Annotated in this window: 51 protein-coding genes, 2 pseudogenes and 2 riboswitches (1 of these 55 running past the window's edge); of the genes and pseudogenes, 17 read left to right on the top strand and 36 right to left on the bottom strand. The window is 39.2% G+C overall.

The genetic code is table 11. From position 1 onward, the window contains the following. A protein-coding gene (locus SPD53_RS08430; RefSeq protein ID WP_336252258.1) for a DUF4367 domain-containing protein crosses the window boundary here: on the bottom strand, positions 1-213 show its beginning. 543 nt of this gene lie to the left of the window's left edge; the window shows 213 of its 756 coding nt (coding positions 1-213); it begins with the start codon at positions 211-213; the stop codon falls past the left edge of the window. Next, the gene (locus SPD53_RS08425; RefSeq protein ID WP_336252257.1) at positions 197-712 is read right to left on the bottom strand and encodes an RNA polymerase sigma factor; all 516 of its coding nucleotides are present in this window, start codon (positions 710-712) and stop codon (positions 197-199) included. Before SPD53_RS08425 ends, SPD53_RS08430 begins: the two co-directional genes overlap by 17 nt. 301 nt (positions 713-1,013) lie before the next feature. Between SPD53_RS08425 and SPD53_RS08420 the strand changes: the two are divergent. Beyond that, positions 1,014-2,312, top strand: a pseudogene (locus tag SPD53_RS08420) (transposase). 204 nt (positions 2,313-2,516) lie between these two features. On the opposite strand, the gene SPD53_RS08415 reads toward SPD53_RS08420, so the two are convergent. After that, positions 2,517-3,470: a peptidoglycan-binding domain-containing protein gene (locus SPD53_RS08415; protein ID WP_336252256.1), complete on the bottom strand. Its 954-nt coding sequence runs from the start codon at positions 3,468-3,470 to the stop codon at positions 2,517-2,519. A gap of 1,108 nt (positions 3,471-4,578) precedes the next feature. Here SPD53_RS08415 and SPD53_RS08410 point away from each other — a divergent pair. Beyond that, positions 4,579-4,902: a hypothetical protein gene (locus SPD53_RS08410; RefSeq protein WP_156857181.1), complete on the top strand. Its 324-nt coding sequence runs from the start codon at positions 4,579-4,581 to the stop codon at positions 4,900-4,902. A gap of 152 nt (positions 4,903-5,054) precedes the next feature. Continuing rightward, positions 5,055-5,549 (top strand): DUF4306 domain-containing protein, encoded by a 495-nt coding sequence (locus tag SPD53_RS08405; RefSeq protein ID WP_336252255.1) that lies wholly within the window; start codon positions 5,055-5,057, stop codon positions 5,547-5,549. 218 nt (positions 5,550-5,767) lie between these two features. Here SPD53_RS08405 and SPD53_RS08400 read toward each other — a convergent pair whose 3' ends face one another. Further along, positions 5,768-7,036 carry a cation:dicarboxylate symporter family transporter gene (locus SPD53_RS08400; RefSeq protein ID WP_336252254.1) on the bottom strand — a complete coding sequence of 423 codons (1,269 nt, stop codon included), beginning with the start codon at positions 7,034-7,036 and terminating at the stop codon, positions 5,768-5,770. A 360-nt stretch (positions 7,037-7,396) separates the two neighbouring features. Here SPD53_RS08400 and SPD53_RS08395 point away from each other — a divergent pair, with 360 nt between their 5' ends. Both SPD53_RS08395 and SPD53_RS19810 read left to right on the top strand, forming a co-directional pair. Continuing rightward, complete coding sequence (locus SPD53_RS08395) at positions 7,397-7,540, top strand: response regulator (protein ID WP_336252253.1); 144 nt, start codon at positions 7,397-7,399, stop codon at positions 7,538-7,540. 313 nt (positions 7,541-7,853) lie between these two features. Next, the gene (locus SPD53_RS19810) at positions 7,854-8,294 is read left to right on the top strand and encodes a UPF0715 family protein (protein WP_442946187.1); all 441 of its coding nucleotides are present in this window, start codon (positions 7,854-7,856) and stop codon (positions 8,292-8,294) included. A 247-nt stretch (positions 8,295-8,541) separates the two neighbouring features. Here SPD53_RS19810 and SPD53_RS08390 read toward each other — a convergent pair whose 3' ends face one another. The 16 genes from SPD53_RS08390 to SPD53_RS08310 form a co-directional block, all read right to left on the bottom strand. Further along, positions 8,542-8,922, bottom strand: coding sequence for a hypothetical protein (locus SPD53_RS08390; protein WP_336252252.1), 381 nt, complete (start codon positions 8,920-8,922; stop codon positions 8,542-8,544). 16 nt (positions 8,923-8,938) lie between these two features. Further along, positions 8,939-9,310 carry a hypothetical protein gene (locus tag SPD53_RS08385; RefSeq protein WP_336252251.1) on the bottom strand — a complete coding sequence of 124 codons (372 nt, stop codon included), beginning with the start codon at positions 9,308-9,310 and terminating at the stop codon, positions 8,939-8,941. A gap of 70 nt (positions 9,311-9,380) precedes the next feature. Continuing rightward, positions 9,381-10,844: an Msr family ABC-F type ribosomal protection protein gene (locus SPD53_RS08380; protein WP_336252250.1), complete on the bottom strand. Its 1,464-nt coding sequence runs from the start codon at positions 10,842-10,844 to the stop codon at positions 9,381-9,383. A gap of 365 nt (positions 10,845-11,209) precedes the next feature. Continuing rightward, complete coding sequence (locus SPD53_RS08375) at positions 11,210-12,340, bottom strand: bifunctional cystathionine gamma-lyase/homocysteine desulfhydrase (RefSeq protein WP_156856529.1); 1,131 nt, start codon at positions 12,338-12,340, stop codon at positions 11,210-11,212. Positions 12,341-12,509: 169 nt separating this feature from the next. Next, complete coding sequence (locus SPD53_RS08370; RefSeq protein ID WP_336252249.1) at positions 12,510-13,466, bottom strand: PLP-dependent cysteine synthase family protein; 957 nt, start codon at positions 13,464-13,466, stop codon at positions 12,510-12,512. Positions 13,467-13,500: 34 nt separating this feature from the next. Further along, complete coding sequence (locus SPD53_RS08365; RefSeq protein ID WP_156856531.1) at positions 13,501-14,157, bottom strand: class I SAM-dependent DNA methyltransferase; 657 nt, start codon at positions 14,155-14,157, stop codon at positions 13,501-13,503. A 413-nt stretch (positions 14,158-14,570) separates the two neighbouring features. Continuing rightward, the gene (locus SPD53_RS08360; protein WP_188857918.1) at positions 14,571-15,668 is read right to left on the bottom strand and encodes a 5-methyltetrahydropteroyltriglutamate--homocysteine S-methyltransferase; all 1,098 of its coding nucleotides are present in this window, start codon (positions 15,666-15,668) and stop codon (positions 14,571-14,573) included. 177 nt (positions 15,669-15,845) lie between these two features. Beyond that, a riboswitch (SAM riboswitch) is annotated at positions 15,846-15,949 on the bottom strand. A gap of 62 nt (positions 15,950-16,011) precedes the next feature. Next, positions 16,012-17,475 carry an MDR family MFS transporter gene (locus SPD53_RS08355; RefSeq protein WP_442946185.1) on the bottom strand — a complete coding sequence of 488 codons (1,464 nt, stop codon included), beginning with the start codon at positions 17,473-17,475 and terminating at the stop codon, positions 16,012-16,014. Positions 17,476-17,928: 453 nt separating this feature from the next. Then, positions 17,929-18,201, bottom strand: a complete 273-nt coding sequence (locus SPD53_RS08350) for a hypothetical protein (protein WP_156856534.1) — start codon at positions 18,199-18,201, stop codon at positions 17,929-17,931. 269 nt (positions 18,202-18,470) lie between these two features. Further along, complete coding sequence (gene panC / locus SPD53_RS08345; RefSeq protein WP_156856535.1) at positions 18,471-19,319, bottom strand: pantoate--beta-alanine ligase; 849 nt, start codon at positions 19,317-19,319, stop codon at positions 18,471-18,473. Positions 19,320-19,346: 27 nt separating this feature from the next. After that, positions 19,347-20,174, bottom strand: coding sequence for a 3-methyl-2-oxobutanoate hydroxymethyltransferase (gene panB / locus SPD53_RS08340; protein WP_188857914.1), 828 nt, complete (start codon positions 20,172-20,174; stop codon positions 19,347-19,349). Beyond that, positions 20,171-21,013, bottom strand: a complete 843-nt coding sequence (locus SPD53_RS08335) for a Rossmann-like and DUF2520 domain-containing protein (RefSeq protein ID WP_336252248.1) — start codon at positions 21,011-21,013, stop codon at positions 20,171-20,173. The genes panB and SPD53_RS08335 overlap by 4 nt, the downstream gene beginning before the upstream one ends. 780 nt (positions 21,014-21,793) lie before the next feature. After that, the gene (locus tag SPD53_RS08330; RefSeq protein WP_156856538.1) at positions 21,794-22,336 is read right to left on the bottom strand and encodes an NADPH-dependent FMN reductase; all 543 of its coding nucleotides are present in this window, start codon (positions 22,334-22,336) and stop codon (positions 21,794-21,796) included. Between the two features lie 408 nt (positions 22,337-22,744). Beyond that, positions 22,745-23,488 (bottom strand): GTP pyrophosphokinase, encoded by a 744-nt coding sequence (locus SPD53_RS08325; RefSeq protein ID WP_156856539.1) that lies wholly within the window; start codon positions 23,486-23,488, stop codon positions 22,745-22,747. A gap of 225 nt (positions 23,489-23,713) precedes the next feature. Next, entirely contained in the window at positions 23,714-24,589 is an 876-nt protein-coding gene (locus SPD53_RS08315) for a YitT family protein (RefSeq protein ID WP_336252247.1), read from the bottom strand. Positions 24,590-24,715: 126 nt separating this feature from the next. After that, a complete protein-coding gene (locus SPD53_RS08310) occupies positions 24,716-26,989 on the bottom strand; it encodes an ATP-binding cassette domain-containing protein (RefSeq protein WP_336252246.1) in 2,274 nt (757 codons plus the stop codon). Between the two features lie 426 nt (positions 26,990-27,415). Between SPD53_RS08310 and SPD53_RS08305 the strand changes: the two genes are divergently transcribed. From SPD53_RS08305 to SPD53_RS08280, 6 genes are all read left to right on the top strand, one after another. Beyond that, on the top strand, positions 27,416-27,877 hold the full coding sequence (locus tag SPD53_RS08305; protein ID WP_156856542.1) for a GNAT family N-acetyltransferase: 462 nt from the start codon (positions 27,416-27,418) through the stop codon (positions 27,875-27,877). Positions 27,878-28,146: 269 nt separating this feature from the next. Further along, positions 28,147-28,331: riboswitch (cobalamin riboswitch) on the top strand. A gap of 145 nt (positions 28,332-28,476) precedes the next feature. Then, positions 28,477-30,945 (top strand): DUF4430 domain-containing protein, encoded by a 2,469-nt coding sequence (locus SPD53_RS08300; protein ID WP_336252245.1) that lies wholly within the window; start codon positions 28,477-28,479, stop codon positions 30,943-30,945. A 371-nt stretch (positions 30,946-31,316) separates the two neighbouring features. After that, positions 31,317-32,168, top strand: coding sequence for a DUF4430 domain-containing protein (locus tag SPD53_RS08295; protein ID WP_336252244.1), 852 nt, complete (start codon positions 31,317-31,319; stop codon positions 32,166-32,168). Positions 32,169-32,182: 14 nt separating this feature from the next. Next, complete coding sequence (locus SPD53_RS08290) at positions 32,183-33,061, top strand: energy-coupling factor transporter transmembrane component T (protein ID WP_336252243.1); 879 nt, start codon at positions 32,183-32,185, stop codon at positions 33,059-33,061. Further along, positions 33,043-34,695 (top strand): ABC transporter ATP-binding protein, encoded by a 1,653-nt coding sequence (locus SPD53_RS08285; RefSeq protein WP_336252242.1) that lies wholly within the window; start codon positions 33,043-33,045, stop codon positions 34,693-34,695. The genes SPD53_RS08290 and SPD53_RS08285 overlap by 19 nt, the downstream gene beginning before the upstream one ends. Continuing rightward, the gene (locus SPD53_RS08280; RefSeq protein ID WP_442946184.1) at positions 34,659-35,357 is read left to right on the top strand and encodes an ECF transporter S component; all 699 of its coding nucleotides are present in this window, start codon (positions 34,659-34,661) and stop codon (positions 35,355-35,357) included. Before SPD53_RS08285 ends, SPD53_RS08280 begins: the two co-directional genes overlap by 37 nt. Before the next feature lie 171 nt (positions 35,358-35,528). Here the strand turns inward: SPD53_RS08280 and SPD53_RS08275 are convergent, their stop codons facing one another. After that, the gene (locus tag SPD53_RS08275; protein WP_156856547.1) at positions 35,529-36,011 is read right to left on the bottom strand and encodes a transposase family protein; all 483 of its coding nucleotides are present in this window, start codon (positions 36,009-36,011) and stop codon (positions 35,529-35,531) included. Between the two features lie 636 nt (positions 36,012-36,647). On the opposite strand from SPD53_RS08275, the gene SPD53_RS08270 reads away from it, so the two are divergent. Next, positions 36,648-38,234, top strand: a complete 1,587-nt coding sequence (locus SPD53_RS08270; protein ID WP_336252241.1) for an esterase/lipase family protein — start codon at positions 36,648-36,650, stop codon at positions 38,232-38,234. A gap of 106 nt (positions 38,235-38,340) precedes the next feature. Here the strand turns inward: SPD53_RS08270 and SPD53_RS08265 are convergent, their stop codons facing one another. From SPD53_RS08265 to SPD53_RS08220, 10 genes are all read right to left on the bottom strand, one after another. Further along, positions 38,341-38,679, bottom strand: a complete 339-nt coding sequence (locus SPD53_RS08265; protein WP_336252272.1) for a bifunctional hydroxymethylpyrimidine kinase/phosphomethylpyrimidine kinase — start codon at positions 38,677-38,679, stop codon at positions 38,341-38,343. A gap of 275 nt (positions 38,680-38,954) precedes the next feature. Next, positions 38,955-39,476 (bottom strand): hypothetical protein, encoded by a 522-nt coding sequence (locus tag SPD53_RS08260; protein WP_336252240.1) that lies wholly within the window; start codon positions 39,474-39,476, stop codon positions 38,955-38,957. A 29-nt stretch (positions 39,477-39,505) separates the two neighbouring features. Then, positions 39,506-40,117 (bottom strand): DUF2812 domain-containing protein, encoded by a 612-nt coding sequence (locus SPD53_RS08255; protein WP_336252239.1) that lies wholly within the window; start codon positions 40,115-40,117, stop codon positions 39,506-39,508. Next, a complete protein-coding gene (locus SPD53_RS08250) occupies positions 40,110-40,457 on the bottom strand; it encodes a PadR family transcriptional regulator (protein WP_336252238.1) in 348 nt (115 codons plus the stop codon). The genes SPD53_RS08255 and SPD53_RS08250 overlap by 8 nt, the downstream gene beginning before the upstream one ends. Before the next feature lie 220 nt (positions 40,458-40,677). Further along, positions 40,678-41,466, bottom strand: a complete 789-nt coding sequence (locus tag SPD53_RS08245; RefSeq protein WP_336252237.1) for a YibE/F family protein — start codon at positions 41,464-41,466, stop codon at positions 40,678-40,680. After that, positions 41,463-42,587 carry a YibE/F family protein gene (locus tag SPD53_RS08240; protein WP_336252236.1) on the bottom strand — a complete coding sequence of 375 codons (1,125 nt, stop codon included), beginning with the start codon at positions 42,585-42,587 and terminating at the stop codon, positions 41,463-41,465. The genes SPD53_RS08245 and SPD53_RS08240 overlap by 4 nt, the downstream gene beginning before the upstream one ends. Before the next feature lie 155 nt (positions 42,588-42,742). After that, the gene (locus SPD53_RS08235) at positions 42,743-42,907 is read right to left on the bottom strand and encodes a hypothetical protein (RefSeq protein WP_336252235.1); all 165 of its coding nucleotides are present in this window, start codon (positions 42,905-42,907) and stop codon (positions 42,743-42,745) included. Between the two features lie 150 nt (positions 42,908-43,057). Continuing rightward, positions 43,058-43,459: a VOC family protein gene (locus tag SPD53_RS08230; protein ID WP_336252234.1), complete on the bottom strand. Its 402-nt coding sequence runs from the start codon at positions 43,457-43,459 to the stop codon at positions 43,058-43,060. A 41-nt stretch (positions 43,460-43,500) separates the two neighbouring features. Then, the gene (locus SPD53_RS08225; protein ID WP_336252233.1) at positions 43,501-44,034 is read right to left on the bottom strand and encodes a GNAT family N-acetyltransferase; all 534 of its coding nucleotides are present in this window, start codon (positions 44,032-44,034) and stop codon (positions 43,501-43,503) included. A gap of 25 nt (positions 44,035-44,059) precedes the next feature. Further along, complete coding sequence (locus SPD53_RS08220) at positions 44,060-45,016, bottom strand: tRNA dihydrouridine synthase (protein ID WP_336252232.1); 957 nt, start codon at positions 45,014-45,016, stop codon at positions 44,060-44,062. A 492-nt stretch (positions 45,017-45,508) separates the two neighbouring features. Between SPD53_RS08220 and SPD53_RS08215 the strand changes: the two genes are divergently transcribed. From SPD53_RS08215 to SPD53_RS08200, 4 genes are all read left to right on the top strand, one after another. Further along, positions 45,509-46,666, top strand: coding sequence for a sensor histidine kinase (locus SPD53_RS08215; protein WP_336252231.1), 1,158 nt, complete (start codon positions 45,509-45,511; stop codon positions 46,664-46,666). A gap of 84 nt (positions 46,667-46,750) precedes the next feature. Beyond that, a complete protein-coding gene (locus tag SPD53_RS08210) occupies positions 46,751-47,143 on the top strand; it encodes a sensor histidine kinase (protein WP_336252230.1) in 393 nt (130 codons plus the stop codon). A gap of 4 nt (positions 47,144-47,147) precedes the next feature. After that, a complete protein-coding gene (locus SPD53_RS08205; protein WP_336252229.1) occupies positions 47,148-47,861 on the top strand; it encodes a response regulator in 714 nt (237 codons plus the stop codon). A gap of 151 nt (positions 47,862-48,012) precedes the next feature. Continuing rightward, entirely contained in the window at positions 48,013-49,344 is a 1,332-nt protein-coding gene (locus SPD53_RS08200; RefSeq protein WP_336252228.1) for a CitMHS family transporter, read from the top strand. Between the two features lie 145 nt (positions 49,345-49,489). Here the strand turns inward: SPD53_RS08200 and SPD53_RS08195 are convergent, their stop codons facing one another. From SPD53_RS08195 to SPD53_RS08175, 5 genes and pseudogenes are all read right to left on the bottom strand, one after another. Continuing rightward, positions 49,490-50,269 carry a Cof-type HAD-IIB family hydrolase gene (locus tag SPD53_RS08195; protein ID WP_156856558.1) on the bottom strand — a complete coding sequence of 260 codons (780 nt, stop codon included), beginning with the start codon at positions 50,267-50,269 and terminating at the stop codon, positions 49,490-49,492. Between the two features lie 151 nt (positions 50,270-50,420). Continuing rightward, positions 50,421-51,844 (bottom strand): annotated as a pseudogene (gene gnd, locus SPD53_RS08190) (decarboxylating NADP(+)-dependent phosphogluconate dehydrogenase). A gap of 31 nt (positions 51,845-51,875) precedes the next feature. Further along, positions 51,876-53,225, bottom strand: coding sequence for a GntP family permease (locus SPD53_RS08185; RefSeq protein WP_336252271.1), 1,350 nt, complete (start codon positions 53,223-53,225; stop codon positions 51,876-51,878). Between the two features lie 29 nt (positions 53,226-53,254). Further along, positions 53,255-54,832, bottom strand: a complete 1,578-nt coding sequence (gene gntK / locus SPD53_RS08180; RefSeq protein ID WP_336252227.1) for a gluconokinase — start codon at positions 54,830-54,832, stop codon at positions 53,255-53,257. Beyond that, a complete protein-coding gene (locus SPD53_RS08175; RefSeq protein ID WP_336252226.1) occupies positions 54,825-55,550 on the bottom strand; it encodes a GntR family transcriptional regulator in 726 nt (241 codons plus the stop codon). Before SPD53_RS08175 ends, gntK begins: the two co-directional genes overlap by 8 nt. A gap of 849 nt (positions 55,551-56,399) precedes the next feature. Here SPD53_RS08175 and SPD53_RS08170 point away from each other — a divergent pair. Next, the gene (locus tag SPD53_RS08170) at positions 56,400-57,605 is read left to right on the top strand and encodes an MFS transporter (RefSeq protein WP_336252225.1); all 1,206 of its coding nucleotides are present in this window, start codon (positions 56,400-56,402) and stop codon (positions 57,603-57,605) included. Positions 57,606-57,671 lie beyond the last annotated feature (66 nt).

The following is a 57,671-nucleotide window of genomic DNA, read 5'->3' as shown; positions in this document are numbered from 1 at the left end:
TCCAAATAATAGAAGAACAATAAACACTCCAAAACTTGATACATATTTAAAACCTGTCTGTATTTTTGTCTTTCGTTCCAATTTATTTATACTAAATATTATTTTGCTTCGCACCTGATCTTTTCTTTTTCTATTCCAAATAATATCCTTATCATTATCCAATTGTTTTAGATAATTGTCATAAATAGACCTTTCACTATATTGTTTTCTCATTTAAAAACCCCTCCTTGGTAAGTTGTTTTTCTAAAGCAGGAATGGCCCTAAAAAGAGTAGATTTAACCTTGCTTTCTGACCAATTTAAAACTTCACATGTTTCTTTAATACTGAAGCCTTTTATCTTTCTTAATATAATCACTTCACGATATGACTGTTTGATATTCCCCAACGCTCTATATAGCTCTTTTGAACTTTCCTTAAGCTCTATAAGAGCTTCTGGTGAAGGATTTGAGTCTTTCTTAGTTATAAATATATCTTTTAAAGTTTTTATGGATTTTGGCTTTCTCATATAGTCAATTGTTACATTACGAGCAATACTAAACAGCCAAGTTTTCGGCTTTGCCCTACCTTCAAATGATTGATAATTTTTGTAAGCCTTTAAAAAGGTATCATGTGTTAGATCTTCCGCTTGTTGATAATCGTGAACCATCATCAAAATATAATGGAATATGGAATCACCATAACGTTCATACCATTCTGTAATTTTCGCTGTCATGTTGTCGCCTCCCAAATCAACTCACCCCCCCCCTTTATTTTTTCATTCATTACTTAGACGGTTAATAAGATTAAAAGTTACAGTTTTAATTGAATTCTAAAATAAATAAAAACAAGAATTCCTCACTAAAATAAATCTTCTTATACCATTCTTACATAAATGAATTTCATAATGCATAACCCTTGTCTCCCAACAAATTCAAGAGACTAAAAAAGAAGCACCTCCCCAAATCTTGTATAATGGTAATAACGACAAAATCATAAAAATACTGGAGGAGTGCTTCTTATGACCATTATATGACATGGAATCAACCGAAAAGTATGAAGAGATTATTTCTACATAGATTTGGATGCAATCTATCATGCAATAACTAAAAAGTCACGTCTTGGTGCACCTGAAGTACTGAATTATGCAACGATGTAAATTTCCTTAGTTGTAAGATACTCGGAACGGATTCCTACGGTAAAGAATCTGATTAAACGTCTTCATGAAGATATTGCTTTTAAGTTGAATTATGGATTCCTCATGTCCGATTCCGTTCCTTCATAAGCATCCTATTCTCGCCTTGTAACGAAATTAATGATTACTGGCGTGTGATGTCCTAGAAAAGGAAAAAGAAAATATAGTACATCAAGCCATCGCAGAAGGCCTTATCACAGACGATACAGCTGCCATCGATGCAGTCATTTTGAAGCACGTGACCAAGCGCCCCCGAAAGAAGAAAAGCCAAAGTCCATACCTAAAAAACGTGGGCGTAAAACGAAAGAAGAGCGTGAAAAATGGTTAAAGGACGAAGCCGAAAAGGAAGCGAATATGCCTTTATATGAAAAGAAAATAGAATCACAATTAGATGTTCCTTTAGCTGAACCGCGTGCCAAAGTGCCTTAGGACCCAAAATGGGGTATCAAGAAGAACTCGGAAGGAAAAAATGTGTTTTGGTTTGGTTTCAAGGCTCACTTCATCGTTGGTACATCGAGTCAATACATTTTAGATCACTCTTTTCATCGGGCAATCTAAATGACGGAAAGGCAGCGATTCCATTGCTTAAATGAGTTCATGAACGCTTTCTCCAACTACATTTACGTTATCAGACGGTGGATGCAGGCTATGACTATGAGCCCATCTACGAACAAGTCCATCGAATGGGCCAACAATCTGTGATTGCGTCCAACAAGCGTAATGAAGGGGAACTCATTGGTTTTGATAAAAACACTTTGCCCCTACTTGTTTTCGTGGACACCGTTATGATAATTTTGATGCCAAATATGATACATTAAAATACACGAGACCAAAAGAATGTAGTGAATGTCCTTTAGCTAACGAAGGCATCTGTCACAGAAGGAGTGAAAATAACCTCAGACTTCGAAAATATACCACTCCAACTCGTGGTTCGTTGGCATGGAGGAACATTTACAAACGCCGTACCGCTGTAGAGCGTGTGAACGCCTATCTTAAAGAGTTCTTTCAGCTTAACAATGTTCGTTATCGTACCGGAGAACGTGCAAAAGTTCATTTTGACCTGGTCACACTTGTTTATAATGCATCAAAACTAGCTGCAGATCGCATCAATGCACAATTAAATCAACAACAAACTACATGATTTCTGTTTTTAAAAATACAATTCAGAAATTCTGTCCGTCTTTGTAGTTTAAAAAGAGTAATTATGAAATTAACTTACATAATAAATTCAACAAGAAATAGTGCTTATCCATTGAGGATAGCACCGAGAGCACCCAGACTTAACTTAACATATATAACCAATTCAAGAAGAGCTACAACATTACGCTGTAGCTCTTCTGTGGTTTTAATTAAAGTTTATTTCCTCTGCTATAGAAAACAAGACATCCTTTTCAGCTCCACCTAATGTAAAAAACTTTTTAGATGTAATAATGTGAATTTCATAAATTCCTTCTCCCGAGTTGTTTACTACCGCAGGATGACCTTTGAAATCTATTACTTCAACAGTCTCGCCTGGATACCATGATGAAGATCTTTTAACCATTTCATCAATGTTTATTCCTGATTCATAAGTTGATTCCGATACTACAATAGGGTTTGTTTCCGTGTAGAACCATAGACTAGCATTTTTCACTTCTCCTGTTTCAGAAATTAGTATTTCAGGATCTTGCTGAGACATAGCACTAATATTTTTATTATTTTTGATAGTAACTGGTATATCTAATTCAGCTATTTCCTGATTTGATGGCTTGTGAGAAGAATAGCTTTTAGAAATCGCTGGTTCATTAGTGTTGTTAGCAGCTATACTTCTTCCATTTACCCACATAGTTCCCCATTTTATAGTTCTACCAGTTGCCGTGTTCTCTAAATGATAGTCGTTTGCCCCACCTGGTGTACCACCAGCATACACAACTCTATAGGTTGCACTAGTATCTTTGTAAACTCTATGAAAATCATCAAGATTTCTAGTATGCTTTTCCATTTGTCCCCAAGTTCCTTGCCCTACAATACCATCAGCACTTAAACCATAGCTTCTTTGAAAATTAATCACGCCTTGTCTCGTACCAGAACCGAATATTTCATCTACTGATCCCGTAACGGTTTGAAATCGGGAAGCCCATAAATTGGATTGAAGTGCTCCCACGAAACCACCAGACGTTGTGAACCCATACCCTACTGTTTCCCAAGTTTTCATATTGTAAAAATTGTAGGATGCTGCAGAAGCTAGTTTTGCTGTAAAACCTGTTGCAAATAGAAACACAGCCAACAGCACAATAAAACCTTTCGTAATTTTCTTCATAAAATACCCCCTAAAATTATTTATGATTTTATTAGAATCATTATGAAGAAGTCTAACACATATAAATATTTTTTACCGTCGAACCATGTCGAAATTCTTAAACTTTATGTAAAAATACATCATATGGATGTTTATATTTTTTTAACGAGTTATTTTTCTATAATTCATTGCTACTCCTCCCCTCTCTTTTCTACTATCAAATTTAATTCTTTAATATCATTATAAGATATTATGATTCTCAAACTTCCCTTATATTGCTTCATGCACCTCGCCTTAAAATAGATGAGATATAATAATACTTTATTCCTTTTGTGTTAGTATCTCAGTCCTATTTCAGGGGATTAAAGATGCTAAAAGGGTTTATTGAAAAATGAAATAAGTATAAAATAAAATCACCATAAGTCTTGAAGGCCCTTCCTTTCTAAATGATTAAATAAATAGAGCCGACATTCATTACATCCATTATACCAAGGACACAATGAATGTCGGCTCTTTTATGTAAATTCATACGACAATATTTTTGACTATACAGCTCGTTATAAAGACAAGGGTTTAGGCTACAAACACCATACCCCGAGGGATTCTTCGGTGCTGAATTCCAAGTTCCTCACACCTTCCGTGGTTTTCGCCCATATTCACCAGGCTCAACTTCCCTTTGTCCTCAACGAGGGTTGTAATTGACAAGGCGGCAGGATTCACTTTATGTTACGACCTGCTAGGTTGCCCGCATTCAAACTTTGAGTTACTTTGTCACAGGGCTTCAACCTTAGGATTTCTCCACCAGTTGCCTGTCAGCTACTGAGCGTCTTGGTACTTACCAGATTGGACTTCTACCAACTAGCAATTAACGGCTTGCTGGGCACGCTAAATACAAAAAACCCATTCTATGTACATTCTATGTTGATCTAGTTATGCACTAGATCAACATAGAATGGGGTTCTCCCTATTTTTTCTTATTCAATTAAGAAAATAAGTGTATTTTTCATTTTAATCAACCGTAAATCAACCATAAAAAATAGAAAGAATAACTTATTTAGTTGTTTTTTTTAGATCTTCCTCTCTTTATATACTACCAGCCGGTTGGAATAATTATTAGGAGGAATTTAAAATGAGCAGACAAGCATTTTACGATTTCGGAAGAACAACTTTTTCAAATTATATTTGGATTAGTGGAGGGTTTGCTTTTTTCAACCCGCGTCATATTGACATTGAAAAAATAACTAACCAACCAATGACTTTAGAAATCTATGATTCTCAAGACAAATACCAAGGTAAACGTTCATTTCCTAAAGGCTACCATTGGCAAAGTGCCAATCTTTCTGGGCTACCTCGTGGTAAACGATATAAATTAAAATTAATTAATTCCGGTAGCGGAACAGTACAACTTCTACAAGGTCAGCTTGCTTATGAACAACTTTTAACAGCAGCTTAGATGATTATTAGAAGGTTGGAAAAAACTTTAAATCTTTTCCAACCTTTTTTATAAATACATGATTGTATATGTTAAACTTATAAGAGAAAATCATTAGCTTATAATATTTCAATCTTTATAAGAAAATGTTGTTAAAAAGGTGGGGATTTATTTTGAATAGACTAATTCTACTATTTGGGCTTGGAATCATCCTATTGTTAGTTTCTATTTTCTCAGCATTGTATGAAGGAAGTGAAATCATCATTTATACAGATGAATGGGCATATTCGACACCTTTCACTCATTTATTTAAAGGTGAAGTAATATTTCCTGAGGATATTTTGCACCTTGATTATCTTGTGTTTGCTGCTAAATTCAAACCATTTTTTCCCATACTTGCTTTAATAAGTATTGTATATTTGTTAACATTAATCGGATATGTAATATTTAAACATAACTGTAAGTGGTTTAATTACTTTTTATTTTTTATTGGTTCAATGCTCTTCGTTTTCTCTTTATTGCTTTCTAATTCGGTTACAATAGGGGGAATTACTTTTTTTAAAACATCATTATCGATGAGTATTTTATACATAACCATTGCTTTAATTCTCTGGCTAATAAAGAAAAAGAACGTTACAAAAAAGGACGCTGGGACAAAACTCCAGTAAATAAAATATTAAGGCGTTGGAGCTTACACTAAAAAGTGTAGATCCCACGCCTTTTGAAAAAGCTCCGTTCCGAACACAAATTACCAAAACAATCTCGGAAGCAATTTATGGATTTCATCACTCGCAAACAAAAATGTTTTCATAGACAAAAAATACTGGAAGACAGGTATGAAACCTATCCTCCAGCTTTTTTATTTCTGCAACTATTAAATTGAATGCTACTTCCGAAGTGCTGCGAGATATGCATCCCGTTTATTCACTTCAAATCTGCCACTAGACTTCGACATAACTACCGCAGCCAACGCATTTCCAAGAACATTCACCACAGTACGTCCCATATCAAGCAGTCTGTCAACTCCAGCAATAAAAGCAAGTCCTTCTAGCGGAATTCCAACTGTTCCAAGTGTTGCCAAGAGAACAACAAACGAAACACCGGGGACACCAGCAATCCCGTTCGATGTAATCATTAATACTAAGACTAATGTAACTTGTTCTATGATACTTAAATCTATTCCATATAACTGCGCTATAAAGATAGCCGCAATCGCCTGATATAATGTAGAACCATCCAAGTTAAACGAATAACCGGTTGGAATAACAAAAGAAACAATGTCTTTTGGACATCCTGTCTTCTCCAGTTTCTCCATCAGTTTTGGTAAAACAGTCTCGGAACTTGAAGTAGAGTATGCCAAAAGCAATTCTTCTTTCAATACTTTTATAATATTAATAATGCTCGAACCTACCACTTTCGCAATTGTCCCTAGGACAACTAAAACAAAGAAAATCATTGCCCCGTATACAAGGAGCATTAACTTACCTAAGGGAATTAATGATTCTAAACCGAATTTAGAAACAGATACACCGATTAATCCAAATACACCAACCGGAGCAAATTTCATAATGAAATTTGTCACCCAGAACATAGCGTCTGCCGTGCCTTGGAAAAATGCGAGTACAGGTTTACCTCTTTCACCAATTGCCGCCACACCTAATCCAAACAATACAGAGAAGAAAATAACGGGCAACATATCCCCTTCTGCCATTGATTGGATAATGTTACTAGGCACAATACCTACAATGACATCCATAATCCCTTCATTCTGCACACTTTCAGATGTCTCAACATACTCATTGATTTCAGTTTTAGCAAGGGAAGACATATCGATCCCTTTACCAGGCTGAAAAATGTTTGCTGCTGCCAGTCCGACTACAATAGCAACAAGGGAAACAACTTGGAAATAAATCATCGTTTTTGCTCCAAGTTTTCCTAATTGTTTTAAGTCTCCTGTTCCGGCCACACCGACGATTAGTGTAGAAATAATAATCGGAACGACAATCATGCGGATCATATTAAGAAATATTGTCCCAAGCGGCTGTAAATAAGTTTCCACCGCAGGATTTCCATAAAAAATAGCCCCTACAATAATCCCAAGGACTAATCCAATCAGAATTTGATATGCTAAAGGAATTTTTATTTTTCTTTTCATATATTCACCTCTTTATTTCTGTTAAACCCACTAGACCGTAATAGCAGCAATTAAAAAACGTTAAACTAGCCCTTTATACCATATTAGAGAAAGAAGATAAAAAAATATACTTTGTAAATATACTACAATTTTAGTCAATTATCAACATTTTTCATGTAGGTTTGCGATGTACCATTTCTTTCCATTTTTTTAGTTTTATTGAAAAAATATAAAAATGAAGTTTGCTTGTCAAGATGTTAAGAAATTTTGATTTCAAAAAGTATATAAAGCATGTATATTATGATCTAATACATTTAGATAATTAATCTTCAGAAAGTGGATTCTCCTTAAAGGGTCGGATAGAATGGGTAATGAAAAATTATGATAGTAGACGATGATCTTGATATGTTAGAGGTTCTCGGTCTTTACCTGAAAAAAGAAGGGTTTATTGTGACGACGACTCGTCATGGCCGCTCGACGATAGAAATTATTAAAAATAAACAACCCGATTTAATATCATATTAGATGTAACTTCTGCCCCATATAGATGGCTTTGAATTATGTCAAATGGTACGAAAAGAGACAGATATTCCAATCCTTTTCATCAGTTCGAAAGGCGGGGATACAGATCTAATCACTCTTACGTATCCCATTGCCCCCCTAAATATATAAATGCAACAAAATAGTTCACTCCCATATTTCAGGCGTGAACTATCTAAGTCTTAAAGCATATTATCTAACTAATATTCTAGAAAATTTACATATCGTACGTCCATGATTCATATCCAATACCAGGGAATAATTTCCAAAGATCGATTTCTTTTGTTACCATATATTCATGTATTCTAATTTCTCCCGCGGGATAGAGTTAAATCCAGTTAGAAGGTCGTGTTTTTATGAAGAGAATATTTACTTTGAGGTACTTATGTTTTGCTTTATTGTGTGCTTTATGTACATCTATAATTTTAAGTATGATAACTCTTTCGCTATCTACCTTTTCTTTGATTGGTACTCTTTACTTAACTCTTTACTTAACTTTTTTTATTTGATCTTTTCCTTGATTTTTACAGCACCAGTTCAGTTTGTATTGAACATAAAACCTAAGAGATTCAATATACTTTACCTCTTAATCTATGCAACTATCGCGTTTATTGCTACAGCATTCGCTATGATACTTTTGGGAGAAAAGCCTTTTAGTATGTTATCTCATTATATATTTAGTACTCTAGCCGCCATTTTATTTTGGTTTTTTGATTCAATTCTACTTCAAAAAGAATAGATATTTAAATAAAAGAAAACGTAAACTCAAATATAAACCAATTACCAGAGCTTCGTACCACAGACAAAAAAGTATGCTCATGTTGTTTCTCATACGGTTCAAATGACGTAATCTATTGGAACTGGTGAGAAGAAGAGAAACTTTAGTCGGGAAACAAGAACACATCTTGCATAAAAAAACATACGCAGAATGAAATGGGCACCCTCTATCTAGGTGCCCTATTTTTTTTCACTTTAACGCTTCCTACTCAAATCAATAGAAGCGGTGCTAAACAAATAAAAAATATGAGAACCATTGGGTACAAAACAAGTTTTATGATAGAATCCTCTTTAATCCGAAGCGCATCAAGCGGGTTCTTTGCCGGCGCATGAATCCAGTTAGCAAGACGTTCCCATATACTCCTCTTTAACGGAATATCCGGTACTTCCACATGGAACTCATCCAATTTATTTTTAAGTTCATCTGGAAATTCATTTTTACTCATTCTCCTACCTCCAACATTTCCCTTAATTTCTTCAACGAAACATGTCATTTGCTCATCTTGACAATATCTATAGACGAATTGATAGATCGCAGTTTTATAAGTCGCAAAAAGCGCTTCTGCCGAATACGGATCTTGCTTCTCCATACAAGAATCTATTTCCTTATTCAAACTCATCGGACCACCGCTCTTTAATTCCTTTAAAGACATATGCAATTCTGGTGACGAACCAAGTCAATGTGATTAGAGAAAACACAAAGGTTTGATGAATAAAAAATTGTATCCAAGGGCTATCTATATTATCGCCACGTAGCAAAAATACGAATAAACCTGTTATACATAAAAATGTATAAGCTGCAGCGATAATAATCACATAATCCCATCTCGTCCACTGGAAATAAATATCCGATTTTTTAAAATCAATATTACCCAATTTGTTTCGAACTACCTTTTTATTCATTGTAGCAATGATTATAACAAAAACCGTTCCTAGAACTGCTGCTACAACACTGCTTATTAACCAGCCTAACGCCATCGATTATCAAACTCCTTTTCTTCCTTTACTCACTTATACAATGATTAGGATGAAAAGGTTCAATTGTTTTTTAACTTTTTAACGATAATTTCTTATTCTCCAAACGATACTCACAATCCGCAACATGTTCAATAAAGGTGTGGTCATGCGACACAAGCAGAACAGTTCCCTCGTAACCTTTTAAAAATCGTTCCAATGCTTCAATACAAAACACATCAAGAAAGTTTGTCGGTTCGTCCAGTATCAATAGATTGTATCTGCCTAAAAACAACTGACAAAGTACTAAACGAGTTGCTTCTCCCCCACTCAGCTCTCTGATATTTTTCTTCAAATCATTACCTGTAAAGCTCATGGCATGCAGAACGGAGCGAATTTTACTTTCTGCGTGGTCACTACGATCTTTCATATAATCAAGGACTGTTTCATCTTTCGTAAATTTATAATCCAGCTGCTCATAAACTCCGATTACAGCTTTCGGAGAGATGGTCAGCCCCTCGCCTTGATTCATTATATGTCGGAGTAACGTTGTTTTTCCTGAACCGTTCTTTCCTGTGATTGCAATCGTCTTACCAAGCGGGAATTGAAAACTTGCTTCCTCAAGTAATGCCTTCTCCCCTACCTGCAGGTTCAAGCGGTCTGCCATGATTGGAAATCTATTATGAAGTTCGAGTGCTTTCGACTGGTGAAAACGGATGATTTTCTCTTCTTTTGGTGCTTCCACCTCATCCAGTTGTTCCGCCCTTTTTTCCAGTGCTTTTGCTGCTCGCTCAACAGATTTTTGACTTGTTCCCTTTGATTTCGTCTCAAACATCCGGTTCGCCTTCGCTCTTGTTTCCTTTTTAGACTTTTGGCCACTCGCCTCGGTTATTTTCTCTGCCTTCTTCATCTTTTCTCGAGCAGCTTTCATTAAACGTGACTTCTCTTTTTGATACTTTTCATGTTCTTCTGCTTGCTGATCTCTTTCCAGCTCTTTTTGCGCGGTATAGTTCAAGTAATTTCCTGCATACTCCTTTACTCTACCATCCTCGACTTCCCAAATTTTGTTCACCAATTGGTCCAGCACATAACGGTCGTGGCTTACGAGGACTAGAGCACCATAGTAGTAAGTTAATTCATCGATTAAAAACTGGGTCCCATCCGCATCAAGATGTGTCGTCGGTTCATCCAGAAGTAAGCCTTCATGATAATCAGAAAAGATTTGCGCAAGTTTCAATCTCGTTTGCTCTCCACCGCTGAAGTTATCAAGCGAAGTTTCCGGGATCGCTAATTTCCCGATTAATTCATAATCAATCGCACTTTTTTCTGGCGCCGACAATTGATCAAAATAGGCAAAATCTGCATGATGATGCACCTTTCCACGTGTTGGCTGAATCATCCCAGCCAAGAGCTTTAATAACGTACTCTTACCTGCACCATTCTTCCCAACAATACCGATTCGGTCAAACTGGTGAATTGCTAATCGTTCAATCTCTATTATCGTTTGATCAAAATAAGTTAACGCTATATTTTCTAATTCAAAGCATATTTTTTCCATCTCTGCTACCTCCCGAAATAGTTAAATTTCGTATCGATAGCTAGGATCGATACGAGCTCAAGTCTAATGCGAGCTCGTCTTTCATTTTCTGTTAAAAAAGGGCACAAAAAAAGAAGGCAGAATAAGCCGCCTTCCTCATTAAAACAGAGTAAGATTAAAAATGAAGTTGATTAAAAAAGGACAGACTAATCCCGTTTACCCTGCACAAACAAGCAGAGTCTTTGAACGTATTTAGTTACTGGTTCAAAGTTTGGAATCGTAGTCTTATTTTCTAATCATCCTTCTTAACGTTTAATTTTATACTAATCATTATACCTTTTTTCTAGAAATAATCAACTATCTAAAAGTTATGAGAGTTCTCACATCTAATCTAACGCTTGTTGCAGATCCTCCATTAAATCCTTTACATCTTCTAAACCAACTGAAAGACGAATCAAACCATCTTCTATCCCTAATTCAATTCTTCGCTCTCTCGGGATAGAGGCGTGTGTCATCTTTGCTGGAAGTGAAATAAGGCTTTCGACAGCTCCCAGACTCTCAGCAAGAGTGAAATATCTTACTTTATTAAGAACTTCCATTGCTTTTTCTTCATTGTCTACCGTAAAGGATACCATCCCGCCGAAACCACCTGATTGCTTGGCATGAATTTCACGGTTCGGATGCTCTGGTAAACCTGGATAGTACACGTTTCCAACTTGTGGATGGTTTACAAGAAATTCAACAATTTCACTCGTATTACTTTCGATTTCTTCCATTCTAACTCCTAATGTTCGGATTCCTCGAATCAGCAACCAACTATCATGAGGAGCTAGAACACCACCGGTCGCATTTTGAATAAAATGTACTGCTTCACCAAGCTCTTCGTCGTCTACTACTACTAGACCCGCTACAAGATCGCTATGGCCTCCTAAATATTTCGTTGCACTATGGATGACAATGTTTGCTCCATGATCAATTGGCGATTGCCAATATGGCGTATGGAATGTATTATCAACAATTAATGTTAAGTTATTTCCTTTTGCAATATCCGCTAACGCTTCAATATCCGTTATTTTCAACAATGGATTTGTCGGTGTTTCTATAAAAATAGCTTTTGTCTCCGGGCGAATGTTTTCTTTAACTTCGTCCAAATTACTTGAATCTGTGAAGGTTACATCGATGTTCCGGTTATTTAAGATCTTTGTCATGTAGCGATAAGTTCCGCCATATACATCATCAGTAATCAGGATATGATCTCCCGATTGAAATAGATCCATTACCGCTGCAATTGCAGCCATTCCAGAAGCAAAAGCAAAGCCACGCTTCCCTTTTTCCAGATCAGCAATAAGTGTTTCTAAAGCCTCTCGCGTAGGGTTTCCCGTCCGTGAATATTCATAAGTAAAATTACCGACACCATTTTGCTTAAATGTGCTTGCCTGATAAATCGGCGGCGACATCGCGCCAACATTTTTATCAATAGCTGCTCCACCGTGAATTAATTGCGTTTTCTTTCTCATCTTATTCTATCCCTCCTTAGAATGAAACTTCATTCAGTGGGGGTTTCGATGCACTGGACGTGCTAGTGTCGACATTGCGACAAGACGTCGCGTATTTAGTCGACGGCCCTTCTCCCACTGAATTCGCTTTCGTGAATCAGGGTGGTAGCGTCCGCCTAAATAAATTTGATTAACCTCTTCCTTTTGATGCGGAAGTGTTACGGACGTTTTCCCCGCGATAGATTCCCGTACTCAAGTAGCGTTCACTACTGTCCGGAAAAATAGTTACGATATTTGTTCCAGGCTCCGCGATTTCTGCTTCTTTTAAAGCAGCTTCTACTACAGCACCGGAAGAACTGCCAACGAGTAATCCTTCATATTTTGCTATCTCAGCTAATCGGGCAAATGCTTGTTCGTCGGTAACCGTATAAATTTTGTCAAATAGACTCCGGTCCATAATGTCTGGTATGAATTCTACTCCTATTCCCTCTATTTTATGGGGACCCGGGTCACCCCCATTTAAAATGGATCCTTGAGGTTCCACAATTACTGTCTTTACTTGTGGCTGCTTTTCTTTTAGATAACGTGCCACGCCAGTAAACGTCCCACCCGAACCGGCACCAGCAATAAAAATATCAACTCTTCCATCTAAGTCAGCTATAATTTCCGGCCCAAGTGTATCATAATAGGTGTTTGGATTATCTTTATTATAAAATTGATTAGGAATATAGGCGCCCGGACGAACGCTTGCAAGTTGTTGCGCCTTTTCTATTGCATAGGCCATCCCAAACTCTGTCGGTGTATTGATTACTTCAGCGCCTAATGCCCGCATAAGGGCCTGTTTCTCCTGACTAAATTTTTCAGGAGTAACGAAAATAGCATGTAATTGATAATGGATTGCAGCAAGTGCCAAGCCAATCCCCGTATTACCCGCGGTCGGCTCAATCACGGTGTCTCCCTTTTGTAATTCCCCTTTTTCGATAGCTTTTTGAATGAGATAAAATCCGAGCCGATCCTTGATGCTCCCACCAATATTCTGGAACTCCAATTTCGCAAACAGCCTTACATCTTTTGGTAAATCATATGCAGTGATTTCAAACATTGGCGTGTTCCCAACCAACTGGCTGAGGTTTTGTATGATATTCATTCTTTCCACCACCTGCCTCATATGGACATTTTTCTTATGCGAGCTTTGCTTCTCTATTCAATTGCGCTTCCATAATCCATACATAATCATTGATTTGTTCAAAACTTGTTGTAAACCCATACTGATGAAGTATCTGTTCCATCTTAGGGATGGTCGTGTAATATTCCGTATTCAAATCCTCTGCTAATCGATGATAACCCTTCTTTTTCGCCTGTAGATAGGCTTCATTTTTCTTTTTATCATTCTCAAAGATCGTATCACCGAAGATAATTTTCCCTTGCGTGTCTAATATATTTGTGTAGAGTTTAATCGCTTGCTCCTTTTCCTTATCCGTCAAGTGATGAAATGCATAGCTACTCACAATTGCGTCTACCTTTTTATTTTGTCTGGGAAAGGATAGAAAATTGCCTTTCATAATTTTCGTGTTAGGAAGTTTTTGTTGGGCAATTTTCCGCATATTGTCTGAAGGCTCAATCCCAACCACTTCTAACCCTTTTTCCATAAGCTTTTTTGTTAAATTACCTGTTCCTACGCCAAACTCAATGACAAAACCATGCACACGATCACTAATCTTCTGAAGAATTATTTCATAATTTCTGAATACTTCCCGATATTCCATATCAGCCCCCTGAACCGTATCATCGTAACTCGCTGCCCACTCGTCAAATAAACGATTAAACTGCTCTCCCAATCCAACCACACCATTCATATAAATTTACTTGGTATTATGATATTAACAAAGTATAATAATTGTTACAACTCTTACGATTAAAATCCAAACGTAATGTCCACCAATAAAAAAAGCAAACTTCCAGCAGCTACATACTGCTCGAAATTTGCTTTTTTGACCTTTTTCATTCACTATTAAATAATTCTTAAAGTGAAACTTCATTCAGTGGGAGATTCCTTACCTCCCCACTGAATGTTAGTTGAACAGAATCAGGTATTTACGGACTGTATATCCCCCACCTTCACATTTTAGTTTTCCCTCTTGTTTAGAGTGGGGGGTATTACAGACCGTTAATGTGTATAAAACACGAGAGTCTTCTGCTTGTTAAATAACAGGTGTACCGTCCAAATGCTTAAGATTATCTCATTTTGGTATCACCAAATTTCTTTTGATAACTCAACGATAAAGCGTAATTTCTCCCATTGCTGTTCTTCCGTTAACTTATTTCCGTGATGGGTTGATGAAAATCCGCATTGTGGGCTTAAGCAAATTTGCTCCTTGGGAATGTATTGTGTCGCTTCTTTTATTCGATCTTTAAGCTTTTCCTTATCTTCCAGTTCACCTGACTTCGAAGTAACTAATCCAAGGACCACTTGTGGCCCACCCTTAGGAATATGGGCTAAAGCTTTGAAATCCCCAGAACGTTCGTCATCATATTCCAGGAAAAATCCATCCACTTTTTCCTTCGCGAGTAAGGTTGGTGCAATCAAATCATAACTACCACTGAACATGTATGCAGACTGGTAATTTCCACGGCATAAGTGCGTTGTGACAGTTAAATCCGCTGGTTTACCATCCAACACTCCATTGATTACGCGGAGGGCCAAGTCGATGTATTGCTCTCTCGAGTAGCCATCTTCAGGGAATTCCTTCTCAGGAGAAGAGAGTCCTGCAATGTATACGTCATCCAATTGCAAGTAACGGACACCTGCATCGTAAAACGCTTGAATCGCATCACGATATGCTTGAATAACATCTTTCGCATAAATTTCAATATCGGAGTAAACTGTCTCGTCCATCATGCCAGGGTGGAATAGCTGATTCGGACTTGGAATCGTTTGTTTTGCGACTGCACGACCATCAACAATTTTATTAAAGACCTTAAAGTCCTCAATAAATGGATGGTTCGGATTGAATGACACTTTTCCGTTGTTGCGAATTGTGTACTTTTCTGTTTCTATCCCTTTAAATCGATAACCATGCTCTGGAACATAGCCCTCTATGCCATTTAAATGCTCAAGGAAATCAGTGTGCCAGAATCTACGGCGGAATTCTCCATCCGTTACAACCTCTAAGCCAACTTCAATCTGCTTATCAACAATTCGGGTAATCTCTTCTGTTTCAATCGCATATAATTCATCCGCTGACTTCTTTTCGGCCTGAAAATCTGCTCTTGCTTGCTTAATGCTTTCGGGTCTTAATAAACTTCCAACATGATCTGCTCGAAATGGCGCTTTCGTAAGTGTCGTCATTGTATTTCCCCTTTTCATTATATATTTTGATTAGAAGACTCTGTCTTCACCAAGCTTTTACGGCGAATGCTCTAGTTGCATTTATGCGGGAAGAAAGGATTTCTACTTTCATATCTGCAAAAATAAGAAAATCCCCTTCTTGAAAATAAGAAGAGGATTCTAGTATCGTGTCTACTCTTCTTATCTTCAAGCATATGACGCTACTGGAATTAGCACAATACATATTCATGTCTGTTGCTGAAGCTTCACAGGGCCAGTCCCTCCACTTCTCTTGATAAGAAAATTTGCTTTATTAAGTTATTAGCTATACTCTACATAGCTTTTAGATAATTGTCAACCTTTTTTAAACATTTTCTTCAACCGGCCGAGCGCGGTAGACAACGAAGGATAGAATTACTGCGATGATCGTAATGATAAAGATAATAAAGTAGACATGCTCCACTGCAACAACCATCGCTTGCGTTATTGATTGTTGAGACGCAGGATCCGCAACACCTGCGAGATAACTGGCCTGTTTCGAATTTAAAATACTGATAAATACCGAAACTCCAATTGCCCCGCTCAACGGCTGCAGCGTGGACATCACAGCCGTACCGTGCGGATATAATCGCTTCGGCAGCTGATTCAGCCCATTTGTTTCAGCTGGCATCATCGTTGCAGATACGCTAAGCATAATGAGCATAAATCCAACGATTATTACCCAAGGCGGCGTATCAGCTGTCATTCGGCTGAACATAAACATCGTCCCGGCAAGCACAATTGTCGCAGGTATCATCATCACCCGAGGACCAACTTTATCGAATAAAGCGCCCATAAATGGGCTCATAATCCCGTTTAAAATACTTCCCGGGAGCAGCAGCATTCCAGCCATTGCTGGTGCAAGAGCCATTGGTCCCTGCATGAACACCGGTAAGATAAGTTCTGAGGCAAACATCGTCATCACAATAATAATGAACATGATTACTGCATGCGTGAACATCGGCAATTTGAACACGCGCAAGTCCATCAACGGTTCTTCCAGCTTAAATTGTCTGATGGCAAAGAGAATGATTCCAATCACCCCAATGATAATTGCAGTTAAAACATCACGTGTTAAAAACCCTGCCTCACTCTCTCCAACCGAGCTGAATCCGTATATTGTTGCACCAAAACCTACCGTTGAAAAGACAATGGAGAGCCAATCGATCTTCGGTTTCGTCACTTCCGATACATTCACCAAATATTTCAAGGCAAAAAGAATCGAAAATACAGCAAATGGGAGGACAGAGATAAATAAAAATCTCCAACCCAAGTAATCAACGATAACTCCTGAAAGTGTTGGTCCGATTGCAGGTGCAAACATAATAACTAACCCAACAATTCCCATGATTTTCCCTCTTTTATGTGGAGGATACACAAGTAAAAAGACGTTGAATATAATCGGCATCAACATTCCAGTACCGACTGCCTGAATCAACCGGCCAGTAAGCAATACGGAAAATGTCGGCGCGATTGCCGCTATCGTTGTACCAATTGTAAAGACCGTCATCGTCCCAATGAAAAGCTGCCTTGTCGTAAACCATTGCATAAATAATGGAGATACTGGTATAACAATCCCCATCATTAACATAAATCCTGTTGCAACCCACTGGACAGTTGGTAGCGTAATATCGAACTCTGCCATTAATGTCGTGAGCGCAATATTCAACAGTGTCTCATTCAATATCGCGAAAAACGCTCCGATGATCAACGCTGCCATAAGCGGCAATGTTTTGACATTCGGATCTTCTGATAGAAATTCATAATTTTTTTCTTTTGATTTGCTCATTATTTTTACCTCTAATTTTATTTTAAAATATAGTATATCTATGCATTTCACTCACTTTTTACCATCAAAAAAATAATAAAGTTTGCAAAAAACTTCCTCCTTCAATTGTTTGTTCAAAATAAAAAATCACAAGCAGCTGCCTGTGGTCAAAAGTAGGGGTACTCCTTAAAAACATTGGGGGGTCTCATTCACTAAAACTAAAAAGGAAAGACAGAACAGAGCCGCCTTTCCACCACCTGAATTGAATTATCCGTAGAGTTCATTGTATGGTATATAACTTTTTTCATAATTTGACATTATGATTATGATAAAGGACAGACGTATCCCAATCACTCTGCAACGCAAATCAGAGGCTTTGACCATATTCAATTATCGGTTCAAAGTTAGGATGTTGTCTCATTTTCTCAATAATACTCCCTCTTATTAAAAATCTTCTTCATTATAAGCGGTCATTCAGAATGTGTCAAGATACATTTCCTGCACTTTTTCAAGGTCACCCGCAAGTAGGCTTATTTCTTCCCGATTCAATCGGATAGGCAATTGGTCATATAGCGTAATGACATGGCCTTCTGCATCATCTTGATGTTTTTTCAGATAATGATAAAGACTTTTTAACTGTTTTTCATTTATCGTTGTTTGTGTCGTGAAGTGTTTTACTTTTTGTATAGAAAACTCATTCGCATTGCCGTCAAATTCTCCAGATATAATCTCTCCTGACAGTAACATATCATCACCTCAGAGTCCTTTAGTTAAGCTATTATTAATACTAGCTTAACCAAAGGATTTGATTGTTATTAACTCAACACACCTGGAAATAAAAAAGTAAATTCGTAATTACTTTTATTCAGCGTACGTGCAGCTTTCTCCTTGGGGTTCGCAGTCCCGTTACTCTCGATTTACGTATTAATTAACTGTTGAGCTGGTTAAAAAAGGGCATAACGATTAATCATCTATACGTTATGTCCTTTCTTTTATTGTACATTTTCAATTTAAGTCTATAACTTACGAACACTAAAATTATCAATCAGTCTTGTTTTTCCAATATGCACCGCTATAGCAACTAAAACTCCCGGTCTAATAGTTGAAATTGGCTGCAGCGTCTCCCCATCAACTACCTTCACATATTCAATTTTAGCCTTTGGTTCTGTTTTGAGATGCGTTTCCATTGCAGCAATCAATTTCTCTGCATTTGTTTCCCCTTCTTTTACCAAGCTTTCGCCAAGGGAAATAGTATCACTTACAATCAATGCTGCCCCTCTATCTTCAGGAGAAAGATATGTATTACGAGAACTCTTCGCCAAACCATCTTCTTCACGAACAGTCGGACAATCAATGACCTCAACATTCATACATAAATCCTTTACCATTTGTTTGATGATGGCCAATTGTTGTGCATCCTTCTCTCCGAAATAAGCACGGTCTGGCTGTGTAATATTAAATAACTTGTTGACAACCGTACATACCCCGCGAAAATGACCTTCACGGTTTAATCCACAGAGTTCTTCGGTTAGTACAGACATATCAACATACGTAAAAAAATCTTGCGGATACATCTCTTCTGGTGTTGGGTGGAAAATAAGGTCCACTCCTAGATTTTCACAAATCTTACTATCTCTCTCCAAGTCATGGGGATAACTATCAAAATCCTCATTTGGCCCAAATTGCATTGGATTTACGAAAATACTAACTACAACCTTTTCATTTGCTTCTCTTGCAGCAGTAATAAGACTTCCATGTCCCTCGTGCAAAAATCCCATCGTCGGTACAAAGCCAATTGTATGCCCTTCTTCTTTCCACTTTTTCACAACAGCTTTAACATCCTTAATGGTTGATACAATCTGCATTATACTTAACTCCTTTAATTTTCTTCCTTAATATAATTTATCAATGACCTCATCGGAAACAGTATAGGTATGCTCTTTAGCAGGAAACGATCCTTCTTTGACTTCGGTTATATAATCCCGGAATGCTTGTTGCATGATTTCCCCTACTTGTGCAAACTGTTTGACAAACTTTGGCGTGAAATCCGAAAAGATTGCCAGCATATCTTGATATACAAGCACTTGTCCGTCGCACCCCGGGCCCGCGCCTATTCCGATTGTTGGAATATTTATTTCCTTGGTGACGATTTCTGCTAGTTTTGCAGGCACGCCTTCTAACACGATCATAAATGCTCCCGCCGCCTCTACTGCTTTAGCATCCGCGATTAACTGTCTAGCAGCAGCCTCGGTTTTCCCTTGCACCTTAAACCCGCCAAATTCATTAACAGATTGCGGGGTTAGACCGATATGCCCGCAAACTGGAATGGATGCTTCTACAATGGCTTTAATCTGTGGGCAAACCTTTGTACCGCCTTCCAATTTTACACCATGCGCCCTGCCTTCTTTTATTAATCTGCCTGCATTTAATACAGCATCCTGAACGGAAATTTGATAAGACATGAATGGTAAATCTGCTAAAACAAAAGCCTTGCTTGCTCCTCTAGCAACAGCCCTTGTATGGTGAATCATATCATCTATTGTAACAGGCAGTGTATTTTCATATCCAAGCATAACTTGTCCAAGCGAATCCCCAACCAATAACATATTAATTTCAGCTTGATCCATCAACTTTGCCATCGAATAGTCGTAGCACGTAAGCATCGTAATTTTATCGCCTGCATTTTTTTGTTGCTGGAATGACGTCACTGTATTTTTCATTCTTTGATAACCCCTTTGATTTTTTTATAGTCCCTGTCTTTATGTTTCTCCTCCGCTACCTCTAGAGCCAGTCCTGATAGAGCTTTATAAACTTCCTTTTCCTGTGGATGTAAGACTTGCAAATGATTTAAAATGGTACCAAGATCATTTCTCTCAATCGGTCCTGTCAGTGCATCCGTTGTCCCGTAGGAAAGAATATTTTCCGTATTTCCTTGAATAAGTGGTGCGAGTGCCCGGTGCGCTTTGTCTGGTGTAAAACCACAGTCAACAAGCATTTTCTCACCTAAGGCTACGAGACCGACATAAAGATTACTGACCATAGCTGCAGATGCGTGGTACCGAGTTTTGTCCGCAGCTTGAATCACGCTTACCTCGTTCCCGAAGCTTTCAACTAAACCGGTCAGATCGTTCAAGTACTTCTCATGCCCCTCGATGGTAAAAACTGCTTTCGACAACTCTTTAAAAGAATGATACTTATCATTAATTGCAAAAAGGGGATGGATCGAATAACCGAATGCACTGTAACGACTACTATCCGAAAAAACCTCCGAACTTAAAGAACCACTAAAATGACTAATGATCTTATCTTTTATTGGAAGCACTTTCAATTCGTCCCATACCTTAGATATAGCGCCATCTGGTACAGTTATAAAAATAGCATCACTATCTTCGACTAAAAATCTAACATCTTCATAGACTCTAGTATTTGTAAATTCAGCTGCTTCTATCGATGACTTGAGGGTTCTGCTGTAATATCCTGTCACTTTTACTTTGTGCTCAGTTAAGTACTTTCCGAGGGATACTCCTACTTTCCCTGCTCCAATAAATCCAATCTTCATAAGCACCCCCCTAGTAAAATTCTGTCTTGTGGTATTTCCTATATGATAGCGAATAATGACCTAAATAAGCAACTATAAATGGGGGAAACATTGAAATACTTAGACTTTATCACAGATAATAAAGATAGATTTTTCATCATATATCCTTTCTTTCTAATAGCCTTGAAAAAGCAGAGGAGATTAGATTTACGGGGAGATGCAGAGATGATAGTCTTTTAGAAACTAAAAAGGAGTTCCCCGATCTTCTGAATATGAAATAGTAGGCCATATATTTATTAATAATGACTCTATACATGAATTTTTTATTCTTTTGGAAATTATCGTTCATAGCAGAGATTAAAAAATGATAATAAAAGCCTATACAATTATCCTTATCTAAATAGATGACAGTCATTACCATCTATTTGATATAAAATAGGTTGTCAAGATTTCTTGACAGCCTGAGAACATGAAGTCTAGATTCTTATTAGAAATTTATTCATGTAAATCAATTTTTATATCAGAGATTTCTTCTTTTAAAGTACCTGTAGGCTCTTTTAGACCGATAACTTCATTTATTAATTATTTTACCGTCATTTGCTATTTTTTCAGTTCGAGTTTTAGAGCAAGCGCCGCAACCTGTGTTCAATATGAATCAAAACTTCTACCGCTTTCCCATTTCAGAAATTTCTCCATCGCACCCATTAAAGTACGTTTGATGAATGTTTCTTCGCTATCAATCCCTAAATACATCATTGACTCCTATAAAAATGACTTAAACTGCTCTGATCATTTGAATACTTATCTATTCATAATCCCTCGCTGCAAATAAATCATCTCTTCCGCAAGCTGCCCAATTCGTTCGTAAATCCGATCATCGATTAGTTCATCACTCTCAATATCATAAGCTTCATTATGAATAAACACGTTCCCAGTTGGAATCAGTCCTTTGAAATAAGAAAGTATCGAGCCTAAATGATATTCTAAAACAAGAAAATGCCGATTCGTCCAACCGGTCGCAACCATCCCGGTCACTTTATTACGAAACGCATATTCAGGCAAGTGATCGAGCAAATTCTTTAGCGCACCGGAAAGGGATGCCTGATAGATCGGTGTACCAAACACGAGAAAATCTGCAGCTTGAATCTTTTTCACCACATTCCATGTATCTTCATTGTATGCAGATAAAGGAAGACCCGCTGCGAATTCAATGTCATATTCCCGTAAATCAATTAATTCCGTTTTGATCGTCGGGTCATGCACTCGGGCAGCAGCTAACACTGCTTCAACCGCAACTGCTGTTTTCCCGCCTGCGAGCGCGCCCGAAACTCCTACTAGCTTCATTCTATCTACCTCTTTTCCTCTTTGATTCAGAGATCGTGCTTGAGTGTCTATAAGTATGTCTCTAATCATCTGAAAAATGGGACGGCACTGGGCTTCGATGGATTAGATGCATTCTAATCGCCTGAAGATGCTTAGGCCGGTACGTCCTCGGGCATTTAGAAGCTCTTTAATCGACCTAATTTATGGAGATGATACACTTTCAAGCGATTAGAGACCTTTTAATCGAACGAAAAATCCAAGTTGGTATTCTTTCGAGCGGTTAAAGACCTTTTAATTAACCGAAAGCTCGAAGATGACTGGATTTCAGATGTTTAGGAGTAGCGTCTCATCCTTCCTCATCCTTTGAACGACAAAAACCTAAACCTTCGCACCCAGGAAATTATCCCTCCACGCACCCTTAAAAATTACCTATTTCTCCTCTTCGGCATCCCTAATGAAATCCCGTAAAAAATTTATCGGCAAATATAATCTATCCTCATTCAAATCTAAAAAATTGAGGTCCTGCTCTCGACTGTTCTGATCTTTAATATGACTGACTTCGTTATGCAGTTGCTCCATCTTTTCATCCAAGTCATTAGCTACCATAGCTGCTTCCGTCAGTTCTTTCGTTAACCGTTCTGGAACGAGACTATCATATTTATAGTATATCTTATGTTCCAAGCTTGCCCAGAAATCCATGGCGACAGTCCGGATTTGAATTTCTACATAGACATCTTCAATCCGGTCAGACATGAATACAGGCACCGAGACAATTAAATGTAGGCTTTTATAACCGTTTGGTTTCGCGTTCTTAATATAATCCTTCTTTTCAATGACTGTAACGTCTTTTTGATTTTCTATCATTTCACTGATCCGATAAATATCGGAAATGAAGGAACAGACAACACGGATTCCAGCGATATCCATAATATTATGCTTTATCGATTCCGTTGATATAGGAATATTCTTCCGATACATCTTCTTCATGATACTCTCAGGAGATTTAATACGTGTTTTAATATGTTCAATCGGATTGTAGTCGTGGATATGTTGGAATTCCTCCTGGAGGATGGTCAATTTCGTATTCATTTCGGACAAGCCGAACTGGTAAGTCATCATAAATCGGGTTAATTCACTTCTAACCTTTTTTAAGGCTTCCAGGTTATTAATCATATAAAAATTCCTTTCTTTCTAGAATGCACTATAGATGAATATATTTATATTATAGCAGGATTGTTAGAAATAACCCGAATTAAAGATGTTAAAAACAGGAGTGGTAGTTCACTCCTGTTTTACTCCTTCAACTTCCTTTATAAATTTTGCCGGAACTCCTGCAACCACCGCATTTGCCGCAACATCCTTCGTAACAACTGCTCCTGCTGCAATACCTTTCCTTTACTAATGAATATCTTTTTTCTTAAATGTCCCACCTTTCACTTCTGCTACATCATACACAACGACAAAAGTATTTTCGTCAATTTCAGAAATGATTTCCTTCATTTTACTATCCTCTAAGCGATTAATAATACAAGTGATTTCTTTGAATTTTCCATTTGTATAACTGCCTTCAACGAGATTATAAGTTGCCATCCGACCTAAACGGTCACGGATCGTTTCCGCCATTATGTCTGGTTGACTCGTGATGATTTTATATGTTTTAGAACCGCTTAAGCCTTCTTCAACAATGGGAATTACTCTAGATGCAATGTAATATGCAATTGCTGATAAGAAAGCCCCTTGTAAACCAAAAACGAAAGAAACAATCACAAATACAAATAAATTTAAAAATAAGATAAGGTCACTTGTGCCAAATGGTAATTTCCGGGAAAGTAATACTGCTAACATATCAATCCCATCTAATGCTCCACCATTTCGTAATGCCAGGCCGATACCGAAACCGATGATAATACCACCTACAACGGTTATTAATAATGTATCCCCTTGAACAATGATTGGTATATGGTGCATAATGCTTGTCCCGTATGCAAGAGAGGCGATGCCAATCACCGAATATATGGCAAAGCTTTTTCCTATTTGTTTATATCCTAAGTAAATGAATGGGATATTCAATACAGCAAGTAAAATGCCTAGAGGCAAACCGAATAATTGAGAAGCAACGATACTTAAACCTGTCACTCCTCCGTCAGACACGTTGTTAGGGATGAGTACCGACTCTAGTCCATACGCTGTGATAAAAGCTCCTATAACAACTGCCAATGCCCGTAATATCTTTTTTATTTTTGTAATTCTCTGTTGCTTCGTGGTTGTACTCATTTATTTTCCTCTTTCCACAGTTAGATGTTTGATTCTATTTTGTTCGTTTGTCAATTCTTTATCCGAAGTAGGTAAAGTGAAATAAAACGTGGTATTCATCACTTTCCCATGAACACCACGTTTTATTCATTTTTCTCCAATACCAGCCTGCAACCATTTCGCTGTCACAGTCCGAGCTTTCGACATTGCTTCCGGTGTTCCTTCAAATATAATCTGACCGCCTTCTTTTCCTCCGCCTGGACCCATCTCAATCACCCAATCACTTGCCGCGATAAAGTCTAGATTGTGTTCAATGATGATAACAGAATTCCCTCTGTTCACAAGCTTCTGGAATACATCAAGAAGTTTATTATTATCTTTCGTATGCAGTCCTAAAGAAGGTTCATCCAATAAATAAATTTGCCCCTCTTTTTGTAAATGGCTTGCCAATTTCAATCGCTGGACTTCGCCTCCGCTTAGTGAACTTGTCGTCTGTCCTAAGGTTAGATAGCCTAACCCGACATCTTTTAACGTATTCACGCGCTTGATGATTTTCGGCATCCTAAAAAAGTCGAGCGCCTCGTCAATCGTTAGCGCTAATATTTCCACGATATTGTTACCTTGGTAGCGGTAAGATAAGGCTTCATCTGAATACCTCGTCCCACCACATGCCTCACAAGAAATCGTTACTGGATCCGCGAATGCCACGTCAGGCATGACAACCCCTTTTCCTTTACAAACGGGACAGGCACCTAACGAGTTGAAACTAAACAATCCTGCTGGCTGTCCCGTTTCTTTTGCAAATATACCACGGATATCATCCATGATTCCCATGTAGGTTGCTAAGGTTGAACGGCTGGAAATACCGATACTTCCTTGCCCAACCGTAATTGTTTCAGGGTACTGTTCCGTAAATGCTTCCGTCAAAAGAGAACTTTTACCAGAACCGGAGACACCACAGACGGAGACTAACGTATACTTCGGAAGGCTTGTGCTTATATTTTTCAAATTATTGTTCGTCGCTTTGTTTATTGTGAAAAACTCATTTCGCTTTCTGGGATTTTGATTGATTTTTATTTTTTCATTTAGACTGGTTGCGGCCCCTGAATTTTCCAACCCTTCCAACTTGCCCTGGTAAACGATTTTTCCACCATGAACCCCAGCCCCTGGTCCCATCTCAATGATCTCGTCCGCTGCCTTGATTACCGATACGTCATGTTCGATCACGATAACCGTATTATGCTGAGCTTTAATATGGTGTAACATGTTAAGCAACATTTCCACTTCTTCCGGATGAAGCCCTGCGCTCGGCTCATCGAAAATATATGTAATATTGTTGAGACTGCTTCCTAAATGCCTGGCGATTTTTACCCTTTGCGCTTCACCACCAGACAATGTGCCCATTTTTCTTGATAGGCTCAAATAGCCTAGCCCCATTTCAACAAGTTGGGCTACATGTGGAATGGCCTGCTGGGCAATTGATTCTCCTAGTGGGTCGGTTATTTTCTGTAATTCTTTTAGAACGTCCGTTAGCTCCAATTGATCATACTCCGCGATATTTAAACCATTTATTCTACTTTGCAACACTTTTGGATTCAGCCCTGATCCCTGGCAGGTTGGACAGAGGGAACGTGTCGACATCGCAAGGACATCATCTTGGGTGATTCCTTTCAATTTGGAAATATCCCTGTTAATGTAAAGCCGTGTAAAACGGGGCAGGATTCCGTCCCAATCATGGGGTTGTGGTCCGTGTTTTGTATGAAAGGGTGCATTCACTTTCTTCCCCTTTGGCGGGCCATATAATAACAGACGACGCTTGTCTTCCGGGTAATCTTTGATTGGTTTATCCGGATCAAATAAACCGCATGTCATCATCCATCTACCTTGCCAGCCAGAAGGAGATAATGGTTTAAATTTTACCGCGTATTCCCGGAGTGACTTCTCTTCATCTACAATTTTTCTCAAATCTGGTGCAATGACCTCGCCAAAGCCGCTACATTCCGGACAACTGCCGAACGCACTTTGACTAGAAAAGTCAGTCGCAGAGCCAATTGTCGGTCCACCAATCCTAGAGAACAATAAGCGAATCAATGGATGGATATCCATATACGTGCCGACCGTTGAACGTGAATTTCCTCCTGCTTGCCGCTGTTCCACGACAACAACCGGGCTTAAATTCTGCATAAGATCAGCTTGGGGACGCTCAAACTTCGGCATTTGATTCCGGACATAGTGAGGGTAATTCAATGTCATCTGTCTTCTGCTCTCGGTAGCTAATGTATCAAAGACGACTGAGCTTTTTCCAGAACCGGAAAGGCCTGTGAAAACGATGATCTTCTCTTTTGGCAGATTCAAATCTATATTTTTCAAGTTATTTTCTTTTAATCCTCGTAATATGATTTCATCTTTATTTGCTGACATGTTATCGCCCTCGCTCCTTTAACCGTTAACCAATGCTAATATTATCACACTCTAATAGTATAGGTAAAAAATATGATGAGCAGTATTTTTGTAATAAAAAAAGCCCCTGATTCTGATAAGTGCATGAAATTAGGATAACGCTAGATAAGCACTTTTCAGATGCCAATAAAGTCAGGTTAAGTTTTCAATTAGTATTTGAAAATCCCTCTTTTTTAAAAAATGTAAAAGAGATCCCGATGGATTACCAATTAAAAAACGGCGATGATGAATACATCGATGAATTTATCCCAGATACGAAACTCATGAATAGTGATGAAAGGCCAATTTTTCAATCTTTAAAGTTGAGTAATTAGGCTATTTCTATATACTTATAGTGAAAATAAATATTATATAGGAATTTCTCAATAAACTGGGGGGGAAATGAGAATGGAATCTGACATTAGTTTTAGGAAAGCAACCGTAGAGGATTTGGAACGTATCGTCGCCTTGCTTGCGGATGATGTACTTGGTGCTTCTCGGGAGAAGTACGAAAAACCTCTCCCAAATCGTTATCGAGAAGCCTTTTTTGCAATTGATTCAGATCCAAATAATGAATTGATTGTAGCGTGTATTGGCAAGGAGATCATCGGAGTGCAGCAAATCACCTTTACGCCTTCCATCACTTACCAAGGAGGCTGGCGTGCAACGATTGAAGGTGTCAGGATATCTGCTTCCGCACGTGGACAAGGTGTGGGCAAGCTGCTAATTCAATGGGCAATCGAACGAGCAAAAGAACGCGGCTGTCATTTGATCCAGCTTACGACTGATAAAAAAAGAACAGAGGCACGGCGATTCTATGAACAATTAGGATTTAGAGCAACGCACGAGGGCATGAAATTAAAACTGTAACAAATCCTGAATCTAGCACTATATAAATGAGAATTTGTTAAAACAAACATTTGATTGATAATATTAGTTAACTATGGATTCACTAACCTTTATCGTTATCAAATTGAGCAGCTATTGCGTGGGTACATTATTTATATCGGCAGCTAGTTGAATTGTTAATGAAGAAAGTCCTTTTCTTTCCTCCCATAGACAAACTCATAATTTTTGCTATACTTAAGTCATAGTTTATACATAGTATCTGGAGAAACTTTTTCTCCCCTTTCAACAACTAAATATGCGAAAAAATAGGTTGATTTTTATTTTAAAATCATGAAAAGGGAAGTCGGTGAAAATCCGGCGCGGTCCCGCCACTGTAAATGCGAGTTCTTCATTCATAAGCCACTGTTTTATTATGGGAAGGCAATGGAGAGCGATGAACATAAGCCAGGAGACCTGCCTATTTTAGCGCCAATTTATAAACCTACGAGGATAGGAGGTGTGGCTGATAGTAGTTATGTATTATGGATTGATCCATGATTGATAACGCTTGCTTTGTTATACATCTCTAAAGGTAGAGATGTTTTTTTATTGGTAAAAATACGTAAGATGGGGGTACACAAATGGTTCGAAATAGTAGATTACAGCAACTGTTTATCGTGGTGATGACTGCCATTCTATTTCTCTCGCAATCTGGATTATTCGGCCTGCAAACCGTAAATGCAGCAAACTTGGAGAATGCTGTCACCATCTCCGCTGTTGATGAAGATGGTTCTGCAGTATTAGACACTATAGCAGTGGAAATTTCAAATGGGGATACTGCCTTTGATGTGATTAGAGAAGTAGATGATCAACTCGAATGGGACAGCTATGACTTTGGCGAGATGATTACGGGTATTGGCGGAGTAGCTGCTGATCCCGAATCGAACTTCTGGTCCTTTTATGTGAATGGTCTATTCCAAGACATGGGAGCAAGTTCAACTGAAGTAACGAACGGGGATAATATTCAATTTATTCTTACAGACCTTGCAGCCGAACCTCAAGTATTTGATGTTGCGGTTTCTGCAGTAGATGCAAATGGGGAGACAGTTATTACAGAAACTACTGTATCCATGCCACAATACACGACTGCCTATGACGCTCTAATTAAAGCTGCTGCAAATCAAAATGTAAAAGTAGATGTGAGCGTTGATTCCGAATACTTAACATTTGTGAATTACTTAGGTGAACCATTAGAAAGAGATTGTGAATACTGGTCGACCTATATGAATGGCGACATGATGCAAGTTGGGTTACTCGGTCATACGGTTAAAGATGGCGACACGCTTGAACTTGTCGTCGATGACTCGTGTGAACCGGAAGAACCGGCTGATAAAGAAGATGAGAAATCAGAAGAGCCACCTGTAAATGAAAAAGATAAGAAAAAAGATAAAGAACAGGTAGTTGCGGATAAAGATTATACAGAAGCCCTGCAAGCTGTAATCAATTATCTCTCGTCCAATCCAGCTGAAATGGACTGGTACGGATTCTCCGCCCTTCACTCTGCTGGTGCTGATGTTTCAAATGACATGGCCGAAGAAGTAGCCGCTTCCATCAATGATGATTACTCAGGGAATGCTACAGAAATTGCAAAAAACATTATTATCTTAACTTCTGCCGGGTATGATGCAACAGATATAAACGGCATCAACTTGATTGAGATGTTACTGAATGAAAAAATGCCATTAAGTAACCAACTCGTTTATAGCTTGCTCGCAATTGATAGTTTCAATTATCCCACCCCAGAAGGTACAGACTGGACACGGGACAGCATCATTGAAGCATTCCTTGAGATGGAGCTGGATGCAGGCGGCTGGTCCTTCTTTGGTGAAAGACCAAGCCCGGATATTACTGGGATGGGCCTGCTTGCTTTAAGCGCTTATGCGGATGATGCGGACGTGAAGGCTGCACTTGACCGAGCAGTTAAAGCTATGAGCAAACAACAAGGGGATAAAGGCGGATACGATGAAGTGTTTAATGGCGGATACTCAGCGGAATCCGCTGCAATGGTTATTATCGGCCTGTCCGCTGTCGGAGTTGACGCAACAAGCGATGCCTTTACAAAATCTGGCGGAAACTTACTAGAACACCTCATCAGCTTCCAAATGGAAGATGGCAGCTTTAAACATTTACCGGAAGATGATGTTTCAAGTGTTTTCGCAATCAACCAAGGGGCATTAGCATTAGTTGCCTATGATCAATTCAAGAACGGTACTGGTCCAGTGTTTAAGTTTGATAAGAAAGAAGATCCGCAAGAGCCTGGCGATGACGAGGATGACGGTGATAACGGGGATAACGATGGTGACAAAGATAAAAACAATCCATCTGACGATCCGAATAAAGTTATCATAACAAAAGACAACCTGCACCAATATGAAAACGAACATGCTGTCGTTGTAACACCAGATCATACAGACAAATTAGCTAACTTTTCAGTTGCGGTAGAAGCTGAAGCTGCCGACCACCTTGTTCAGGCAAACAAGCCACTCATTATTATTAACGGAGATACGATCATCACGATTCCTGTTCCTGTAGTGAAACAATTACGTGAAATTGGTGAAACAATTGAAGTCAATCTCGCTGAACAAGATGTTGCAGAGGCAATCGGTGCTGTCTATGACTTTACCTTAACCGTGGATGGAACGATTGTTTCCGAGTTTGATCATGATATTATCATTAGCTTAGCAACTGACGCAGACGCAGTGAAAGGCCTCGATGCTAACCAAGTAAAAGCATTCCATTTCAATGAAGAAACGGAAAGCTGGGACGTTTTATCTGGCAGCACTTATGATCCGACAGCAGGATTTGTCACCCTAACAACCGATCACCTTAGCACATTTGGAGTATTTAAACATGATACAGGACAGAAAGATCCTGCCGACGATGATAAAGACGGAGCAACCCCGCCACCAGTAGATAATGACAAAGATAAAAAAGGTAAAAAACTACCAATGACAGCAACAAACATGTTTAATCTCTTGGCATTAGGATTCATCCTAATCGCAGCCGGTGCTCTATTGTATATCAAGCGCAGAAATAAAGTTACAGAGTAATATTTATCCCGGTGTAACCGTCCGTAAAACTCCCACCTCAAAACTTTAGGGTCTTCGAAAAAGTTTAGATGGGAGATAACGGACGCTAACACCCCGATTCGTACAACTAACAATCAGTGGGGATGAAGAAAAACCTCCACTGATTGAAGTTTCACTTTATCACGTATTAACGGTCTGTAATACCCCCACCTCTACACAGGAGGGAAATCCAACATGTGAAGGTGGGGTAAACAGTCCGTAAATACCTGATTCTGTTCAACTAACAATCAGTGGGGGGAAGGAAACCCCCACTGATTGAAGTTTCACTTTATGCGATAATCCGCTGACTTCCAGCGGATTATCCTACCCTTTTTAAAGAAAGGATGTTTGTTATGAAACAGCTATTCCGTTTAGCCCTTATCACCTTTTCCTTGATTCTACTTGTGGCATGTGGTGGCCAGCAAGCAGCCATCCAAGTGGAGAAGATATCAGTTATTCCAACATCGGCAATCTCTATGGAAACGAAAGAATTAATCAAAGTTGGTTCTAACACTGAAGAAGCTGATGATGAAGATGCAGTGGAGGGTGAAGCATCAGAGGAAAATACCAAGAAAGAAGAGAAAGAAAGTACAGTTGCAGATGCATCGGAGGATACGGACAGCGAATCGACAACAACCAAGACGGACGCAAACCAATCAACGAATGAATCTACTAATTCAAATGAGTCAACACCTAATACCAATCAGCAAAAGGATCATACCAACCATTCAGCGGGAAACTCCAATAAGCAGTCTGCAAATACGGGTACATCTAAATCGAGCGATAGCAAAAATACCAATACACCTAGTCAGCCTAAGAAAAAACAACCTAACTCCGACCCTAAACCGAAAGAAGAATCAAAACCTGCTCCCAAAACTACAGCATTCGTATCGGTTGAAAGTCCAGGTGACTTAAACGGACCAAATCTAGCACCGACTGAAGTTGAAATTACGGACGGTGAAACAGCTCTTGCCGCTACATTACGTGCATTAAACAGTAAAGGGATTAGTGTTGATTATACCGGTTCTGGGGCAACCGCTTATGTAAAAAGCATCGGTGGTCTCGGTGAATTTGATGCAGGTCCGCTTAGTGGCTGGAATGTTTTCGTTGAAGGAATTATGATTCCGCGAAGTGCTGATGCCTATGAGATTTTTGACGGGTATAAAGTGCACTGGAGATACACAAAGAATTACTTGGAAGATTAAAGGATGGATGATACATGCTTAGAGGATTCCGTTCCTTTCACCCATTTGTCCTATTGCTCTACTACATCATTGTTATTGCCGGTTTGATGATGAATCAGCATCCGATTTTTTTAACCGCAGCTCTCCTTTCTATTATTTTTGTGAATCTTATCCTTGATAAAGGGGTCGAGCTGAATAAATGGAAATACATGATTATCTTTTTAGCTCTGTTCGTTTTTGTGTTCACACCTCTTTTTAACCAGCAAGGGAATATTGTGCTCTTTGAACTCTTTTCGCGGGCCTTTTACTTGGAAGCGGTCATTCAAGGTGCCATGATCGCTCTTACCTTGTCAGGGATATTAGCTTTATTTACAACCTTTAATATTGTCATTACGTCCGATAAGTTTCTCTATCTTTTTTCAAAATTCTTTCCGAAATGGGCGTTGATTCTTATGCTCGCCCTTCGCTTTATGCCGCTATTTCGCAAACGATTGGCGGATATTCAGGACGTGCAGGAAATGAAGGGTGTTTCCATGAAAGATGGAAAATTACGAGAGAAAGCGCAAAATGGCATGTTATTTATCCAAATTCTATTAACCTACTCGCTTGAAGAAGCAGTACAAACCGCTGATTCCATGTCTGCGCGCGGGTATGGTTTACAGAAAAGAAGTCAATATGAAGCTTATCTCTGGAAGTCTCAGGATTGGGCGGTGCTCGTTTTTCTTCTTCTACTTAGTCTGCTGACCCTAATCGGTTGGAAGAGCAATAAAACGATACTTATGCTGACACCGGAATTGGAATCTATCATGTTACAGGGATACAGCTGGTTGTATCTTCTTAGTTGGATTTTACTTATCAGTTTACCGATTTGGAGGGAAGGCAAGGAGGTCATCAAATGGAACTTCTTCAAATGAGAAATTTAAATTTCACTTATCCGAACTCCTCCGAGCAAGCGTTAACAGATATTAACTTCACCGTTCATGAAGGTGATTTTGTTGTTCTATGTGGGCCTTCCGGGAGCGGAAAATCAACACTCATCCGCCTCATGAAGCAGGAACTGAATCTTCACGGGACACGGAGCGGTGAGATTTACTATCAAGGCATTCCACTCGAGCAACATGAGACTGTCACATTAGCAAAAGATATCGGGATGGTTTTTCAAGACCCGGAGAATCAGATTGTCATGAGCAACGTAATGGACGAATTGCTGTTTGGCATGGAAAATCTAGGTTTTTCAACCAATGAAATGCGTAAGAAAACAGCGGAAATCGTCCATTATTTTGGCTTCAATCATTTATTGCAGCAAGACACAAGCGAGCTATCCGGTGGAGAAAAACAACAAATCAACCTCGCTTCCGTTCTTTTGCTTGATCCGAAAATATTAATACTGGATGAACCGACTGCACAGCTCGATCCAATTGCTGCGAAAAACTTTATGTATTTATTAAAGCAGTTAAATGATGAATTGGGCATTACGATCATCATTGTCGAACATCGGTTAAATGAATTATTTTCCCTAGCTAACCGAATTGTCGTGCTGGAACAGGGAGAAATTAAATTTTCCGAAAGCCCGCGGAAAGCTCTTTCGTTATTAGCTGAAAACATGACGGCCTACTTACCAGAAGCTTCTCAGTTATATTTAGCATTTACAGGCATCCCAAAAACGCCTGCCATCCCCTTCCATGTAAAGGAAGCCAAGCAATGGTTAAAGGGAATGGATATTACGTCGAATCAGTCACAACAGGAAGAACAGGTAAAGCCGGAAAAGCCTTTGCTTGAGCTAAAGGAAATCGACTTTAGCTATTCAAAGCATACAGAACCAGTATTAAATAATTTATCCTTAACCGTTCAAGAGGGAGAATGGTTAGCCATATTAGGCGGAAACGGCACTGGAAAATCGACCCTGCTTAAAATTATCGCTGGCCTTCTTACGGCCCAACATGGAAGAATCCGATATAAAGGTAAGAAGGTAAAACAAATCGACCGGAAGCTGATCGGCTATTTACCACAGAATCCAAAGCTCTACTTTTTACATGAAACATTACAGGAAGAATATACTGCTCTAGCAGAGAAACACGGGAAGTCAGAAACAGAGGTACATAATCTTATAAAGGAATTTAAGATGGAAGCTTTACTAGACAGACATCCATATGATTTAAGTGGCGGTGAATTGCAGCGGGCAGCACTTGTCGGCATTTTGATTGGAAATCCACAAATTTTATTACTGGATGAGCCGACAAAAGGAATGGACCCAGCTTTCAAAGAGGAGTTTGCTTCCATTATTCAAGCAATCAAGCGTACAGGTGTCACGATTATGATGGTCACCCATGACGTTGAATTTGCAGCAAAGCATGTGACAAGGTGCAGTATGCTGTTCCAAGGGGAGGTAATCGTTACTGAAGATACGACTGCCTTTTTCAAAGATAATGACTATTATACGACCATGATCAATCGGATTACAAAGGATAGCCAAGTTCCGACAGTAGTTACAGTGGAGGAGGCAAAGATAAGTTGGCAAATGAAAAAGGCATTACCTTCATCGGTGTAGCAATTTTCTTTTTACTATTAGTCTTTTTTCCAAAATTTATTGTTCAGCATTATTTATTAATTAGTATTCTATTTATTATCGCGATTCTGCTTCCATCCATCATTCGTTTCTCAAGGAAAAGTATGACAAGCAGAGAAATGGTCATGCTCGCAGTATTAGCAGCGATTGCAGGTGTATCGCGGGTTCCCTTCGCCGCACTGCCGAGTGTCCAGCCGACGACCTTTGTCATCATTGCTTCTGCGATTGCCCTTGGCCCCCAAAGCGGATTAGTCATCGGAGCTTCAGCAGCGCTTATTTCCAACATGGTGCTCGGCCAAGGTCCGTGGACCCCGTGGCAAATGGTTTGTTGGGGAATGGCCGGATTCATTGCCGGCTTACTGGCAAATACCTTCTTCATGAAACACATGGCTTGGCGCCTCATCTACGGCTTCATCGTTGGATTTATATTTGGCTGGGTCATGAATATGTGGATATTCTTCAGTGGATTTGGGGATCTGACACTAGAGACATTTGTTTTATTGAACACACAGAGCTTCTTTTTCGATCTAGCCCACGCTTTATCTAACGTTTTTTTCCTTTTCTTGTTCAGTACGATTTGGATCAAGACTTTGAACCGATTTAAGGAGAAGTATGGTGTTTTTCAGGAAGATGGGATAGATTGAAGGGTAGAAACGAGATCACGAAGTGTCGGTCGTCGTTATCAATCTTTGATAACAACCGACAGACACTTGAAGTGTAGTAATTTATTATAGCCAAAAGTTACTTTACGATTTAATGTATAAAGCTGTGGCAGAAACATTAGTGGAACTTTCTGCAGATAAAAACATCAGTAATTACACAACGGTAATTTTTAAGCAAATGAACTTCATCAATACCAAGCCATTTAGGAATTCTAAAATCAGTTTGCGCTTCAAGTTCAGCAACGTAGTCATTAAAGATGTTTCGTACAGTCTTTTCGTCAACGCCAATTTCCTCCGTAACACTGGTAAATGTTTTTCCAGACTGGTTTCTTGAATCCAATTTATTAGTCTATTAGTAACAGAACAATTGACATCCATATCTGGTAAATCTTCAAAAAATGTTTCATTACATTCCCTACATTTATATCGTTGGCGATTGACATAAATGCCGACCCGTTTTGCGTGCATTGGCAGGTCGAAAAATAGCTGTTGTTTCTTACCATGTTTATATAAGTTTGCAACGGTACCACATTTTGGACAATGAGAAGGAGATAAAGCAGTAGACTCAACTAAGAATCTATAATCATGTGCACTTTCCTTCATATCCAGAATCTTAAAGTTTGGTAGATTAATCATAATTAGTTATCAATTACTTTTCTCCAGTTTGGATAATATCCAAAGGTAAATACCAATTCCACCATAAGTGATGATAACACTTATAATCACCTGTGTTTACTCTTGCAATCGAGTAAGATTCAATAAATAATTGGGTAGCATTAAAAATCCCATGATAATAATTACTGTCCAAGATTTTGCCCATATAGAAACACCAATGATAATTATTGCAGCAATCACGCCGATAGTAAAACTTCATTAGTCTTGTAATATAATGTAAGAAATAAATTAAAATCTAAACAGGACGAATTCCACACAATAATCCGAATACCCAATTTTTCTTAACAAATAGATTTGCGTGTTCCCTTCCTTTGTGTCAAATCGCGGACCAACGAGCCTACCATCTAATTTTCCTGATCTGAATTACCTATTACCTATCTAAATTGCCTCATCCAGTAGTTTAGACACTGTATTTTTGTTCCTATCTATTTTATACTATTTGATAATTAACGGAATTTACCTTTTCTACAATAAAGTTTGACTGTTCGAGCCTCTTTACTAGATTTAAAGACAATTCCCCTTTGCCACTGGACTATTATTCTTTGTAACCGCCAATTATTTAGGCGTTTACATAAAAATGAACGAGGAGAGTGGAAAATGAAAAGGTACAAGCATGTCCTGTCCGTTTGTGTTCTGACCCTCTTGGCAATAGGAATGTACGTGGAAGGTTCTGTTTCTATCACCGCACAAGCCCAGATGAAAGCCCCACCCCCAGTTTTAATAGAAGGTTCCGTCTCGAATTCGATTGCAGGAAGTGGCGGCAATGGAAATGAGGAGACTCCTGGCGAATGGTACCGAGGAGAAACTCCAGATAACTTGATGGAAAATGCCCCTGTTTTGCTTTTTGTCCCCGGTTTAAATAATGTTGCTCAAATTTTTTGGGAAGACAATAATATGTATGATACTGCTTATCAGGCAGGATATCAGACGGCTTTTGTCCAGCTCCATGATGCTGGAGGCGAGTCGGCAGATATGTGGAATAATGGAGAATTGCTTGCATCAAAAATCAGGGAGATTTCCCTACATTTTAACGGGAAGCCAATCACTGTCGTTGCGTACAGTAAAGGTGGAGTGGATACGCATGCGGCAATTACGTATTATGGTGCAGGGCCGTACATGGAAAATGTAATTACGTTATCCAGTCCCCATCACGGTTCCGAGCTTGCTGATCTTGCATACAGCAGCGGGGCAGGCTGGCTTGCAGCGCTGATTGGTCTGCAAGGCGAGGGAACAGCCTCCATGCAGACCGCTTATATGGCGGATTTCCGTATGCAGACAGATGCCAATGCCAAAGCCTATCAGCATAATTATTTCACCCTTGGAGGTACGGGATGGGGGCCGGTTTTCTCCGCGAATTGGTTTGGTGGTGTCTACTTGTCCAGCTACGGGCCAAATGATGGGGTCGTAACGACCGCGAGCAGCAACTTACCAGGGGGACAAGAACTTCTGATAGGCGACTGGAATCACACCTCTATCCGTACCGGAGCTACATTCCCGGTATTCCAAAATTATCTAAGCGGAGAACATTTGACAGCAGCCCAGAGCAAATCACCAATCAGTGATCAGAAAAATATGCCTGCTCCCATAACAAACCGCTGGGTGGATGGAGGTCCTATTGTTGACAAGGCTGAGATTGAGCTAAACGTGGAGAAAAATGTTAAGAGTTTGACGCTGCAGTTTTTAACAGCAGAACCATTGACAGACGTAGAACTGGTTTCCCCGTACGGAAAAGTAGTGAACACGAAAGTAAAAGAGGTACCGATGACAGAGGGTATTTTTAAAGATGCAATCGGATATATTTTGGAAATTCCGGCACCAGAGGCAGGGGCATGGACCATAGCTGTCCAGTCTAATGCTGAAGAAAACGCCTATTTATTTGTTGCTGACTTCGAAAGCACACCACTAATTAAAGCAAACAAGGGATATGGTGTCATGCAGCAGGTGGAGCTTCAAGCGGATGCCAAACAAATTAATCTCGATAGTTTGGTAGTAGACTACCATATGATGGAAACACAAAACCCGGATAATCAGAAAAAATGGAAAGCAACTGGACGGAACGCACTCTCGCATAACCTAAATTTGGATAAGTATAAGAAAGGTAGCATCTATACGGTTACCATTATTATTGAAGGAAAGACTAAGGAAGGACATGCATTTAATCGGAGTGTGATTTATTCTTATTGATTGGATCATAGTCTATGAATCAGTAAAACGATAGGTTATATTTTGGAAAAAAAGAATCCACATTCTACTGGATTCTTTTTCTCGTTAACGTGGTAGATCACTTTCTCTAGGCCAACATCACCAAATACTTTTCAAAATTAATCCCTTCAAATTCAAAGACATCTTCCATGTAAGAATCGTGGATCACTTCGGTGAGGAATTTGACTGTAAGTTGTACAGCATTTTCCAAGTTTTCCCCGCGCATCATACTTCCCATAATGGCCGACGCAAATAAATCCCCTTTACCAGAGTAGCTCTTCTCGTTATATTCCATCGCTTGGTAAAACGCGCTGTTTCCCTCAAGATACATATTACCGATTGAGCGCTTACCGGCAATCAGGATAAGGTTACCAATCCTTTTCTTTTCCATTATTTTGGATCCTGTATAAATTCGACAAACTAACATCAACTAAAAAACTCCTTTCTAATGTCTACAAGCATTCTTACCTTACAGTGATGGAGGACTATCAGGAAGTGTCACTGAAAGAATCACATTAGCTGGAAGAAGTAATCGTTACAGAGGATACGACGCCTTTTTTAAAGATAATGATTATTACACGACTATAATCAATCGGATTACAAAGAATAGCCATGTTCCGACAGTAGTTACAATGGAGGAGGCAAAGATAAGTTGGCAAATGAAAAAGGCATTACCATCATCGGTGTCTTTATTATATATGACTATTCCATTAATATCTCAATCTCATCTAGATTATCCTCATACAAATCATCCAGCAGCTGATTTCCAAGCTCCGTATATTCTTCCGGGTTATCCTCAAGTTCCCCAATCATTTCACTGATATATGCCATAACATAATGACTCATTTCCTGCGTCCGCTCAAAATATTTCTCTGGCTCCATGTTGAATTTCTTTGCCTGTGCTTCCGCAAAATCACGCGTTCCATTGGCAATTTCCGTATCACTATCTTCTGCCGGATATACATCCTGCACATGAACAGTAGGCTCTTCTGATATATCTAACTGCATGGCTTTTGCTTCTTGCATTGCCAATTTTCCTTTGATTGTTCCCTCTAAATTATCGAGGATTTGGTCATCAGGATATAAAAAGCGCAACTCGCCAACTGTCAGCTCCTCTCCTCTGATAATCGCCGCTACATCTTTATCATCATATTTAGTAGCTTCCTTGCATCCTGCTAGCAAAATAAAACAACAAAGTAGTGTGAAACTGATTATTCTTCTCATGGTTTAGCTCCCTTTGCTCCATACTTCATTCATTTTGTATATTGTGCGTACAGTTTATTCGACTTATAACCGAAGAATAAATATAAGATGATTGTTATCGGGATGAAGCACCAAGCGAAACCGCGCATGAGTGCAAAGGGTGTTTCAAAAAGAAAAGCAAACCAAAATGCCGTTCCCGTTTTATCCCATAAACCTGGCGTGAAATAGAGCGCTTTCGGGTTAATAAACGCCTCAAAGTCGATAATATCCGTCACATAAAATATGGCTAACAAGGGGAAAAAACTATAAGCTGATTCGAGACTTATCCTCGCATATCTTTTATATCGTACAGCCTTTGATGCTTGATCGGAAAAAATATCATCTTCAGCGGTATCATCCATCTTTTGAAAGTATTGGAATCCAGAGCTCCTGGTACCAGCGAGATGTTTCCAGCCGCTGTCTTCAAACATGGTGCAATAATCAATATAGTCCTCTTTGTTCTTGAATACCCTGTAATCAATCTTAATCGTTGTCTTTTCAGGCTCCCCTCGCCTAAATTGATACCCGAAAGATACACGCTGTAAATGGTATCCATCACTTGCCATTTGCGCTAGCCACTTTTCTTCCTTTTCAAAATCGATGAAAAGCTTAAACCTATACATTTTCCATTCCTCGATTCTCATACTCTCGCAAAGCTAATGATTGTTCCGTAATATGGACAAGATGCTTCATACGTTCGCAATCCAATCGCAATACTTCAATCCCTTTTTCCGTAATGACATATGTTTTTCTTCGTTTGTCTGTACTTTTCATTGATTTAATTAATTCCTGTTTTAACAAATTTTCAATTGCCCCATACATTGTCCCCGCAGCAATTTTTACCGTCTGATTACTCAACTCCTCGACCTTTTGCATCATAATGTATCCATGAGCAGGTTCAAGTAACGATAATAAAATATAATACGTTGTTTCCGTTAAAGGTAAATACTTATTTAAATCCATTTCTTTTATCGCTCCAATATTTCGACTTAAACTATACAGCTTGATTATATAGTTTAAGTTTATACAGTTGGACTGTATAAGTCAATAAAAAGTAAACAATTGGTTTATATTTTTAACCAAACTAAAAGAGAGCTTCTTAATAAGATAAGCTCTCTATTAACCAAAAAACAGTGGGAAAACTCATCAACAGATGATGTTACCCACTGTTTTCCATACGTATTTATTCTCCCTGTTTTTGCAACGCATCTTGCTCCCTCTTCTTCACTAAATAATACGAATTAATCCAGGAAGCAATCGGAATGATCATCGCTATCCCAATACCAGCACTCAAGATAATGAGGAGCTCCGAGGTGAAGATTTTCGAATTGGCAATTTCACCAATCGAGTATTCCATGTCTTTCACCCATAATAACAACGCCAAATATCCACCAAAGAAGGCGAAAAACAATGTATTTGTATTCGATCCTAAAATATCCCTGCCAATCCGTATACCAGAAATGAATAAATCTTTCTTCGTAATGCCTGGATTTTGATCAAATATTTCCTGCATCGGTGAAGTAATGGAAATAGCGACATCCGTAATCGCACCGATTGTACTTACAATAATCATCGCTGCTGCTATCTTCACGAAATCCAGTCCGATATAGAGAGAGAATAACGTACTTAACTCCTCTACCTGCTCTTCACTAAACCCTTGGATCATTAATTTATCCGTCATGATATAGATGAGCAGTACTAGGAAAACAATCGTTATTACCGTAGACAAGAAAGCTGTCTTTGTCTTGCTATTTACTTCATTGATGTAAAACAGATTGATACAACTGATGATTGCACAGGCGATTAAAATCAAGATAATTGGGTTCATCGCAGGATCCAACAGGAAAAATACGGTAAGGATCAGAACCGCAAAGTTTAGAAACAACGAAATAAATGACCGTAACCCTTTTCTCCCGCCAATGAGCACCATTAGGATAAACAAAATGGCGGATAGTACCACTAATACATTCATACGCGTCCCCTCTTCCGGTTAACAAAAAAGATAGAGATATACAGACCGATTGGAATAGCCAAAACGATCCCTATACCGCCTGCGAGTGCCCTAGCTAATTCAAGCGACAGGTTCATTGAAAGGGTAAATCCCCACAAGGAAGCATTTTTCAAAAACAAGAGAAGCATAGGAATGGATCCACTTATATAGGCGAAAAATAAAATATTGGTCATCGTCCCCATGATATCTCTCCCAATATGCAGACCAGATTTTTTCAATGTCTTATTATCGATCGTATGATTATTCTCATACATTTCAAAAACAGACGACGACATCGTAATTGCAACATCCATAACAGCCCCAAGCGATCCGATTAATAATCCTGCCAAGAAAACTGGCTTGTACGGACGGCTGAGAAAATCAATTTCTTCATACCTTAGACCATTCTCACCTGTCAACCAAAGGACAGCGTACGTAATGAAAAATGAAATAAACGTTCCTAACAGTGTTGCAATAATCGCGGCATACGTCTTTTCATTAAAACCATTAATCAACAATAAAGACGTAATCGTAAATAAAACAACAGTGACGCCACAAATAATCAGTAAGCCAATATTGAAATTCTCTACATAAATATCCAGTGCGTAAGATAAAATTGCTGCATTAAGTATCAGACTAATAATGGAGAAGAATCCCTGCCTCTTTCCAATGAGGAGCAAGATAAAGATAAAAATCCAGACAATCGGGAGTATATGCTTATCCCGCTTTACATCTTGAATCGTACCTGTTAATTCTCCACCTTTTCCAGTATCTGCATCTATCCAGACAAATAATTCGTCGCCTTCTTTATACGCTTGATCAAAGGCTCCGGACGCCGAATATTCATTGATTAAATGGATGGAACGGTTCTTTTCTGCGCCATTTTTTAATTTTGCTTCAATGGATTGTGTAAATAAGCGATCCTCGTTTCCATAAGCATCAACTACGTCGTTAGATTCTTCCAAATGTGCTTCCATTACTTTAGCTATTGGTCGGTCGTAAAAGCAATAATTATTGTTCACAAATAGAAGCGATCCGATTAAAAGAACCGCCAGACTTATATAAAAAATAACTTGTTTATAGGTTATATTTTTCAGGTTCATTTAAGTCCCTCCAGAATGAAACTAAGTATATCAAATTCGCTTTATGGGTGGCAATGTTTCATTTAAAGAAAAAATGGAGGTTTCATATCTTGGGGACTCACTCGAGTCGTATGCTTTTAGATTTTTCATAACTATTGTTTGATCCCATTCTTGTATTACGTCTTATACTCTTTATGAATTTTCGCAAAAACTTCTGCAGCAAATTTTGTATTTCCCTGTATATAATCTGCATATCCTTCTTCCAATTCTGCTTCCATTTCTTTTACCGTTAAGCTTGATACATCAACTGGTTCCAGCCTCACATCGATATTTTCTCCCATTATCAATTCACTCCTTCTTTTATACACACGTTTTTCTCATGTATATAACAATTATTCCTAAATTCGTTACTTGAATCAAAGCACTCTTAATCGGGTTCTTATCTGTTCTCGTTCCAAAAAAACCCGATTATTAGCAATCAGGCTTTCTATTTATGGAAGATTGATTTGCCAAGAAACTCCAAACCGGTCATTAACCCAGCCAAATTTCCTGCTGAAACCATAATTATCAAGCGGCATCAACGCTTGTCCACCTTCCAGTAGCTCTTCATATAGGCTGGTAAGCTCCTCTTCTGTGTCACAATCAACGAAAATTGAGAATGATGGGGTAAAAGTAAATTGATGCTTGATATTGCTGTCAATGCACATGAACGTTTGCTCTTTTAAAGTGAAGGTTGCCTGCATGACCGTTCCTTCATCACCACCACCGGGTTCATTCGCCCCGTATCGGGTAATACTTGTAATTTCAGAATCCTTGATTAGTGATGTATAGAAATTCATCGCTTCTTCCGCCTTACCATCTTGAAACATGAGAAATGGTGTAACTTTCGTCATTCATAATCAACCCCTTGAAACTTTTTGTTGGCTTGGTCTAATTATTCCAAGAACACGTTCGGATATTCAACGGTTCCCGAAAACCGTTGGAGTGCCTTCTCCTTTAATTCAATAACCATAAACGCTTCATCTGGAACGTCAAAAGGGGCGTTTATTTCCAATTCAGATGCCTTCCTAAATCCGAATTTCGGATAGTATTCCGGATGACCCAAGACAATAACCGACTGATATTCAAGCTCTTTCGCTCGCTTCAAAGCTTCAAGAATTAATTGTCTTCCTATCCCTCTATTTTGATAATCGGGTAAGACAGAGACCGGCGCAAGAGCAAGGGATTCTATATTTTGTTCAGTATTTTTAATTTTTATTTTGGATAACAAAATATGCCCTACGATTTCTTCATTTGCATCTACGGCAACTAGCGATAACTCGGGAATAAGTGCATTGCTTTTTCTAATTCTTGAGACTAGCTTATGTTCCCTTTTATCACTATATTCTGCATCAACAAATGCACGCTGCACAACTTTCTCGGTTAATTCGTAATCCTTGGCATCTTCCTGCCTTATAGTAAAATTCATCATGTAACACTCCAATTTTCCAGCGTCAATTTAATTGAAAGCGATCAAGCAATACCCGCACTTCATCTGTTGTTTCCGTACCCATCAATTCATGCCTTAATTCACTCGAGCCACGGAACTCCCGAACATAAATTTTAAAGAAACGACGGAGCGGTTTGAAGGAACGCGGCTCGATTTCCGAATACTTATCAAAGAGATCGAGATGCAACCTTAGCAGATTGAGCAATTCCTCCGGGCTGTGATCTTTCTTTTCTTTTTCAAAAGCAAACGGATTCTTAAAAATTCCGCGCCCAATCATGACCCCATCCACACCATACCGTTCTACAAGCTCCAAGCCAGTTTGACGATCGGGAATATCACCATTGATGGTAAGCAGTGTATTTGGAGCAATTTCATTACGAAGTTTTTTAATCTCTGGAATCATCTCCCAGTGTGCATCCACCTTACTCATTTCTTTTCTAGTACGTAAGTGAATAGACAAGTTCACGATATCCTGCTCAAAGATATGTGTCAGCCAGTCACGCCACTCTTCAACTCTCGTATAACCAAGCCGTGTCTTCACACTAACGGGAAGGCCCCCTGCTTTCGCTGCTTGTATTACTTCGGCAGCAACTTCCGGATGACGAATCAAACCCGCTCCCTTTCCATTTGCTGCCACGTTCGGTACCGGACAACCCATGTTGATATCAATTCCGCGGAAGCCTGCTTCAGCCATGCCAATACTCATTTCGCGGAAGTGTTCCGGTTTATTCCCCCATATATGAGCGACAATCGGCTGTTCATCTTCCGTAAATGTCAAACGACCACGAACACTTTGCTTCCCCTCTGGGTGACAATAGCTTTCTGTGTTCGTAAACTCCGTGAAAAACACGTCAGGCCGTGCTGCTTCACTCACCACATGACGGAATACAACATCCGTCACATCTTCCATCGGTGCCAATATAAAAAACGGCTTCGGTAGTTCATGCCAAAAATTATCCATCGTATTAAAGTCCTTTCATCATCGGAGTCGAGAAAATAATTCCCTTGTCCGTAAAAAATCAAAAAATATCTTCATTACCTTTACACTTATACCACGTTTAAGCCTCTATTTTCAACTAGAGTAAACCGAGTTGTTTTAGACATTATTTGACTCTTGAATTAAACTATATATTAAGACTAAAATATTTTTGACGATCTGTTCATTGAACTGCAAACTATTTTCGGATCCTAAATGAAAAGGCAACTTCCATTGGAGTTGCTTTTTCATCTCTTAAAAGCTCTCACACTTCCTAATATGATAAAGTGAAACTCATTCAGTGGAGATTTCCTTACCCCCCACTGAATGTTAGTTGAACAGAATCAGGTATTTACGGACTGTATATCCCCACCTTAACATTTTGGCTCTCCCTCTTGTTTAGAGGTGGGGGTATTACAGACCGTTAATACGTGATAAACTAATAGAAATATATTTAAAATGGATGGAGTCAAAACAATGAATCCAATTCCTCATCAAACTAAACAAAATCGGCCAAGGATCCGGTTTAATTTGAAAGCAAAGATGATTATGCTAATCAGCATTTTGATTATCAGTATCTTTATTGTCTTTACCTTCTTTCTTCATGACTTTATTTCAAATACGACTGAGGATCAGGTTGGTAAGCGGGCACTCAGTGTTGCGAAGACGGTCGCAACTATTCCCGAACTAAGAGAGGCTTTTCAATCGGATAATCCTGCAGCGGTTATTCAAGAAATTGTGATGCCAATTCAAGACGTTACAGAAGCAGAATTTATTGTTATTGGCAACACAGAAAGCGTCCGCTACTTCCACCCCGATTCCGCGAAGATTGGCAAAAAAATGGTCGGTGAAGATAATGACCGGGCTTTATTACATGGAGAATCATACATATCGGAAGCAGAAGGATCACTAGGCGAATCCATTCGAGGAAAAACCCCTGTCTACTCTGAGGACGGTGAGATTATTGGAATTGTTTCGGTCGGATTTATGATTGATGACATTCGGGAAATTATCAAAAAGCAAAATTACGAGTTATGGCTTACGATTTCAATTATTATTTTACTCGGAATCATTGGAGCAATTCTGATTGCGACCTATATTAAAAAACTATTATTCAATCTGGAACCGGAAGAAATCTCAAACTTAATGATTGAAAAGGAAGCCATTTTACAATCGACACATGAAGGAATTATTGCTATCGATAATAAGGCTCGCATTACGATGATGAATACTTCCGCACTACATTTATTACAAGAACCGTTTACCGAGGATCATTATATCGGTAAATCTATTCAAGCTATTTTCCCCGAGTTCAATGTGCCAAGCTTGCTTAGAGACAACAAGTGCATGCACGACATCGAGGTCGTAATGGGTAAAAATGTGTTACTCGTGAACCAAACACCAATGTGTCAAAAAGACGCGAAAATCGGGACAGTACTAACATTCCGTGACAAGACGGAACTCGAAGGAGTTATTCATGAGTTATCAAGGGTGAAGCAATATGCCGATGCGCAAAGGGCACAAAACCATGAATTCTCCAATAAATTATATACGATTCTCGGCATGCTGCAGCTGAAGCAGTATGACGAAGCGATTGACTTTATAAAAAGAAATCGGGAGACAAGGGATAAATGAGATCAATTTTTAACCGATCACTTCACCGATCCGATTATCCATGCGATTTTACAAGGGAAATGGAATCAGGCGAATGAGCTTGGGGTGAAGTTGAGCGTTCATCCCGATAGTGAGCTATCCTATCGCTTTTCTGAAATAGAAAAGGATGTATTGTTAACCGTACTTGGTAATTTGATAGAGAACGCGATTGAAGCGGTAAAAAATGAGGCCCCAGAGAAGCGAAAGGTATCAGTATTTTTTACAGATATAGGTGAGGACATCCTAATAGAGGTAGAAGATTCTGGTCCAGGTATTAAAGCCTCACATATTCCAAAAGTTTTCGACCAGGGCTTCTCTACAAAAAATGGAACGAATCGCGGGATTGGTCTTGCTTTGTCCAATAAAGCAATCCAGCGGATCAACGGTGAAATCATCCTGGAAGATGGTGACATGGGTGGGGCTTGCTTCGTCATCATGATACCGAAAAGAGAGGAGTGACAAGGTGAAAGAGAACTATCAGGTTTTAATTGTTGAAGATGACTTTCGGATTGCAAATATTCATAAGCAATTTATCGAAAACACGGAAGGATTTATCGTTCGTGCTTCCGTCAAGACCGGCGAGGAAGCGTTAAACTTTCTCAAAGAGAGCAGCAATGTTCCCGATATTGTGCTACTAGATATTTACATCCCTGACGTAGAAGGTCTTGATTTGTTCTGGAAGATTCGTAGTACATATAGAGATACGGATATCATCATTGTCACCGCAGCTGATGAAGTGAACACGATCCAAGAAACGGTGCGGGGCGGGGTGTTTGACTACATTATAAAACCGGTAGATATGGATAGATTCGAGCGGACATTAAACAGATTTAAAGAAAGAAGAAGTTTTCTTGAATCTAAAGAAGTGCTAGTCCAGGATGAGATTGACACTTATATTTTACCTAAGTCCCTTCCTAAGCATAATAGCGAGAACTTACCTAAAGGGATTGATGCTATTACGTTAAATGAAATTACAACCTTACTAGAAACAGAACTTACAAGGGGAATTACTGCCGTCGAACTTAGTAAGCAAATCGGCATGAGCCGCTCCACCGCTCGCCGTTACTTAGAATACCTCGTTAGTATCAAGCAAATAGAAATGAGGTTGAAATATGGAACGGTCGGCCGCCCAGAGCGAAAATACTTCCTCCGTGAAACTTATGAACAAAATGAGTAATATATAAATTATTCTTTTTATGCAAGAAATATTTCTTTCCCTTTTTCCGTATGGTAAATTTTTAAAAAGCTAATCTTACGGAAAGCTACATTAATATGCGAGCGCTTACAGAATATAAGGGCAGCTTGCATATGGTCAGGGGGAGAAAAATATGAGTTTGAGTATCATTGGATTTTTAACTATTTTGATTATCGTATTATTATTAATTACCAACAAGGTAACACCTGTCGTAGCGATGGTACTTGTCCCATTAATCGCTGCTGTGATTGCAGGATTTGGCTTTGCTGAAATTGGTGACTTTTTCTCTAAGGGAATTCTAACCGTCATGAATGTTGCCATTATGTTTATTTTTGCGATTCTATTCTTTGGTGTGATGCAAGACGCGGGTTTATTCGATCCATTAATCCGTACCTTGATTAAATGGACAAAAGGAAACGTTATTACCGTGAGTGTCGGTACGGTCATTATCGCTGCAATCGCTCATCTCGATGGTGCTGGGGCATCCACATTTCTCATTACAATTCCTGCCCTGCTCCCATTGTATAAACATTTGAAGATGAATCCATATTTACTACTGCTGTTGATTGGCGGTAGCGCGAGTATTATGAACATGGTGCCCTGGGCAGGACCATTAGGACGAACCGCTTCGGTATTAAACGTTGATGTAACTGAATTGTGGCGTCCCTTAATTTTAATTCAGGCAATTGGAATCGTTTTAATGGTTATTCTTGCAGTATTTCTCGGTATAAGGGAACAACAAATAATCAGTAAAAAGTATGGCTTGGTAAGCGCAGAAGAAGCAGCGGCTGCAGTAGACAAAGTGAATGGGGATTCGGATCAGTCAAAAGTGGAAGGATCACTCGCACGACCAAAGTTAATCTGGGTTAATGCGATTCTTTTTCTATCTGTTATCGGTGTTCTTGTCTGGGGAATTATTCCAGCAGGATTCGCATTCATGATTGGGCTTAGTATTGCACTTCCGCTGAACTATCCAGATGTAAAACAGCAATCAGACCGGATAAAGGAACATGCACCTAGCGCCCTCACTATGGCAACGATTATCCTTGCTGCCGGGTCATTTCTTGGTATTTTAACAGAAACGGAAATGCTTAACGCGATTGCAGCTGATTTAGTAACAATCATTCCGGCATTCATCGCACCATATTTACATTTAATCATTGGTTTCTTCGGGGTGCCATTCGATTTATTATTAAGTACAGACGCCTATTATTTTGCGTTACTCCCTGTTGCTGACCAAATGGCTGTCGGGTTTGGCATTGATTCATTGTCTACAGCCTACGCCATGATAATTGGAAATATTGTCGGTACATTCGTCAGTCCCTTCTCGCCCGCACTTTGGCTTGCACTTGGACTCGCTGGACTCGAGATGGGGAAACACATCCGTTATTCCTTGTTCTGGATGTGGGGAATTAGTATTGTGTTGTTAATTGTTGCTGTGTTGGTTGGAGTTATTGCTATATAATACAGGTAAAGTTTAAAAACGAAGTCTCGCTTTAGGCAGACTTCGTTTTTTTTAATCCGTATCCTTATATATTCTTGTTAATGAGATATGCTGTACTTCATAATCTTTAGTTCGCATACTTCACTAATTTTTTTCAGTAACTAAATCACAACAAGCCTGTCATCTTCAGACCATGATAGATACCATCATCATCAACGGAGTGCGTAACATATTTTGCAGCTAACTTTATCACTTCTTCTGCATTTCCCATCGCAACACTATTTTCAATCGAACTTAACATTTCCAAATCGTTCAATCCGTCTCCAAAGGCGTATTGTCTTTCGCGCGGGATCCCAAGTTTTTCAACCATTTTTTTAATCCCTATAGCCTTCGATCCGCCCTTCGGAACGACGTCTACTGATACAGGATGCCATCTTACAAAATCAAAATCTTTAAATTCCCTTTCATACTGTTCTTCCTCTCCTTCTGCACAAAATAGCAGCGTTTGGTACAGCGCACGATCTTGATAATAATAAGGGTCATGCGTTGGGAATTGATTAATTTTTAAACTGGCAATACTTTCGTTAATATACGGATGTTCCGGGACATTCGCCCGCATATCTTCGTGATCCATATACACAACGGGATGATTATTGTGTAGGGCTTTCTCTGTAAAGTTTAACAGAGAAGACTTATTTAAAGGATTCGTATAGATCACTTCCCCCTCTAAAACGACGTATTGTCCGTTATAGCTCACATAAGAATGAATCCCCAACTCTTCCCGCAAATCAGCATACATAAATGGAGCCCTTCCTGTAGCAATCGCGACTACATGACCTTTTTCTTTTAATTGAAATATTGCTTCTTTTGCTGTGGCTGGCAACTCTTTGTGATGGTCAAGCAATGTCCCATCTATATCAAAGAAAATTACGCTTTGTTCAGTCACTCTCTCGTCCTCCTTTCACCTGTATTTAGAAATAAGAACACTCGTGACTTCAGTCATAAGAGGTTCAAACTGTCCCTCTTTTAATCAACTTCTTCTTAAACGACCACCTGCTAAAGCTGGTGGTCGTTTAAGCGTAAATTCAAAAGGTTTTCTAATCCCTGCTCATGGGATCTGTTCCCCATTCCGTATGGAAAACGCCTGCTTTATCGACACGTTTATACGTATGGGCACCAAAGTAATCCCGTTGTGCCTGAATCAATTCAGCTCCATTCCTTGGAGAACGATAGCCATCATAAAATGATAAAGAAGAACTTAGACACGGAATGGACAATCCGTTTTCCATCGCTTTCATGACAACCTTTCTTAATGCCCCCTCATAATTATTCGCCTTTTCCTGAAAATAAGGCGCCCGCAATATATTTTTCAATTCCGGATCGGCTTGAAATGCCTGACTTACTGACTCGAGGAATTCAGCCTGGATAATACAGCCTCCCCTGAAAATGAGTGCGATTTCGTCCAACTGCAAGTCCCATCCATAATGTTCAGCGGCTTGCTTGTATTGCATAAATCCTTGAGCATACGTACAGATTTTCCCCATGAATAATGCTTCTTTGACAAGATTGATCCAATAATCTTTATCCGAAATCTCCAATGCCATTTTCGGTCCAGCTAAATAGTTTGCCGCTTCCACACGTTCATCTTTTAAAGAAGAGAGATATCTCGCAAAAACCGACTCCGTAATAATCGAAGCAGGAACACCAATATCTAACGCATCTTTACTTGTCCACTTCCCAGTGCCTTTCTGTCCAGCCTTATCTAGTATAACATCGATAATTGGCTGAGATGTTTCCGGATCATCATAATTCAATATATTGCTCGTAATTTCTATTAGATAACTCTTCAATTCCCATTCATTCCACTCAGCAAATATATCTGCTATCTCTTTGACATCAAGACCGATGATTTTCCGCAGAATTTGGTAAGCTTCCGATATTAGCTGCATGTCGGCATATTCGATGCCATTATGGACCATTTTCACGTAATGGCCTGACCCTTCTGTCCCGATATAGGAGCAGCAAGGTTTACCATTGACCTTTGCAGCTATCTTTTCAAGGATCGGCGCCACTTTATCATATACATCCTTTTCACCGCTCGGCATCAGAGCAGGTCCATTCAATGCACCGGTCTCTCCGCCAGATACTCCAACACTCAGGAAATTGATACCTAATTTCTTCAATGAATGGAACCGTCTTGTTGAATCTTGAAAGTTGGCATTTCCACCATCCATAATAATATCGCCCTTATCAAGTAAAGGGACAATCGAGTTGATGACTGAATCTGTAATACTTCCTGCTGTCACCATCAGAAATATTTTCCTTGGTTTCTCCAATGAATCAATAAATTGTTCCAAATCTTTATATGCCGCCGCATTCTGATGAGGGAAATCCTCAATAAATCGCTTCGTCAAATCAGGAGTATAGTTGTAAAGCGCAACACGTTCATCATTATTCAGCATGTTTTTTGCGAGGCTTGATCCCATACTCCTAGACCAAATATACCGATTGAATGACGCAATATTTACAAGTCCTTTCATTATTTAAGTATTTTACACAAAGATACTTAATAGTAAAATGAAACCTAACCCGACTACCGAAATGATTGTTTCAAGCAAGGTCCAAGTTGAAAATGTCTCTTTCATCGTCAAACCAAAGAACTCCTTAAACATCCAGAATCCCGCATCGTTTACATGGGAAGCGATGACACTACCCGCTCCAGTTGCGAGAACCATCAGCGCAAGGTTGACATCAGACCCTTGCATCAAGGGGATGACCAATCCAGCTGTCGTCAATGCCGCGACTGTAGCTGAACCAAGTGCAATTCTTAAGATGGCTGCAATAAGCCAAGCTAATATGAGCGGAGATAAATTGCTGCCTGCAAAGATATCTGCTACTGCATCACCAACTCCGCCGTCAATCAATACTTGCTTAAATACTCCGCCACCCCCAATGATTAAGAGCATCATTCCAATGGAACGGATCGATTCTTCCGCAGAGGCCATAACCTGCTTCATCGGAATTTGCCGGGCAACCCCCATCGTATACACTGCAATCAGAACTGAAATCAACAGTGCTGTCGTCGGTTCACCAATCAAGTGGATAATATCGATAAACACGTTGCCTGGTATATTCCAAATGTCCTCCAATAACTGGACAATTGTGGCTAATGCCATTAAAATAACCGGGAATAAAGCTGTCGTAACACTTACACCGAAACCTGGAGTATCTTCCAGTTTGAATTCCTTAACCTCACCGACAGCCTTGATGTCGCCTGTTTTTTCAAAAGCTTCCGGGACTAACTTTCTTGCTACTCTAGTGAATAATGGACCTGCTATAATCGCAGTAGGAACCGCAATAATGAACCCATACACCAGCACCATACCAATATTTGCATCATACTGCTGAGCAATCACCGTCGGTCCTGGATGTGGCGGCAAGAACCCGTGAGTAACCGACAAGGCAGTGGCCATCGGTATTCCCAAGTAAAGAATGGAAACTCTTAACTGCTTTGCAATCTGATAGACAATAGGAATAAGTAACACAAGACCTACTTCAAAGAATAAAGCAATACCAATGATGAATGATGCAATCACTACAGCCCACTGGATATTCTTTTCGCCAAACCGATTGATCAAAGTCATCGCGATCCGCTGAGCACCCCCGGCATCTGCAACAAGCTTACCAAGAATAGCACCGAATCCAAAGATTAACGCGATGCTGCCAAGTGTTCCGCCCATCCCACTTTCAATCGAATCAACGATATCGCCGAGTGGCATACCTAAAGCAAGAGCCACCAAGAAGGAAACGATAACTAAAGAAATAAATGTGTTCAAGTTCAGTTTCATGATAAGGATCAGTAGGACAATAACTCCCAAAGCAACAATGAGCAACGGATACATATTTCCAGCTAAAGACATGTGATTCACTCCTAATATTTCTTATTTAAATGACCTTCGTCATTTTTTTGTGTATTCTTCTGGTACTCCGAAAGATTCTTGTATTCTTGTTCGAGAACTCTCGATATATTGATGAATATCGGAATAAGTTTACGATATACTTCTTCGTTAGCTGCGTTTGGTGTATGTTTATAAGTTGCACCAATCAGATCTTGGACAACATCAAAAGAGTTTATTTTCTTTTCAGCGTAAAGCCCCAATAAACATGCTCCAAGACAGGATGATTCATAACTTTCCGGAATGATTACCTCTTGATCAAATATGTCGGCCATCATCTGCCGCCATACTTTTGAACGGGAAAACCCGCCAGTTGCCTTAATGGAAGTGACCGGTGTATCCATAACTTCCGTCAAAGCTAAAAATACAGTGTATAGATTGAAAATAACTCCTTCCAAAGCAGCACGTATCATGTGTTCTTTCTTATGATTCAATGTCAGGCCAATAAAGGACCCCTTAACATCTGCACTCCATAGTGGCGCTCGTTCACCAGCTAAGAATGGATGGAACAGGAGCCCATTTGCACCTGGTTCAACACCATCAGCAATCCGAGTCAAGACATCGTATGCATCAATCCCCAATCGGTTGGCAGTCTCCACTTCACTTGCGGCAAGCTCATCGCGAATCCAGCGCAACACCATCCCGCCATTGTTGACTGGACCACCGATAACCCAATGATCCTCTGTCAAGGCATAACAGAAGATACGTCCTTTTGCATCTGTTTTCGGTTCTGGAATGACCGTTCTGATTGCTCCACTCGTGCCAATCGTGACAGCAACCTCTCCCTCACCGATAGCATTCACACCAATGTTTGACAGGACACCATCACTTGCACCGATACATAAGCGAGTTGACTCCGAAATTCCCATCTCTTTCGCTAATACCGGATGACAACCTGTAAAAATCTCTTGAGTCGAAACGAGACGCGATAGCTTGGATTCGTCTATACCAGCAACTGAAAGGGCACGTTCTTCCCATGTCAACGTTTTCAGGTTCATCATTCCCATAGCTGAGGCTATTGAATAGTCAACGACATATTCATCGAAGAATTTATGGAAAATGTATTCTTTGATTCCGATATATTTCTTCGTTTTACGTGCTATCTCTATTTTTTCATGTTCTATCCAGGCAATTTTACTGAGTGGAGACATTGGATGGATCGGTGTCCCTGTTTTTAAATAGATATCATGCCCATCATGTTCTTCCTTTATCTTCTCTGCCCATTCAGAACTTCTATTGTCTGCCCAAGTGATACAAGGTGTCAGCGGTCGATCATTTTCATCCATAGCAATAACGCTGTGCATCGCACTGCTGAACGAAATAAATGATAGTTTTTCCGGGTCTATCTTCGAGCGGCGCATGACATTTGCAATTGACAATACAACGGCTTGGAATATTTCCTCGGGATCTTGTTCTGCCGTTAAAATATCAGGGGTATGCAGTTTGTAACCATTATTTTCCTCAGCAATAATTTCTCCAGTCTCTCGAAATAAAACTGCTTTCGTGCTCGTTGTTCCAATATCAACACCAAGCATAAATCTATTTTCATCCATCATAATCTCTCGCTTTCTTCATCATTTCCGCATTCGTCCACAGTTCTTCCACCCGGTTCTGTACATCACCGAAATTACTGTAAAATGCTTTGTCCATCAGTTTGCTATCCTTCGTGGACAGCGCTTCAATAATAAGTTCATGATTTTCCAGTATCCGGTCGAAATCCTCATAATTAACCTTGCTCCTATACCTCATCGATAATAGGATGAGACATTCCATAACTGGTCTCAATTGATTCCAAACCATTAAAATTTGCTGGTGGTTAATTGATTTTATAATGATTTCATGAAACTCGATATCCTTAAAGGAAAATTCATCAACATCCCCGTATTTGATGGCAATCTTCATCATTTCCAGGACTTTCCTCAGTTCATTCAACAACGCGTCATTATGCGACACGAGCAACCGACCTGTGACAAACGTTTCAATCAAAAGTCTAATATCATAAATTTCCTCAATATCTTTTTCAGAGATGCCAATAACAATTGCTCCCATCTTTCCCAAACGAACAAGACCTTCCCTTTCCAATACTTTCAAAGCTTCTCTGACTGGGGAGCGACTTACCTGATATTCCTTAGCTATCTGATTTTCCGATAGAACGCTTTCTTTTGGGATATCTTGGGAAATAATCCGTATTCTCAATTCGGAAACAAGTCTTTCTCCCATCGAATTAGTCGATGATAATAAACGATCAGGATAAAGCCTTTTCATAGACATATATTTATCAGCTCCTTATTGGAAATCAACATACAAAATACATGAATACTTGTATACAAGTATAATCCTATCCTATCCTATCATATCACATATTGTTATGCAAAGAAAACGGATTCAACCTTTGTAAATGATGGCGTGAACTTGCAAAAAAACGCCGCTATGGATCGTAAAATAGTGCCGGGAGAGAGAATGGTCACAAAAAAAGTTCCAAGCATATTGCTTAGAACCCTGCCATCTCGGCCAAATCTTTAATATTTGCCATTTACTCACCCTACTTCATCAGTACTTACAACGAAAGATTAATTCTAGTATAAGTTATGAAATGCATTTCATGTCAATCTGTTACTACTATTTTGAACCTCTTATGACTGTAGTCACGAGTTTTCTTAGTTTAATTAAAAATAACCCTTGCCCTGAAAAGCGTTTCATAAGATAAGGTTTAATCAGAAGGAGATCTTTTAAGCTCCTTTGACAAAAGCTGATAGAATATCGGCGTGACATTCTTTTAGGCGTAACGGTGTATATCAGCTTTTATCCTATATACACATTTGCTGGCTGCCATTAATAGCAGGCAACCTATAGCGGAGTCTTTAATTAGACTTCGCTTTTTATTCTTTCAATAAAGTGAGACTTCAATCAGTGGGGATTTTTCTTCATCCCCCATTGATTGTTAGTTGAACGAATCGGCATGTTAGTCCGTTATCTCCCACCTAAATTTTCTCGACATGGACTTGAGGTTTTGAGGTGGGAGTTTTACGGATGATTACACCGGGATAAATATTTATCTAAATATGCGCTATAATAGATTACAAGACAACCATGCTGATCTACATAAGGAAGTGCAAAATAATGAAACCCAAAAAACATACCATAAAAGATAACTCTTTTTGGCTGATTACAATCAGCCTAGCGCTTGCTTCATTCTTTGTCTTCGCGAGCCTTTATGCGGTTCAGCCGCTCCTGCCTCTATTCGTTAGGGAGTTTAATGTGACGGTATCCGAGGCCACATTAACATTATCTTTGCCTGTTATCGGACTGATTATTGGACTGATTGTAATCGGATTTTTATCTGACAGATTAGGCAGGGTCGCTTTTATCAAGTATTCCTTAATCATAGCTGTCATCCCTTTTTTCTTCATCCCGCTGTTGGATGCCTTTTCACTTATCGTCATCCTACGATTCCTCCAAGGGTTTACGTTAGCCGGACTCCCAGCAGCTGCTTTAGCGTATATTAATGAGGAAATTGACCGGCCCCACATTGGAGTTGCCACAGCGTTATATATAGCAAGTAATGCACTCGGTGGGATGGTTGGGAGAGTGATGGCTGGTTATTTATCCGATCGCTTTTCCTGGGAGGTTGCTTTTTACAGTTTTGCTGGGTTAGGTCTGATTGTCGTGATACTAGTTTTCTTATTCTTACCTAAATCACGCTTTTTTCAACCTAGTGATCTCTCTTTCCGTAGAGATATTGAAGGAATGCTCGTACATTTTAAAAATCCGAAGCTGCTAACCGTTATTGGGATGGGGCTCATTTTGCAGCTTGCTTTCACTTCTGTGTGGACATTTTTACCATTCCACTTGGAAGCTGAGCCTTATTCTTTATCTGTAAAAACGATCTCCTATACATTTTTCGCCTACGGATTTGGTGTCTTCGGGGCACCGTTTGCTGGTTGGTTGGCTGGAATATTTGGTCTGAAGCGTGTACGGATAGCAGGAATATTGGTACTGTCCGCTGGAATATTCATTACGCTCAGTCCCCCACTACCACTCATCATTATCGGGTTATGTGTGATGTGTTTAGGTTTCTTCACCGCGCATTCGTTAACAGCAAGTACGGTTGCAGAACAGGCTACACACCATAAGGGAAGTGCTGCAAGTCTTTATTTAGTTGCTTATTATATTGGAGTCAGCATGGGGAGTACTGTAGTTGGACCGCTTTGGAACCTTGCTGGCTGGAATGCAGTTATCATTTTCGCTGGAATCTTGCCAACTGCATACTTAGGATTGGTTATGATCTATCAGAAGCGGGCTGAAAATAGAAGTATGGAAGGTTGATTGCAAAAAAAGAGATGGATTCGTATCCATCTCTTTTTTATTATTTAAAACTATCCGGGAAAACGT

Source organism: Oceanobacillus sp. MO10714A, from assembly GCF_037072045.1.
In the GTDB taxonomy this organism is placed as follows: Bacteria; Bacillota; Bacilli; order Bacillales; family Amphibacillaceae; genus Oceanobacillus; species Oceanobacillus indicireducens.
This window is presented reverse-complemented; position numbering and strand designations above follow the sequence as displayed.

What these genes read in the sequence shown, in the direction of transcription:
- SPD53_RS08425 (WP_336252257.1), bottom strand. Translation starts at nt 712, where the DNA reads ATGACAGCGAAAATTACAGAATGGTATGAACGTTATGGTGATTCCATA.
- SPD53_RS08415 (WP_336252256.1), bottom strand. Translation starts at nt 3,470, where the DNA reads ATGAAGAAAATTACGAAAGGTTTTATTGTGCTGTTGGCTGTGTTTCTA.
- SPD53_RS08410 (WP_156857181.1), top strand. Translation starts at nt 4,579, where the DNA reads ATGAGCAGACAAGCATTTTACGATTTCGGAAGAACAACTTTTTCAAAT.
- SPD53_RS08400 (WP_336252254.1), bottom strand. Translation starts at nt 7,036, where the DNA reads ATGAAAAGAAAAATAAAAATTCCTTTAGCATATCAAATTCTGATTGGA.
- SPD53_RS08395 (WP_336252253.1), top strand. Translation starts at nt 7,397, where the DNA reads ATGATAGTAGACGATGATCTTGATATGTTAGAGGTTCTCGGTCTTTAC.
- SPD53_RS19810 (WP_442946187.1), top strand. Translation starts at nt 7,854, where the DNA reads ATGTATTCTAATTTCTCCCGCGGGATAGAGTTAAATCCAGTTAGAAGG.
- SPD53_RS08390 (WP_336252252.1), bottom strand. Translation starts at nt 8,922, where the DNA reads ATGGAGAAGCAAGATCCGTATTCGGCAGAAGCGCTTTTTGCGACTTAT.
- SPD53_RS08385 (WP_336252251.1), bottom strand. Translation starts at nt 9,310, where the DNA reads ATGGCGTTAGGCTGGTTAATAAGCAGTGTTGTAGCAGCAGTTCTAGGA.
- SPD53_RS08380 (WP_336252250.1), bottom strand. Translation starts at nt 10,844, where the DNA reads ATGGAAAAAATATGCTTTGAATTAGAAAATATAGCGTTAACTTATTTT.
- SPD53_RS08375 (WP_156856529.1), bottom strand. Translation starts at nt 12,340, where the DNA reads ATGAGAAAGAAAACGCAATTAATTCACGGTGGAGCAGCTATTGATAAA.
- SPD53_RS08370 (WP_336252249.1), bottom strand. Translation starts at nt 13,466, where the DNA reads ATGAATATCATACAAAACCTCAGCCAGTTGGTTGGGAACACGCCAATG.
- SPD53_RS08360 (WP_188857918.1), bottom strand. Translation starts at nt 15,668, where the DNA reads ATGACGACACTTACGAAAGCGCCATTTCGAGCAGATCATGTTGGAAGT.
- SPD53_RS08355 (WP_442946185.1), bottom strand. Translation starts at nt 17,475, where the DNA reads ATGAGCAAATCAAAAGAAAAAAATTATGAATTTCTATCAGAAGATCCG.
- SPD53_RS08350 (WP_156856534.1), bottom strand. Translation starts at nt 18,201, where the DNA reads ATGTTACTGTCAGGAGAGATTATATCTGGAGAATTTGACGGCAATGCG.
- panC (WP_156856535.1), bottom strand. Translation starts at nt 19,319, where the DNA reads ATGCAGATTGTATCAACCATTAAGGATGTTAAAGCTGTTGTGAAAAAG.
- panB (WP_188857914.1), bottom strand. Translation starts at nt 20,174, where the DNA reads ATGAAAAATACAGTGACGTCATTCCAGCAACAAAAAAATGCAGGCGAT.
- SPD53_RS08335 (WP_336252248.1), bottom strand. Translation starts at nt 21,013, where the DNA reads ATGAAGATTGGATTTATTGGAGCAGGGAAAGTAGGAGTATCCCTCGGA.
- SPD53_RS08330 (WP_156856538.1), bottom strand. Translation starts at nt 22,336, where the DNA reads ATGAAGCTAGTAGGAGTTTCGGGCGCGCTCGCAGGCGGGAAAACAGCA.
- SPD53_RS08325 (WP_156856539.1), bottom strand. Translation starts at nt 23,488, where the DNA reads ATGATTAATAACCTGGAAGCCTTAAAAAAGGTTAGAAGTGAATTAACC.
- SPD53_RS08315 (WP_336252247.1), bottom strand. Translation starts at nt 24,589, where the DNA reads ATGAGTACAACCACGAAGCAACAGAGAATTACAAAAATAAAAAAGATA.
- SPD53_RS08310 (WP_336252246.1), bottom strand. Translation starts at nt 26,989, where the DNA reads ATGTCAGCAAATAAAGATGAAATCATATTACGAGGATTAAAAGAAAAT.
- SPD53_RS08305 (WP_156856542.1), top strand. Translation starts at nt 27,416, where the DNA reads ATGGAATCTGACATTAGTTTTAGGAAAGCAACCGTAGAGGATTTGGAA.
- SPD53_RS08300 (WP_336252245.1), top strand. Translation starts at nt 28,477, where the DNA reads ATGGTTCGAAATAGTAGATTACAGCAACTGTTTATCGTGGTGATGACT.
- SPD53_RS08295 (WP_336252244.1), top strand. Translation starts at nt 31,317, where the DNA reads ATGAAACAGCTATTCCGTTTAGCCCTTATCACCTTTTCCTTGATTCTA.
- SPD53_RS08290 (WP_336252243.1), top strand. Translation starts at nt 32,183, where the DNA reads ATGCTTAGAGGATTCCGTTCCTTTCACCCATTTGTCCTATTGCTCTAC.
- SPD53_RS08285 (WP_336252242.1), top strand. Translation starts at nt 33,043, where the DNA reads ATGGAACTTCTTCAAATGAGAAATTTAAATTTCACTTATCCGAACTCC.
- SPD53_RS08275 (WP_156856547.1), bottom strand. Translation starts at nt 36,011, where the DNA reads ATGATTAATCTACCAAACTTTAAGATTCTGGATATGAAGGAAAGTGCA.
- SPD53_RS08270 (WP_336252241.1), top strand. Translation starts at nt 36,648, where the DNA reads ATGAAAAGGTACAAGCATGTCCTGTCCGTTTGTGTTCTGACCCTCTTG.
- SPD53_RS08265 (WP_336252272.1), bottom strand. Translation starts at nt 38,679, where the DNA reads ATGTTAGTTTGTCGAATTTATACAGGATCCAAAATAATGGAAAAGAAA.
- SPD53_RS08260 (WP_336252240.1), bottom strand. Translation starts at nt 39,476, where the DNA reads ATGAGAAGAATAATCAGTTTCACACTACTTTGTTGTTTTATTTTGCTA.
- SPD53_RS08255 (WP_336252239.1), bottom strand. Translation starts at nt 40,117, where the DNA reads ATGTATAGGTTTAAGCTTTTCATCGATTTTGAAAAGGAAGAAAAGTGG.
- SPD53_RS08250 (WP_336252238.1), bottom strand. Translation starts at nt 40,457, where the DNA reads ATGGATTTAAATAAGTATTTACCTTTAACGGAAACAACGTATTATATT.
- SPD53_RS08245 (WP_336252237.1), bottom strand. Translation starts at nt 41,466, where the DNA reads ATGAATGTATTAGTGGTACTATCCGCCATTTTGTTTATCCTAATGGTG.
- SPD53_RS08240 (WP_336252236.1), bottom strand. Translation starts at nt 42,587, where the DNA reads ATGAACCTGAAAAATATAACCTATAAACAAGTTATTTTTTATATAAGT.
- SPD53_RS08235 (WP_336252235.1), bottom strand. Translation starts at nt 42,907, where the DNA reads ATGGGAGAAAATATCGATGTGAGGCTGGAACCAGTTGATGTATCAAGC.
- SPD53_RS08230 (WP_336252234.1), bottom strand. Translation starts at nt 43,459, where the DNA reads ATGACGAAAGTTACACCATTTCTCATGTTTCAAGATGGTAAGGCGGAA.
- SPD53_RS08225 (WP_336252233.1), bottom strand. Translation starts at nt 44,034, where the DNA reads ATGAATTTTACTATAAGGCAGGAAGATGCCAAGGATTACGAATTAACC.
- SPD53_RS08220 (WP_336252232.1), bottom strand. Translation starts at nt 45,016, where the DNA reads ATGGATAATTTTTGGCATGAACTACCGAAGCCGTTTTTTATATTGGCA.
- SPD53_RS08215 (WP_336252231.1), top strand. Translation starts at nt 45,509, where the DNA reads ATGAATCCAATTCCTCATCAAACTAAACAAAATCGGCCAAGGATCCGG.
- SPD53_RS08200 (WP_336252228.1), top strand. Translation starts at nt 48,013, where the DNA reads ATGAGTTTGAGTATCATTGGATTTTTAACTATTTTGATTATCGTATTA.
- SPD53_RS08185 (WP_336252271.1), bottom strand. Translation starts at nt 53,225, where the DNA reads ATGTATCCGTTGCTCATTGTTGCTTTGGGAGTTATTGTCCTACTGATC.
- gntK (WP_336252227.1), bottom strand. Translation starts at nt 54,832, where the DNA reads ATGGATGAAAATAGATTTATGCTTGGTGTTGATATTGGAACAACGAGC.
- SPD53_RS08175 (WP_336252226.1), bottom strand. Translation starts at nt 55,550, where the DNA reads ATGTCTATGAAAAGGCTTTATCCTGATCGTTTATTATCATCGACTAAT.
- SPD53_RS08170 (WP_336252225.1), top strand. Translation starts at nt 56,400, where the DNA reads ATGAAACCCAAAAAACATACCATAAAAGATAACTCTTTTTGGCTGATT.